52 protein-coding genes, 1 pseudogene and 1 riboswitch (1 of these 54 running past the window's edge) are annotated in these 57,671 nt (G+C 46.5%); of the genes and pseudogenes, 27 read left to right on the forward strand and 26 right to left on the reverse strand.

From position 1 onward, the window contains the following. The 4 genes and pseudogenes from QT998_RS22500 to cobG form a co-directional block, all read right to left on the reverse strand. Nucleotides 1-563 (reverse strand): annotated as a pseudogene (locus QT998_RS22500) (photosystem II q(b) protein); the annotation flags it as partial. A gap of 228 nt (nucleotides 564-791) precedes the next feature. Continuing rightward, nucleotides 792-1,502, reverse strand: coding sequence for a precorrin-2 C(20)-methyltransferase (locus QT998_RS22505; protein ID WP_333117201.1), 711 nt, complete (start codon nucleotides 1,500-1,502; stop codon nucleotides 792-794). Beyond that, nucleotides 1,499-2,128 (reverse strand): precorrin-8X methylmutase, encoded by a 630-nt coding sequence (locus QT998_RS22510; RefSeq protein ID WP_333117264.1) that lies wholly within the window; start codon nucleotides 2,126-2,128, stop codon nucleotides 1,499-1,501. The genes QT998_RS22505 and QT998_RS22510 overlap by 4 nt, the downstream gene beginning before the upstream one ends. Before the next feature lie 215 nt (nucleotides 2,129-2,343). After that, nucleotides 2,344-3,843 (reverse strand): precorrin-3B synthase, encoded by a 1,500-nt coding sequence (gene cobG / locus QT998_RS22515; protein ID WP_333218155.1) that lies wholly within the window; start codon nucleotides 3,841-3,843, stop codon nucleotides 2,344-2,346. Beyond that, nucleotides 3,830-3,909, reverse strand: a riboswitch (adenosylcobalamin-variant (AdoCbl-variant) riboswitch). (Overlaps the previous gene by 14 nt.) A gap of 410 nt (nucleotides 3,910-4,319) precedes the next feature. On the opposite strand from cobG, the gene cbiE reads away from it, so the two are divergent. From cbiE to QT998_RS22530, 3 genes are all read left to right on the forward strand, one after another. Beyond that, nucleotides 4,320-5,528 carry a precorrin-6y C5,15-methyltransferase (decarboxylating) subunit CbiE gene (gene cbiE / locus QT998_RS22520; protein ID WP_333117203.1) on the forward strand — a complete coding sequence of 403 codons (1,209 nt, stop codon included), beginning with the start codon at nucleotides 4,320-4,322 and terminating at the stop codon, nucleotides 5,526-5,528. A gap of 103 nt (nucleotides 5,529-5,631) precedes the next feature. Next, nucleotides 5,632-6,081: a RusA family crossover junction endodeoxyribonuclease gene (locus QT998_RS22525; RefSeq protein ID WP_228049982.1), complete on the forward strand. Its 450-nt coding sequence runs from the start codon at nucleotides 5,632-5,634 to the stop codon at nucleotides 6,079-6,081. Then, the gene (locus tag QT998_RS22530) at nucleotides 6,078-6,761 is read left to right on the forward strand and encodes a hypothetical protein (protein ID WP_333117204.1); all 684 of its coding nucleotides are present in this window, start codon (nucleotides 6,078-6,080) and stop codon (nucleotides 6,759-6,761) included. The genes QT998_RS22525 and QT998_RS22530 overlap by 4 nt, the downstream gene beginning before the upstream one ends. 97 nt (nucleotides 6,762-6,858) lie before the next feature. Here QT998_RS22530 and cphA read toward each other — a convergent pair whose 3' ends face one another. Together cphA and QT998_RS22540 are read right to left on the reverse strand one after the other, a co-directional pair. Beyond that, on the reverse strand, nucleotides 6,859-9,582 hold the full coding sequence (gene cphA, locus QT998_RS22535) for a cyanophycin synthetase (RefSeq protein ID WP_333117205.1): 2,724 nt from the start codon (nucleotides 9,580-9,582) through the stop codon (nucleotides 6,859-6,861). Between the two features lie 520 nt (nucleotides 9,583-10,102). Beyond that, the gene (locus QT998_RS22540) at nucleotides 10,103-10,996 is read right to left on the reverse strand and encodes a cyanophycinase (RefSeq protein ID WP_333092994.1); all 894 of its coding nucleotides are present in this window, start codon (nucleotides 10,994-10,996) and stop codon (nucleotides 10,103-10,105) included. On the opposite strand from QT998_RS22540, the gene QT998_RS22545 reads away from it, so the two are divergent. Together QT998_RS22545 and trmD are read left to right on the forward strand one after the other, a co-directional pair. After that, a complete protein-coding gene (locus tag QT998_RS22545) occupies nucleotides 10,995-11,180 on the forward strand; it encodes a hypothetical protein (RefSeq protein ID WP_333092993.1) in 186 nt (61 codons plus the stop codon). The two genes, QT998_RS22540 and QT998_RS22545, sit on opposite strands and share 2 nt — an antisense overlap. 170 nt (nucleotides 11,181-11,350) lie before the next feature. Then, nucleotides 11,351-12,046: a tRNA (guanosine(37)-N1)-methyltransferase TrmD gene (gene trmD, locus QT998_RS22550; RefSeq protein ID WP_333092992.1), complete on the forward strand. Its 696-nt coding sequence runs from the start codon at nucleotides 11,351-11,353 to the stop codon at nucleotides 12,044-12,046. A 47-nt stretch (nucleotides 12,047-12,093) separates the two neighbouring features. Here the strand turns inward: trmD and QT998_RS22555 are convergent, their stop codons facing one another. Then, nucleotides 12,094-12,531: a hypothetical protein gene (locus QT998_RS22555; RefSeq protein WP_333117207.1), complete on the reverse strand. Its 438-nt coding sequence runs from the start codon at nucleotides 12,529-12,531 to the stop codon at nucleotides 12,094-12,096. A gap of 71 nt (nucleotides 12,532-12,602) precedes the next feature. On the opposite strand from QT998_RS22555, the gene ispF reads away from it, so the two are divergent. The 5 genes from ispF to larB all read left to right on the forward strand — a co-directional run bounded on the left by ispF (nucleotide 12,603) and on the right by larB (nucleotide 17,005). After that, nucleotides 12,603-13,082, forward strand: a complete 480-nt coding sequence (ispF, locus tag QT998_RS22560) for a 2-C-methyl-D-erythritol 2,4-cyclodiphosphate synthase (protein WP_333117265.1) — start codon at nucleotides 12,603-12,605, stop codon at nucleotides 13,080-13,082. Between the two features lie 33 nt (nucleotides 13,083-13,115). Next, on the forward strand, nucleotides 13,116-13,634 hold the full coding sequence (locus QT998_RS22565) for a hypothetical protein (protein ID WP_333117208.1): 519 nt from the start codon (nucleotides 13,116-13,118) through the stop codon (nucleotides 13,632-13,634). A 7-nt stretch (nucleotides 13,635-13,641) separates the two neighbouring features. Beyond that, nucleotides 13,642-14,214 (forward strand): PIN domain-containing protein, encoded by a 573-nt coding sequence (locus QT998_RS22570; RefSeq protein WP_333117210.1) that lies wholly within the window; start codon nucleotides 13,642-13,644, stop codon nucleotides 14,212-14,214. A 28-nt stretch (nucleotides 14,215-14,242) separates the two neighbouring features. Next, nucleotides 14,243-16,015, forward strand: coding sequence for an ABC transporter substrate-binding protein (locus tag QT998_RS22575; protein ID WP_333117212.1), 1,773 nt, complete (start codon nucleotides 14,243-14,245; stop codon nucleotides 16,013-16,015). Nucleotides 16,016-16,231: 216 nt separating this feature from the next. Continuing rightward, nucleotides 16,232-17,005, forward strand: coding sequence for a nickel pincer cofactor biosynthesis protein LarB (larB, locus tag QT998_RS22580; protein ID WP_333117213.1), 774 nt, complete (start codon nucleotides 16,232-16,234; stop codon nucleotides 17,003-17,005). 502 nt (nucleotides 17,006-17,507) lie between these two features. Here the strand turns inward: larB and QT998_RS22585 are convergent. Beyond that, nucleotides 17,508-18,212 (reverse strand): hypothetical protein, encoded by a 705-nt coding sequence (locus QT998_RS22585; RefSeq protein ID WP_333092986.1) that lies wholly within the window; start codon nucleotides 18,210-18,212, stop codon nucleotides 17,508-17,510. A gap of 238 nt (nucleotides 18,213-18,450) precedes the next feature. Between QT998_RS22585 and QT998_RS22590 the strand changes: the two genes are divergently transcribed. From QT998_RS22590 to QT998_RS22600, 3 genes are all read left to right on the forward strand, one after another. After that, complete coding sequence (locus tag QT998_RS22590) at nucleotides 18,451-18,663, forward strand: chlorophyll a/b-binding protein (protein ID WP_194008161.1); 213 nt, start codon at nucleotides 18,451-18,453, stop codon at nucleotides 18,661-18,663. A 145-nt stretch (nucleotides 18,664-18,808) separates the two neighbouring features. Then, complete coding sequence (gene psbP, locus QT998_RS22595; RefSeq protein ID WP_333092984.1) at nucleotides 18,809-19,348, forward strand: photosystem II reaction center PsbP; 540 nt, start codon at nucleotides 18,809-18,811, stop codon at nucleotides 19,346-19,348. A gap of 192 nt (nucleotides 19,349-19,540) precedes the next feature. Next, nucleotides 19,541-20,191 (forward strand): nucleoside triphosphate pyrophosphatase, encoded by a 651-nt coding sequence (locus QT998_RS22600; RefSeq protein WP_333117215.1) that lies wholly within the window; start codon nucleotides 19,541-19,543, stop codon nucleotides 20,189-20,191. 335 nt (nucleotides 20,192-20,526) lie between these two features. Here the strand turns inward: QT998_RS22600 and QT998_RS22605 are convergent, their stop codons facing one another. Further along, nucleotides 20,527-21,447, reverse strand: a complete 921-nt coding sequence (locus QT998_RS22605) for a calcium-binding protein (protein ID WP_333092982.1) — start codon at nucleotides 21,445-21,447, stop codon at nucleotides 20,527-20,529. A 426-nt stretch (nucleotides 21,448-21,873) separates the two neighbouring features. On the opposite strand from QT998_RS22605, the gene eno reads away from it, so the two are divergent. Next, complete coding sequence (eno, locus tag QT998_RS22610) at nucleotides 21,874-23,154, forward strand: phosphopyruvate hydratase (RefSeq protein WP_194008157.1); 1,281 nt, start codon at nucleotides 21,874-21,876, stop codon at nucleotides 23,152-23,154. Nucleotides 23,155-23,281: 127 nt separating this feature from the next. Here eno and argC read toward each other — a convergent pair whose 3' ends face one another. Next, nucleotides 23,282-24,340: an N-acetyl-gamma-glutamyl-phosphate reductase gene (argC, locus tag QT998_RS22615; protein ID WP_333092981.1), complete on the reverse strand. Its 1,059-nt coding sequence runs from the start codon at nucleotides 24,338-24,340 to the stop codon at nucleotides 23,282-23,284. 307 nt (nucleotides 24,341-24,647) lie between these two features. Between argC and QT998_RS22620 the strand changes: the two genes are divergently transcribed. After that, entirely contained in the window at nucleotides 24,648-25,664 is a 1,017-nt protein-coding gene (locus tag QT998_RS22620) for a sulfate/molybdate ABC transporter ATP-binding protein (RefSeq protein ID WP_333092980.1), read from the forward strand. A gap of 211 nt (nucleotides 25,665-25,875) precedes the next feature. Here the strand turns inward: QT998_RS22620 and QT998_RS22625 are convergent, their stop codons facing one another. Both QT998_RS22625 and hisF read right to left on the reverse strand, forming a co-directional pair. Continuing rightward, nucleotides 25,876-26,217: a low temperature-induced protein gene (locus QT998_RS22625; protein ID WP_194067566.1), complete on the reverse strand. Its 342-nt coding sequence runs from the start codon at nucleotides 26,215-26,217 to the stop codon at nucleotides 25,876-25,878. Between the two features lie 594 nt (nucleotides 26,218-26,811). Further along, entirely contained in the window at nucleotides 26,812-27,582 is a 771-nt protein-coding gene (gene hisF / locus QT998_RS22630; protein ID WP_194008152.1) for an imidazole glycerol phosphate synthase subunit HisF, read from the reverse strand. A gap of 862 nt (nucleotides 27,583-28,444) precedes the next feature. On the opposite strand from hisF, the gene QT998_RS22635 reads away from it, so the two are divergent. From QT998_RS22635 to nadB, 3 genes are all read left to right on the forward strand, one after another. Continuing rightward, nucleotides 28,445-29,431 (forward strand): adenylate/guanylate cyclase domain-containing protein, encoded by a 987-nt coding sequence (locus QT998_RS22635; protein ID WP_333092979.1) that lies wholly within the window; start codon nucleotides 28,445-28,447, stop codon nucleotides 29,429-29,431. Nucleotides 29,432-29,633: 202 nt separating this feature from the next. Beyond that, a complete protein-coding gene (gene psbU / locus QT998_RS22640; RefSeq protein ID WP_333092978.1) occupies nucleotides 29,634-30,068 on the forward strand; it encodes a photosystem II complex extrinsic protein PsbU in 435 nt (144 codons plus the stop codon). Between the two features lie 570 nt (nucleotides 30,069-30,638). Next, nucleotides 30,639-32,291: an L-aspartate oxidase gene (gene nadB / locus QT998_RS22645; protein ID WP_333092977.1), complete on the forward strand. Its 1,653-nt coding sequence runs from the start codon at nucleotides 30,639-30,641 to the stop codon at nucleotides 32,289-32,291. Between the two features lie 10 nt (nucleotides 32,292-32,301). On the opposite strand, the gene QT998_RS22650 is transcribed toward nadB, so the two are convergent. From QT998_RS22650 to btpA, 4 genes are all read right to left on the reverse strand, one after another. Continuing rightward, the gene (locus tag QT998_RS22650; RefSeq protein WP_194067562.1) at nucleotides 32,302-32,580 is read right to left on the reverse strand and encodes a hypothetical protein; all 279 of its coding nucleotides are present in this window, start codon (nucleotides 32,578-32,580) and stop codon (nucleotides 32,302-32,304) included. A 740-nt stretch (nucleotides 32,581-33,320) separates the two neighbouring features. After that, nucleotides 33,321-35,426, reverse strand: a complete 2,106-nt coding sequence (locus tag QT998_RS22655) for a CHASE2 domain-containing protein (RefSeq protein WP_333117218.1) — start codon at nucleotides 35,424-35,426, stop codon at nucleotides 33,321-33,323. Nucleotides 35,427-36,308: 882 nt separating this feature from the next. Continuing rightward, nucleotides 36,309-37,235 (reverse strand): vitamin K epoxide reductase family protein, encoded by a 927-nt coding sequence (locus QT998_RS22660; RefSeq protein ID WP_194067560.1) that lies wholly within the window; start codon nucleotides 37,233-37,235, stop codon nucleotides 36,309-36,311. A 177-nt stretch (nucleotides 37,236-37,412) separates the two neighbouring features. Beyond that, a complete protein-coding gene (gene btpA, locus QT998_RS22665) occupies nucleotides 37,413-38,300 on the reverse strand; it encodes a photosystem I biogenesis protein BtpA (protein WP_333092975.1) in 888 nt (295 codons plus the stop codon). Nucleotides 38,301-38,585: 285 nt separating this feature from the next. On the opposite strand from btpA, the gene QT998_RS22670 reads away from it, so the two are divergent. Then, complete coding sequence (locus QT998_RS22670) at nucleotides 38,586-39,557, forward strand: SGNH/GDSL hydrolase family protein (RefSeq protein WP_333092974.1); 972 nt, start codon at nucleotides 38,586-38,588, stop codon at nucleotides 39,555-39,557. Between the two features lie 374 nt (nucleotides 39,558-39,931). Here the strand turns inward: QT998_RS22670 and QT998_RS22675 are convergent, their stop codons facing one another. Further along, nucleotides 39,932-40,984, reverse strand: coding sequence for a Gfo/Idh/MocA family oxidoreductase (locus QT998_RS22675; RefSeq protein ID WP_333093003.1), 1,053 nt, complete (start codon nucleotides 40,982-40,984; stop codon nucleotides 39,932-39,934). A gap of 209 nt (nucleotides 40,985-41,193) precedes the next feature. Here QT998_RS22675 and QT998_RS22680 point away from each other — a divergent pair, with 209 nt between their 5' ends. Continuing rightward, nucleotides 41,194-41,346, forward strand: a complete 153-nt coding sequence (locus tag QT998_RS22680; RefSeq protein ID WP_333092973.1) for a PEP-CTERM sorting domain-containing protein — start codon at nucleotides 41,194-41,196, stop codon at nucleotides 41,344-41,346. A gap of 9 nt (nucleotides 41,347-41,355) precedes the next feature. On the opposite strand, the gene QT998_RS22685 is transcribed toward QT998_RS22680, so the two are convergent. The 3 genes from QT998_RS22685 to def all read right to left on the reverse strand — a co-directional run bounded on the left by QT998_RS22685 (nucleotide 41,356) and on the right by def (nucleotide 43,906). Then, on the reverse strand, nucleotides 41,356-42,693 hold the full coding sequence (locus QT998_RS22685; RefSeq protein WP_333117220.1) for a PrsW family glutamic-type intramembrane protease: 1,338 nt from the start codon (nucleotides 42,691-42,693) through the stop codon (nucleotides 41,356-41,358). Between the two features lie 452 nt (nucleotides 42,694-43,145). Further along, nucleotides 43,146-43,346, reverse strand: coding sequence for a hypothetical protein (locus QT998_RS22690; RefSeq protein WP_304941012.1), 201 nt, complete (start codon nucleotides 43,344-43,346; stop codon nucleotides 43,146-43,148). Continuing rightward, entirely contained in the window at nucleotides 43,346-43,906 is a 561-nt protein-coding gene (gene def / locus QT998_RS22695; protein ID WP_194008141.1) for a peptide deformylase, read from the reverse strand. Before def ends, QT998_RS22690 begins: the two co-directional genes overlap by 1 nt. Nucleotides 43,907-44,008: 102 nt before the next feature. Here def and QT998_RS22700 point away from each other — a divergent pair, with 102 nt between their 5' ends. After that, entirely contained in the window at nucleotides 44,009-44,521 is a 513-nt protein-coding gene (locus tag QT998_RS22700; RefSeq protein ID WP_333117222.1) for a DUF1648 domain-containing protein, read from the forward strand. A gap of 94 nt (nucleotides 44,522-44,615) precedes the next feature. Here QT998_RS22700 and QT998_RS22705 read toward each other — a convergent pair whose 3' ends face one another. Then, a complete protein-coding gene (locus tag QT998_RS22705; RefSeq protein WP_333117224.1) occupies nucleotides 44,616-45,071 on the reverse strand; it encodes an aspartyl protease in 456 nt (151 codons plus the stop codon). Nucleotides 45,072-45,190: 119 nt separating this feature from the next. On the opposite strand from QT998_RS22705, the gene QT998_RS22710 reads away from it, so the two are divergent. Next, complete coding sequence (locus QT998_RS22710; protein ID WP_333092969.1) at nucleotides 45,191-46,483, forward strand: pentapeptide repeat-containing protein; 1,293 nt, start codon at nucleotides 45,191-45,193, stop codon at nucleotides 46,481-46,483. Between the two features lie 391 nt (nucleotides 46,484-46,874). Then, entirely contained in the window at nucleotides 46,875-47,228 is a 354-nt protein-coding gene (locus QT998_RS22715) for a hypothetical protein (RefSeq protein WP_333117225.1), read from the forward strand. Between the two features lie 179 nt (nucleotides 47,229-47,407). Here the strand turns inward: QT998_RS22715 and QT998_RS22720 are convergent, their stop codons facing one another. Further along, complete coding sequence (locus QT998_RS22720) at nucleotides 47,408-48,052, reverse strand: TenA family protein (RefSeq protein ID WP_333093102.1); 645 nt, start codon at nucleotides 48,050-48,052, stop codon at nucleotides 47,408-47,410. A 183-nt stretch (nucleotides 48,053-48,235) separates the two neighbouring features. Between QT998_RS22720 and QT998_RS22725 the strand changes: the two genes are divergently transcribed. The 3 genes from QT998_RS22725 (at nucleotide 48,236) to QT998_RS22735 (ending at nucleotide 51,867) form a co-directional block, all read left to right on the forward strand. Continuing rightward, nucleotides 48,236-50,173, forward strand: coding sequence for an ArnT family glycosyltransferase (locus QT998_RS22725; protein ID WP_333117226.1), 1,938 nt, complete (start codon nucleotides 48,236-48,238; stop codon nucleotides 50,171-50,173). Nucleotides 50,174-50,220: 47 nt separating this feature from the next. Then, on the forward strand, nucleotides 50,221-51,183 hold the full coding sequence (locus QT998_RS22730; protein WP_333117228.1) for a glycosyltransferase family 2 protein: 963 nt from the start codon (nucleotides 50,221-50,223) through the stop codon (nucleotides 51,181-51,183). 84 nt (nucleotides 51,184-51,267) lie between these two features. Further along, nucleotides 51,268-51,867, forward strand: a complete 600-nt coding sequence (locus QT998_RS22735) for a glutathione S-transferase family protein (protein ID WP_194067548.1) — start codon at nucleotides 51,268-51,270, stop codon at nucleotides 51,865-51,867. A gap of 66 nt (nucleotides 51,868-51,933) precedes the next feature. Here the strand turns inward: QT998_RS22735 and QT998_RS22740 are convergent, their stop codons facing one another. Together QT998_RS22740 and QT998_RS22745 are read right to left on the reverse strand one after the other, a co-directional pair. After that, nucleotides 51,934-52,842: a DMT family transporter gene (locus QT998_RS22740; RefSeq protein ID WP_333117230.1), complete on the reverse strand. Its 909-nt coding sequence runs from the start codon at nucleotides 52,840-52,842 to the stop codon at nucleotides 51,934-51,936. A 177-nt stretch (nucleotides 52,843-53,019) separates the two neighbouring features. Next, nucleotides 53,020-54,033, reverse strand: coding sequence for a Gfo/Idh/MocA family protein (locus QT998_RS22745; protein ID WP_333117232.1), 1,014 nt, complete (start codon nucleotides 54,031-54,033; stop codon nucleotides 53,020-53,022). A 436-nt stretch (nucleotides 54,034-54,469) separates the two neighbouring features. Here QT998_RS22745 and QT998_RS22750 point away from each other — a divergent pair, with 436 nt between their 5' ends. Continuing rightward, nucleotides 54,470-54,769: a ferredoxin gene (locus tag QT998_RS22750; protein WP_193971396.1), complete on the forward strand. Its 300-nt coding sequence runs from the start codon at nucleotides 54,470-54,472 to the stop codon at nucleotides 54,767-54,769. Nucleotides 54,770-55,115: 346 nt separating this feature from the next. On the opposite strand, the gene QT998_RS22755 is transcribed toward QT998_RS22750, so the two are convergent. Both QT998_RS22755 and QT998_RS22760 read right to left on the reverse strand, forming a co-directional pair. Beyond that, nucleotides 55,116-56,771: a SpoIID/LytB domain-containing protein gene (locus QT998_RS22755; protein WP_333117234.1), complete on the reverse strand. Its 1,656-nt coding sequence runs from the start codon at nucleotides 56,769-56,771 to the stop codon at nucleotides 55,116-55,118. A gap of 478 nt (nucleotides 56,772-57,249) precedes the next feature. After that, nucleotides 57,250-57,671, reverse strand: the 3' end of a protein-coding gene (locus QT998_RS22760) for a M20 family metallopeptidase (RefSeq protein WP_194069244.1). Its footprint extends 769 nt past the window's final position; only the last 422 of its 1,191 coding nucleotides appear in the window; its start codon lies beyond the right edge, outside the window; the stop codon is at nucleotides 57,250-57,252.

Genomic DNA, 57,671 nt, shown 5'->3' on the forward strand with positions numbered 1-57,671 from the left:
GCTTGGAACACTAGCATGAAGTTGAATGTACCGGAGATACCCAAGGGCATACCGTCTGAGAAGGAGCCTTGTCCGATTGGGTAGATCAAGAATACTGCGGTGGCTGCTGCAACTGGTGCAGAGTAAGCTACGCATATCCAAGGACGCATACCTAAGCGGTAGGACAGTTCCCATTCACGACCCATGTAGCAGAAAATGCCGATGAGGAAGTGAAATACTACCAATTGGTAGGGGCCGCCGTTGTACAACCACTCATCAAGAGAAGCTGCTTCCCAGATTGGGTAGAAGTGAAGACCGATCGCGTTAGACGAAGGAACAACTGCACCTGTGATGATGTTGTTACCGAACATCAAGGAACCTGCTACTGGTTCGCGGATGCCGTCAATGTCTACGGGAGGGGCTGCGATGAAGGCAGTGATGTAGCAGATTGTGGCAGTTAGCAAGGTAGGAATCATCAAGACGCCGAACCAACCTACATAGAGGCGGTTGTCGGTCGATGTTACCCAGTTACAAAACTGGTCCCACAGGTTGGCGCTTTCGCGCTGCTGTAAGGTGGCTGTCATGTGTTTATGATTGCGTTATTTGGTTTTCAATGTTCGTGACGGCTTTGTGTTCCGCCATGTATATAAATATAAAGCATATTCTCAGCTTTGTAAAGGTCTGTAACGACAGTTAAACTTATGAAATTTATAATTTTAACTTATTGATTTGAAGAAAATGGGGTAAATGGGCAAGAATCCACAAAAAAACAGGAAAAGCCTGGAAGCTTGTCGCCTTCAGGCATGGAAATATTAAGATACAGACTTTTGTTGGCTGGGTATCATCACCAGCGCCCAGTAGGGAACCTCAGCCGGATCGACATCGGCGATCGCCTTAATTCGCTGATTTGGCATAGTTGCCCGTTCTATATATAGTGCGCGATCGAACTGTCCCAACTCAATCAGCACCTCCCGGACTTTCGCAAAGTGCCTCCCCAGCTTAATAATCACAGCAGCATCAACCAGCGCCAGCCGATCGCGCAAAATCTCCGCATCCAGCGTCGCAGGCATAATACTTAACACATCGTTACGATAAGTTAACGGTACTCCCAGGGCACTCGCACTCGCCATAGTCGAAGAAATTCCCGGCACAACTTCGGTAGTAAACTTTCCCGACAAACGGTTGAACAAATACATAAACGAGCCGTAGAGAAAAGGCTCACCCTCGCACAAAACCGCCACATCCCGGCCCTCGGTGAGGTGGGCGGCAATTTTCTCGGCAGCAACATCATAATAAGGTTGCGACGATCGCGTCGGACTAAAAGGCAACGGCATCGGAATCTCAATTTGCTCTGGACGCAAATAATCTGCGACGATCGCCCGCGCCAGCACCTTACCATTTTCCATCGCCGGATATGCAATGACCGGCACCGACTGCAAAATCCGATAAGCTTTCAAAGTAATCAATTCCGGATCGCCAGGGCCGATGCCCAATCCGTACAATTTACCAGCAGTCTCAGTCATAATTCGTCCTCTTTAGCTAAAGCATTCACGGCCGCCGTTGCCATTGCACTGCCACCGCGCCGCCCCTGCAGCGCGATAAATGGCACTCCCCGACTGTTGGCTGCGAGTTCGGCTTTAGATTCCGCCGCCCCCACAAATCCTACCGGGAAACCGAGAATCAAGGCAGGTTTGGGGGCTCCAGCATCCAGCATTTCCAGCAGTCGGAACAAAGCAGTCGGGGCATTGCCAATGGCCACCACCGCACCATCTAAGTTATCTAGCCACAAATCCAGTGCCGCAGCCGATCGAGTATTGCCGATTTGGCGCGCCAACTCCGGGACATCGGGATGCCAGAGGGTGCAAATCACCTGATTGTTAGCGGGAAGTCGCTTGCGGGTGATGCCTTCGGCTATCATTCGGGCGTCGCACAAAATCGGCGCGCCTGCTGCGAGGGCTTGACGCCCGCAGGTGGCGGCACCGGGGGAAGCTGCTAAGTCTGTAACAATATCTGTCATTCCGCAACTGTGAATTAGTCGCACGGCGACTGTTTCTAAGTCTGCTGGTAGGCTTGACAAGTCTGCTTCGGCGCGGATTGTGGCGAAGGATTTTGTGTAGATTTCTGTTCCGTCTCGGATGTAGTCAATCATTAAAATAATTGGGAATTGGGAATTGGGAATTGGGAATTGGGAATTGGGCATTGGGAATTGGGCATTGGGAATTAAAAGACTGTACTTAACTTTATTTGAAATTGTTATTATGGGTAGTTTGTTTGATTGGTAAAATAGGTTTTTTAAATGAACCGCGAAGGCGCGAAGGGCGCAAAGGAAGAAAGAGAAGGGGAAATGATTACAATTTTTCGGTTTTAATGATTTTCTGATCTCAGTAATTTCTGCAATTTGTCGATCGCCCATCGATCGCAAAATTCGCCGAATGACTCGCCCGGTTCTCGAAGTTGGTGGTAGGCGCGCAGCATTTTTTCGATCGCGCGGGGCATTTCGGCTACAGTCACGGCGGGGAAGATTTGCCGTCCAAAGGGCTGGTCTTTTTTACCTACATAAATGTTGTAACCTGCGATCGTCTGGTTTCCCTGCTGCATCTGAATTCCGATGAGGGTGATGTCCATTGGCTGGTGTTGGGCGCAGGATTTTTCGCAGCCGCTGAAATGGATATTGATCGATCGGTCGATGGTCAGTTTTTGCGCTACATCCCTTGCCATTGTTAGGGCGTGACTTTGAGTATCTGTCGCCGCTGACGCGCAGCCGCTGCTACCGGCGCAAGCAACTAAGCAGGAATCTAGATTAGTTGCGGATGAGTGCAATCCTAAATCGGCGATTTGCTGTTTGACCTCAGAAACTTGGGAGTTGGGGATGTCGGAAATCAGCAGATTTTGCCACGGTGTAAGCCTCAGAGTGCCGTTGGCGAGATTTTGGGCTAAGTTTGCCAAATTCCGCAGTTGCTTTGATTCTAGCTTGCCTAGAGGCAGGGCAATGCCGATGTAGGAGAAATCCGACTGTTGCTGACGGTGGATGCCGAGATTGGCGTTGGGTTCGATCGCCTTTTCTGAAAGTTCGATCGCGCTTCGCCCCAAGGGAAACGGCAATTTTGTCTCTACTTTTTCGAGATAATTTTCAACGCCCCAATCGGCTAGCAAGTGCCGCAATCGCGGTTTTTTGCCATCAATTCGCGGTCGATTTTTGGTGTATTCCAGATAGATATTAGCGAGGGCTGCTAATACTGAAATAGTTTGCGATTGTTCGATAATAATTCCTGTGTTGCTGTTGAAATATAGGCGAAAAACTATTTCAAAATTGGTCGAATTCCTTTCTGCTACTAATAAAATATCGTTCCGTAAATTGCGGATTGAAACTAATTCTCCGCCATCAAAACCAATGCTGAATTTAGCCGAAAGTTCTGCTAATTCGGGATGTGTTTGCAGGTAATCGTCCCAAGCTTTGACTAGGGGGCGAGTATCGAGTAACTGCTGTCGGTCGATTCCTGCTGTCGGGCTTGCCATCATATTGCGAATCGGGTCAACTTCAACGCGGCGAGATGCTAATCCCAATTCCTGCAAATCTTGCCAAACTTCTGGGGGAATTTCTGAGTGCAATTCTCGGATTTGCAAATTTGCCCGATTTGTGATTTGCAAACAGCCGGTACTGTAGCGATCGACTAAATTGGCGATCGATCTACATTGCTGTACGCTTAAAATTCCCCCCGGAATTCGCATCCTCGATAAAACTCCGTCGCGGGCGCGGGAACCGTAAAATAGGCCGGGACAAGTTGGTAAATCAGTCAAAACTAACAAACTATCTCCTCCCCGTGCGACGCAGGGAATGTAAGGTAAACTTCCTGAAACCGGCATTCTGACTTTCACAGTTGCGGCACAGCGCCGGAATTGCACCGGACTTTCCCGCTTTCAGGTTTAAGAAATGTATCACAAGTCGATCGCCCGCCGCTTAAATTCTCAATTTTCTTAACAAATGCCCGCTAATTTTGTATAGTTTTCAGAGGAATAGCGAGAAATCGGCTTTTTTACAAAAATATAAAGGTTGCAGACGGCTGATTCCCAAAAAAAAACAATTTATCTAGTGAAAATGCACCCAAGAGTGAGTTAAAATAATGACTCGCTGGCCCCAATTAATCAATCCGAAAAACAGTGCAAGTGCAGTTCCCTAGCACAGCCACAATAGATTTTTTTAAATTTTCATCTGCGTGCATCCCTGTCGATCGGCCTGACATCTGCAGTTGACCTCTTTATCAAAAAAATATCCAATAAATACTGTAAATTTAATCTCATATTATTGTTGAAAATTGATAAATCGTAATTACCTTGGCGCAATGCACAAATGGCTTTCGGTGGTGGGAATTGGCGAAGATGGACTTTCGGGATTGAGCTCGATAGCCCGATCGTTATTCGATCGATCTAAAATCGTTGTCGGGGGCGCGCGCCACCTCGCAATGCTACCAACCGACGACACCCGCGAAAAATTAGTTTGGGCTTCACCCCTACAAACAACAGTTGACAGCATCATCAGCCGTCGCCCAGAGTCTGTTTGCGTGCTCGCAAGTGGCGATCCGATGTGTCACGGGATTGGTGTCACGCTGTCGCGCCAAATTCCGATTTCAGAAATGATTGTGATTCCCGCAGCATCGGCTTTTAGTCTTGCTTGCGCGCGTTTGGGTTGGGCGCTGGCGGATGTTGAGACTTTTAGTTTAACAAATCGCCCCATCGCCTCGATCGCCCTTGCTTTGTCTCCCGGCGCGCGCTTGCTGGTGTTGAGTGCCGATCGGCACACGCCGGGAAAGGTCGCCGGTTTGTTGACTGAGCGGGGGTTTGGCAGCAGTTTGATGACTGTGTTCGAGCGGATGGGGTCGGAGGCGGAACGGCGGATCGAGGGGGTTGCAGCGGCTTGGAATGGGGCGGATTTGGCGGATTTGAATGCGATCGCGATCGCAGTTGCAGCCGATCGACAAACTCTTATCCTCCCTCGAACTGCGGGTTTACCGGATGCTGCGTATCGCCACGACGGACAGTTGACTAAACGGGAGGTTCGAGCCGTTACTCTGTCTGCGTTAGCGCCGATTCCGGGGGAGTTGCTTTGGGATGTGGGGGCGGGCTGCGGCTCGATCGCGATTGAGTGGATGCGGAGTCATCGGAGTTGTCGGGCGATCGCGATCGAACGCCATCCGACTCGACTGCAATACATCGCCGAAAATGCCTCTAATTTGGGTGTTCCCGAACTCAAAATCGTTGACGGAGAAGCGCCCGCTGCTTTGGCAAATTTGCCGCAACCGGATGCAATTTTCATCGGTGGCGGTGTCACCGCAGAGGCTTTGCTAGAAAATTGTTGGAATGCTTTAGGTGAAGGTGGCCGATTAGTTGTGAATGCGGTAACGATTGAAAGCGAATTGAAAGTTTTGCAGTGGCATTCTTTGCACGGCGGGGAATTAATTAGAATTGGGATTCAGCGAGTGGGGGCGATCGGTTCTTTTCAGGGTTGGAAACCGCTTGCACCGGTGACTCAGTGGGCGGTAGTTAAGGGTTGAAAGGTAATAAAAACGAGATTCAATATCAAGAATATTATCCCGCAATTGCGATAAAATTCTATGTCACGGTACCCCGCTCCGTCCGAGGCCAGAGTCAGGACACTTGCAGTCAGATCAAATAATCCCCGATCTTCTATTTAGAAATACTTTGGTGACATTTGAGTTCATAGTAGATGGGCCACCCGTATCACAACAAGCTCGCAGACGAGATCGTCTTAAAGCTTGGAAAATGACGGTGAGGCAAGAGGCTGAAAAATACTGGTCTTCAGAGCAAAAAATAGCTACCGGGCTCGTTATGCTCCAGATAACTTATTTCTACGATTCTGTTAAAATTGATGTGGACAACATAGTAAAGCCAATTCAAGATGCAATTATCGGGCTAGCCTATGTCGATGACGATCAAGTAACTGATGTCCTAGCCCGCAAGAGGAATTTATCAGGTAACTTTAAAGTAGAAAATATGACCTTAATCCTAGCGGAAGGATTTGCCCGTGGCAATGAATTCTTGCACATTGTCGTAATTGATGCTCCTGATCAAGAGGTACTGACATGATGGCAACTTCAACTGCAAACATAGAAAGAGAGCGACTGTTAAAACTAGCAGAGGAGTATCGTGAGAAAGGTTATGAAATTTCATTTCATCCAAACTCTGAAGATTTACCGGACTTCCTTAAAAGCTATCGCCCGGATCTGATAGTGCGTCGGGGGGAAGAGTCAGTGGTTATTGCAGTCAAGTCACGCGCTTCACTCAACTCACCCTCTAGCACATATCTACGCAATTTAGCCCAAGCAGTAGCAGAAAATCCTGGTTGGAGGTTTGAGTTAGTGATGACTAACTCGGAGGATGCAGTCGAGCTTCCCAAAGCTGAGGATTCTTTTCAAGAGCATGAAATAGAGTTAGGTTTACAAGTTGCTAAGCAACTTGTCACACAACATTTAGAGTCAGCCATGCTATATTCTTGGTCTTTAGTTGAGGCAACTTTGAGGATTGTTGCCCAGAAAGAAGAGCTAAGTTTGCAAAGATTAGATCCGCTTTATTTAGTGAAACAACTGACGGTGGAGGGCGTGATTTCTAAATCTGAATATCAGTTATTAATGAATGCGCGTTCTTTGCGTAACTCTATTGCTCATGGGTTTAAAACGACACAACTTACGAAAAAATCTGTGTGTGAACTGATTGAGGTTACAGAGCAACTATTGAAAGGTTTGCATACTGGCGATGGAGCAGGCTAAAATTTTAAAAAGCACAAAAATTACGTAATTTTTCAAACAAATAGGTTGGGTTTAACGCAATTAAACCCAACCTATTAATTCAATGAGACTTCAGAATTTAACCTTGATTTACCACTGTCGGTTTTAAACTATTCTGCGATTCAGAAATGCGATCGACCATAGCAGCATTTACCACAGATTCCTGAATCGGTTTCCGGGCTTCAATTAAACCCAAAGCTTTCGTAACACCTTCGGGTAAAATCACCACTAAACTGCCAGCGGGCGCTTCGTCTAGGGCTTTGTTAACCGCCGTTGTTTCGTCGAGAATCAACTCGTATTGAACTTTAGACCGATCGCCCGTGCGGGCAGAAATCCCGTCTGCAATCCCTTGGCAAATTAACTTGGCCACCACACCCGGTTCTCGCCCGCGCCTGTCAATATCTTCTTTGACAATAATGCGATCGAACATTTCGGCCGAAAGTTTGCCCAAGGTGACAAAATCTTCATCTCGCCTGTCCCCCGGCGCACCAACTACCCCGATCCGCATTCCCGGCCAATTCTGCACGAAACTGCCCAAAGCTTGGTAGCTGTGGGGGTTGTGGGCGTAGTCCAGCAAAGCGTGATAGCTGCCCAAATTAAACAAGTTCATCCGTCCGGGAGTTTGACCTACCGATGCCTGAAAGCTTGACAAAGCTGCCCGAATATCTTCTATTTTCAAGCCTTGGGCAAAAGCCGCCAAACAAGCTGCTAAAGCATTAGCAATCATAAACGGCGCGCGCCCGCCCATCGTCAGTGGCACGTTCACAGCCTGCTCGATTCTCAGCGTCCAATCGCCTTTCAAAATCGACAAGTAGCCATTTTCGTAAATCGCCGCCAGCCCGCCCGCAGCGGTATGTTTGGCAACCAGTTCGTTTTCCGGGTTCATCGAAAAATATGCAATTTGAGCCTTGACACGCGGTGCCATTTGTGCTACTAGCGGATCGTCTGCATTTAAAACTGCATAGCCTTTGGGCATTACCGACTCGACGAGGACACTCTTGAGTTTGGCGAGTTGTTCCACGGTGTCGATGTCGCCAATTCCCAAATGATCGGCTGCGACGTTCAAAACTACGCCGACATCGCACTGATTGAAGCCCAAGCCCGATCGCAAAATTCCACCTCTAGCCGTTTCCAGCACCGCCACTTCCACCGTCGGATCGGACAAAATCAAGTGAGCGCTTTGCGGCCCGGTATTATCTCCACTTTCAACCAAATAATCGCCGATGTAAGTGCCGTCGGTAGTCGTGTAGCCGGTAATTTGACCAGTCTGCTTGAGAATGTGGGCCAGCAGGCGAGTTGTTGTAGTTTTGCCGTTGGTTCCAGTCACGGCTAAAATCGGCACCCGGCTGTGTTGAGGCGAGGGGAAAAGCATATCGAAGACTGCGCCGGCAACGTTGCGGGGCAAACCCTGACTCGGGGCGACGTGCATTCTGAAACCCGGTGCTGCGTTGACTTCGACGATCACGCCGTTCGTATCCCGCAGGGGCACAGAAATATCGTCTGTTACTACGTCAATGCCGGCGATGTCCAAACCGATGATTTTGGCCACTCTGGAAAACAGCCAGACGTTTTCTGGGTGAATTTCGTCGGTGCGATCGACTGCAATGCCACCGGTACTCAAATTTGCTGTGGCGCGCAAAAATACTCTTTCGCCGGCCGGCACTACCGAGTCCATCGCGTAGCCTTGTTTTTGCAGCAAATCGAGGGTCAATTTGTCGATCGTGATCCGGGTGAGTACGTTGTCGTGTCCGTCTCCCCGCTGCGGGTCACGGTTTACTTCTGCAACGAGCTGTTCTACTGTATCCCTGCCGTTACCCACAACGTTAGCGGGGACTCGTTCTGCGACTGCTACGACTTGTCCGTTGACTACTAACACTCTGTGGTCGCGGCCGGTGTAGTAGCGCTCGACAATGATGCTTTTTGTTTTTGAGGCGGCGCTGGCTAAGTCGTAGGCTTCTTCTGCTACTTCCCAGGAGTTGATGTCGATTGTGATCCCGCGGCCGTGGTTGCCGTCTAGAGGTTTGAGGACGATCGGAAAACCGCCCACATCTTCGATCGCCCCCTGCAGTTCGTCCAAATAATGAATCACTGTCCCTCTCGGCACCGGCACGCCGGCAGCGCCCAGAATATTTTTGGTACCTTCCTTGTCGCAGGCTAGTTCTACCCCCAAAACTCCCGTGCGGTTGGTCAGAGTTGCCTGAATCCGCTTTTGATGAACTCCGTAGCCTAGTTGAATCATAAACCGGGCGCCCAAGGGCAGCCAGGGAATCCCGCGCGCTTCTGCTTCCTTGATCAGGGTTTCGGTACTCGGCCCGAGGGCTGCAGACAAAGCAAACTCTCTGAGGTCTTTCAAATCTTGCGCTAATTCCGCCGCAGAATAAGAGCCTGTATCGGCAATGCTCTGGCACATCCGCACCCCCGCCCTGGCTGCATAGCGACCTGCTTGTTCGTTTTGATACTCGATTACTACTTGGTAAATCCCTGGTGTGGCAGTCTCGCGGGTGCGACCGAATCCGGCGGGCATTCCTGCCATTTCCTGAAGTTCTAGGGCTACGTGTTCGATTACGTGTCCCATCATTGTGCCTTCTCGCACCCGTTCCAGGAAGCCTCCCCGATGGCCGGGAGAACAGTGATGGTCGTCCAAACTCGGAAGTGCTGCGGTCAAGCCTTCGTAGAAGCCTGGAATTTCAGATGTGGTTTTATCTGCCAACTCCTCTAAATCCAGACGCATGAGTACGAGTTTGTGGCGTCGGATGCTCCAGTAGTTGGGGCCGCGTAAGGTCTGGATTTTAAGTATTTTCATCGCAGTTATAGGGGTATGGGGCGCGAAATCTTATAGGTAATTGCAGCATTTATTCAATTTGGAGCTTGATTGGACGATCGACTGTTCGCAGCGAACAGTTTGGCACTGAATTTCTAGTGATTAGCGGGAACATCAATCTTAGATTTTAGATATTTCGGCTTCGCGAGCGTACAAGTTTTAGATTTGAGATTTTAGGTTTATTCTACAGACAGATCGATCGTCTGGGAGATCCAACAAAATTCTCAAATCTGGGGTTCTCCACACTCATAGCGTCGCGGGCGCGATATCCGTTTTTGGGCCCGTCAGCGTTGAAAATTCATGGCAGAGCGATCGGCTCAAAACAAGCAAAAGTCAAGGTTCGGTAGAAACTAGAACGCAGAAGGTAGAATTATTTTGTTGATTCTACCTTCTGGGGTCAGCCCCTGGCTTCACGGCTAATCTATTGTATTGCTGCATCCATTATTTGACCGGAATGCCACCTAATTTCTGCCGAATCAATGACTCTAATATTCTGCATTAGTTAGTTAGCTGTGCGACATTCCGAAGGCCAGCCAGACTCCGAACAAGCTGCCGATGCCATTGGTTTACCTAGGGGCATATTGTAGCAATCGCCGTGACACAGCACGTGCAAGCGCATATTGAACAGACTTAAGGGTTCTGTCGCTCCTACTAGAGACTCATTGGTATAAAAGTTTTCCCGAGAATCAACAATAGTCACAGTGCCTTTACCGAGAACTTTCAGAGTATCGTCTCCCTCAAATAAGGCGCAGGTGTCTTCGTCAATACCAATAGCGAGGCGATCGGGATAGCAAGCCACAGCCGACAGCAAGCGAGCCATGCGGTTTCGGTTGTGAAAATGCTGATCGACGATAATCTCTGGAATAATGTTAAGTCCGTTTGCCATATCTACTAAGGAACGATTCGGCGACGCGCCGCTTCCCCCACCTGCAATCATGTGATATCCCATCACCGCAGCACCCGCGCTGGTGCCGGCGAGGGTAATCTTGCCTTCTTGAGCTTCTTTGCGAATTTTCTCCATCAGCGGGGTGTCCGCCAGTAGCCCGCAGAGCCGCAGTTGGTCGCCACCTGTGATGAATACGCCCGTACAGTCTTCTAAATAATCTTTCCAGACGGGATTTTCGGCTTGTTGGCGTTCGCGGATGTCCACTACTTTGACAGCACTAACGCCCATTTCGTCAAATATAGTGCGGTAGCGGTTGCTCGTTCCTTCGGGGTCTCGCGAAGCGCAAGGAACGATCGCCAGCCGAGCGTTTGTACCCCCAGCACGGCAAAAAAAGGTATTCAGAATCTCTCGCCCGTGAACTTTGTCTTCGGCTCCTCCGATGACCATAATCGAGGTTTTGATGCGCTGGGGAAGATTTTGTTCGAGGGCTGGAGATGTCAACTGCTGCATGGTGTGTCTTCCTCTGGTGGATGTGAAATTCAATTTTGCTGTGGTTGTGGGTAGAATTGGGCTTTTTAAGAGTAAATATTTTTTTGTAGCAGTGATGTGCGGGCGCCGTAACTATCCCAAGCCAGAATCGCCTCACGCGCGATCGGGCAGTTTGGGGGCGAGTTTACTCGATCCGCTGTCCTGAGAACTGATTATTTTTGTACAACAAAACCGGACACCAGACAAAGGAAGAGGATTTAACTTGCAAAAATTCTCACAAATTATAAGAAATTATAAATAATAATGCAATTACTGAAAACGGATATCCCTCTAAGGGTCAAACTAGAGGAGATGTATCAATAAATTCCAATTATTTTGCGATTTGACGTTGTAACTCTATTTCCAGAATTTTTTATCGCTCCCCTAGAGTCGGGACTGATGGGCAAAGCCTTAGCTAAAAAGATTGCTGAGGTGAATTTTGTCAATCCCCGCGATTTTACCACAGACAAACACCAGCGAGTCGATGATGAGCCTTACGGGGGCGGAGTCGGGATGCTGATGAAGCCGGAACCGATTTTTGCGGCGGTGGAGTCGCTACCTGTGTTACCGAGGCGCGAGGTGATTTTACTGACTCCGCAGGGCGAACCGATGCAGCAGCCGATGTTTCGGGAGTTCGCCACCGATCGCGATCAGTTGGTGTTGATTTGCGGTCATTATGAAGGTGTGGACGATCGAGTCCTGCATTTGGTAACTCGCGAGGTATCTTTGGGGGATTTTGTGCTCACGGGGGGCGAAATTCCGGCTTTAGCTTTGATAAATGGAGTTTTGCGATTGCTGCGGGGAACTGTGGCGAAGGAAGATTCCCTAAAGTTTGAGAGTTTTGAAGACGGACTTTTGGATTATCCGCAGTACACTCGACCGGCGGATTTTCGGGGATTGAAGGTTCCTGACGTGTTGTTGTCGGGTAATCACGCGGAAATTGCTCGCTGGCGCAGGGAACAGCAAATTGAAAGAACTCGATCGCGCCGGCTGGATTTGTACGATCGGTGGTTGGAGGAAAGGGGAGAATAGGAGAAGGGAGAAAGAAGAAGTTATCTCATATGATTTATCGGGCCAACTCATAGCCCAATTCGATCGACAACGCCGATTGTTGTAACACTTCTGCCGATCTCAGCTTTCAAAGCTTCAGCAGCTAAAAGCTGTTTTAGTTGATCGGCCTCAGATTGAGTTCCGATAAAAACAGAACCAGGCATCTTCTTTTTTAGCTTCATAGCTTCAGCTAAGGACAACGACATAGCCTCACGCAGAATTTTTATTACAACTGTTGCACGTTGTTCTTTTTCCAATACAATCAAGTTCCAAGTCCTTTCTTTTGCTAAAATCTCTTCTCTCATTTCGTTAGGCATAGCATCAGTATTATCTAACTCGATTGCCTCAGAGCAATAAGGACAGCTATAAGATAGATGCCAGACAAGTTTTTTGTCGAACACAGACTGACCAACCGACATCTGTATGTCTTTGCTACAATTACCGCAAAGTCCGTAAATCAAGACCATTATTTTTCAGCAATCTCTCCGGAAATATGAAATAATTGTCTTTTGCTATACTTCCCAAACATCTACTTTACATGAACATCCGCATCGGCAACGGCTACGACATTCACTGCTTAGTTCCAGAACGCCCCCTCATCCTCGGCGGCGTCCACATTCCCCACGAATTAGGCTTATTAGGACACAGCGACGCAGACGTACTTACCCACGCTATCATGGATGCCATGCTTGGAGCTCTGAGCTTAGGAGATATCGGGCTGTATTTCCCTCCAACTGACCCGAAATGGAAAGGTGCTGATAGTCTCGTCTTGCTAGCACAAGTCAATCAGTTAATATTAGATAAAGGCTGGGAAATCGGCAATATTGATTCGGTGGTGGTGGCCGAACGTCCAAAGCTGAAACCGCATATTGAGCAAATGCGCGATCGGCTTTCAGGTGTTCTACAACTAAAACCAGACCAAGTAGGCATCAAAGCTACTACCAACGAAAAGTTAGGCCCTGTGGGGAGAGAAGAAGGAATCGCCGCCTACGCTGTAGTTTTGTTGATGCTAAAATAGAACTTTAATCTACGTTTTAGGAAGACCAAAACCATGCAAACTGAAACCTTGGATTTAGAGTTACCCATAGACGCGGATATTATCGCATTGGATAAGGACGATCGCATAGTCGTGCTAATCGAGGTCAAAATTAATCAAGCTAAAGAAAAGGCAGCCACCCAGAGGATTATCGATAGCGCGCTCAAACAAATAAAACATTTCCTCTCAAAGCTCTCCGAAAAAAATGTGGTAATTCCTTATGCTATGATTGTCACTCTCGAAGATATAATCGTTTTTAAATGGGATGGCACTGTTTTATCTGAAGCTGTTTTATCGTTAAAAACGCCTGACATCCTTCACTATTATGACTCAAAATTAGGCGATCAGCGGATATTTGTACCATACCTAACTAGGCTGATTGAAGCATGGTTGCGTGACTTAGCTTATAATTGGAAGTCGGAGATTCCACCAGCATCGGAACAGATGGCAGAAATAGGTTTGCTGCCGCTGCTAGCAGGTGGAACAACAAAGTCAAGGGTAGAAATTGGTGGTGATTTTATATATAGAAACTAACTTTTTGATGAGTATTGCTACAGGGCGCGATCCTGATGCCAATAACTTGTTACTGAGTGTCCCAACATCAGTCCGCATTGCCATACCTGCTATTTGCTGCATGGAAGCTCTCTCGGCTTTAGAAGACGAGATCAAGCGCCGCAACCGTTTTGCAGATGAACAGAAAAAACAAATTAGCCAGCTCAAGCGCGATCTTACTTCGCCTTATGCTAAGTCTCTTTTATTCCATGTAGAAGAGTCTTTGAATGAAAATGAAGGATTGCTCAATAATATTAAAGTACGTCTTTTTGAGGCTCTTGAATTATTGGCTGACAAGGTGGAGATGATGGAACTAAAAGCAGATACACTGCGAGAAAGCTTGAATACAGTTTTCATTGAAGAAGATCCGACAGATAATTTGATTCTCCACTGCATCTTGAATCACGCACACTTACACACTCATGAAATCAAGGTATTTTTGAGTAATAATACAAAAGAATTTAGTGTGCCGGAAGTTCAAGATGCTTTGCGAGAATCAGGAATAACCAAGTATTTCTCGGTCACTAAAGATTTTCTAGGTTGGCTACAATCTCAGTCATAATCGCACGTAGATGGTACAGTAAATTATTATGAAAAATTTCTCTATTTTACATTCAAAGCGCCGCTGGTTGGCTATTTTGCTAGCTCTAATTGCCACTATCAGTCTGTCTGCTTGTCGTCCCGCCCGATCGCAATTAACCAACAGACTCGTAGTTCCCACCCCCAGCGGCCCGTCTACCTTCAACTACCCGCTAAATCAGTCTGCATATAGCGTTTTTGGCTATATGTACGAGGGATTGATTAACGAAAACGGCTTGACATCTCAGCTAGAACCAGGTTTAGCAGAGTCCTGGAAAGTATCTAAAGATGGCAAAAAGATTGTCTTCACCCTGCGAGAGGGATTGAAATGGTCTGACGGCGAACCCATGACAACAGATGACATTATATTCAGCTATGAAAAGATTTATTTCAATGACAAAATCCCTAGCGGTTTAAAAGATACTCTGAGAGTTGGCATGAGTCGCCAATTCCCCAAACTCAAAAAAATTGACAGCCGCCGCGTAGAATTTTCCGTTGCAGAACCCTTTGCTCCTTTTATTAGATATGCTGGGGGAATCCCGATTTTACCAGCTCATATTTTACAGGAAGCTGTCGAAAATACAGATGCAGACGGAAATCTTAAATTCCTGTCTACTTGGGGCACGGATACTGACCCTAAAAAAATTGTCGGTAACGGTCAGTACCGAATGCTAAGCTATACTCCCAATCAGCGCGTGGTTTTGGAACGAAATCCGTATTTTTGGCGCAAAGATGCTGAGGGAAATGCTCAGCCCTACATCCAGCAAATTGTTTGGCAAATTATTGAAAATACTGACAATCAACTGTTGAATTTTCGATCGGGCGATTTGGATACTCTGGACGTGCAGCCAGAGGTGTTCCCTCTGTTGAAACGAGAGGAAAAACGCGGCAAATATACGGTTTTTAACGGTGGCCCGGACACTGGTAGTGTGTTTATGACCTTCAATCTGAATCAGGGGCGCAATGCTCAAAATCAACCGTTTGTAGACCCGGTTAAGTCTCGCTGGTTTACCAATCAGGAATTTCGGCAGGCCGTAGCCTACGGTATAGACAGATCCGCCATGACTAACAATATCTATCGCGGACTTGGCGCGCCCCTGTATTCCCCAATTCCGGCACAAAGTCCCTTTTACTTGTCTCCCGAACAGGGATTAAAAACTTACGATTACGATCCGCAAAAATCGAAAGAGTTGCTGTTGAATGCTGGTTTTAAATATAATAGTAACGGCGACTTGTTGGATGCTGGGGGCAACAAAGTCCGATTTACTTTGTTGATAGCTGCAGGGAAAAAAGTTCGGGAACAAATGGCCACGCAAATTAAGCAAGATTTGGGCAAATTGGGGATGCAAATTGACACGCAGTTCCTGAGTTTTAATACTTACGTGGAAAAGCTGCGCCTGACGCGGAATTGGGATACTTACCTCGGCGGTTTTACGGGAGGTACTGAACCGCACAGCGGCTACAATATTTGGTCTGTTAATGGGACTTTGCACAGTTTCAACCAGGGCCCGCAAGCTGGAGAACCGCCGATTAAGGGTTGGGAAGTGTACCAATGGGAGCAAAAAATCGATGACCTTTATGTGAAGGCTTCCCAAGAGCTTGATGAGGCGAAGCGCAAGGAGCTTTATGGGGAGACGCAGGAGATTATAGCGGAACAAGTGCCTTTTATTTATATGGTCAATCCGCTGACTTTTGAGGCGGTGCGCGATCGCATTTCGGGAATTCGCTATAGTGCGATCGGTGGTGCTTTCTGGAATTTGTACGAACTGAAAATGGCAGAATAGTTAGTTGTTATTGGTTATTGGTTATTGATAACTAACAACTGACAACTAACAACTGACAACTGACAACTAACAACTAAGAGGGCGGGCACGCACCATCCACCGCCCCTACCAACTAACAACTGACAACTGACAACTAACAACTGACAACTGACAACTAACAACTGACAACTGACAACTGACAACTGACAACTAACAACTGACAACTGACTAATATTTATGCAACCTGAAATTTTACAAAAATTACTCGAATCTGTGGCGGCAGGCGATGTAAGTCCCACCGCAGCTTTGGATAAATTAAAGCATTTTGACTTTCAACAAGTAGGCAATTTTGCCAAAATTGACCATCACCGCACCTTAAGAACTGGTTTTCCTGAAGTCATTTTGGGCCTAGGGAAAACGCCAGACCAAATTGTTGAGATTGTCGAGGCGATGCGTGGGCGAAATCCAGTGGTGATGGCGACGCGAATTGAACCGGAAGTTTTCGAGCAATTGCAACAAAAAATACCCGATTTGTGCTACTACCAAAAGGCTCGAATTTGTTCAATTTCTGCTGATTCCCCAACTCCGCAGCATCCGGGTACTGTGACTATTATCAGTGCGGGAACGGCGGATTTGCCTGTGGCGGAAGAGGCGGCTGTGACGGCGGAACTTTGCGGTTTTGAGGTGCGGCGTTTGTGGGACGTGGGAGTTGCCGGCATTCACCGTTTGCTGAGCAACCGACACGTTATTGCCGATGCTGATGTGTTGATTGCGGTTGCGGGTATGGAAGGTGCTTTGGCCAGTGTGGTTGCGGGTTTGGCAGATTGTCCGGTGATTGCTGTGCCGACGAGTGTGGGTTACGGCGCGAGTTTTGGCGGGATTGCTCCTCTTTTAACTATGCTTAATTCTTGTGCGGCTGGTGTGGGTGTGGTTAATATTGATAACGGATTTGGGGCGGCAATTTTAGCTTGTCAAATCTTAAGAACTGCTGACAAAGTAGGGAAAAATTAAATAAGCTGTATTGCATTTAACTTGCCTTAAACTTGCATTGTACTCCCAACAGAAACTATCCCGAACAGTTTTGGACGCACTTCCGATAAAGCAATCGGGTTTTTTACTTTTTCGGCGGATTGCAGTGAAGGATTTTGGTACAAAAATCTGGTTTCTGGGAAAGGTGCGTTCTGGAGTCCTCGGTTTAAGAGCGGATTCCAGAACGCACTACAAACCGTTTTTGTTATGGTAATCGATCGGACGCGCGATCGCAGTTTTAATTATCCGCCTTGAATCTGCGGTTTCTGTATCGATTCGGTGACTCAATGCAAGTCTTCTCTCCCGAAGCCCAAGGTTCAACAGAGGCAGAGTCTGGTAACGAGCTATCTAAAATCTACAATCTACAATCTCAAATCGATTGATTTTTTACATTTTTGAGAAAGGCTATATTCTTGAGGGCGGGTTCAGAACGCCCGCCCTAGGGATTGTTTGAACAAATGCAGACATATCCCAAACATCAAGCTCAGCCGCCCTGAGCATCCAGCCAATGCGGATAACCGGAAGAATCCTCTGCTTTCAACTTTTGAGCCTGATAGGTCTTGGTAGTCCAATTAGCTACTGTTTGCAGGTTTTCTGTCAGACAACTTTCGCTGCCAAATGCTTCAAATCCCAAAGTCCAAGAGGGATTGCCGTTAATGTTCAATTGAGTAACTTCGACGCTGCAACCTTGGGGAACTGGGGCTTCTACTGGCACAGACATTACAGACATTAAGGAACCGGGGGCTGAAACTTGGTAAAGACGCAGCGCTCGCTTTTTCTTGACTCCCATCCACTTTCCTGTTGCCAGAATATCCGCCGATACCGGCGCCATCGTGTCGGCACAAACCCACTTGAGCCACTTCTCGGCCTTGCCTTCCCAGCGGTTGCCGAACTGCATCGCCCCTAACTCTCCCTGGCGCCACTTTACTTCTAGGGCTTTCCCGCGCAACTTGACTCCCAAGTAGTCGCAACCGGGTACTAGCAAATATATGTCTTCGCGCTCTTCTGGAGGCGACAGATACCCTCCGAGACTATCGCTTCCAAACCATTGCCCGATCGATTTTGGCAACGCACCGTTATAAAACCACCGCATTTCCAGACTGGCCCGCATAAACTTTTCCTCCGTTCCACAATTTTCGTCAAACCCAGACCGGATTTGCCACACACCATCGACTTCTGCACGTCTCAACTCTATCCTCCCCCGTCTTGGGCTCAGAGTCTACTCTCAGAGGATTTGAGATTTGAAAATTGCGAATATGCGAATAATTGATTATATAAGGGTTGAGAGCTTGTCTACTGTGGGATTTTTGGTGGAAACTCAGGTCAAAATAGGGTATTTGAAAAAAAAAATTACGCAATCCTTTACATTTCTTCATAAGTCTGTTACATTTAGTTACAGTACATGAAAAACAATTTAGGAAACAGACATGACTAACAAAGGCTTAATGCTGGACGACCAAGGTAAAATGAACAATTTTGCGATCGAGCCGACAGTATACATCGATGACGAACCCCGCACAGGCTTTACCCCCTACGCAGAACGTTTAAACGGCCGCCTTGCCATGATTGGCTTTGTTTCTCTCTTGGCTTTAGAAGTTTCGACCAAGCACGGACTGATTAGCTGGCTAACCAACCTGTAATGATTTTGTTAAAAATTAAACTTTACGGCTATGGCTTGCCAGCGATGCACAAATGGCAATCCATAGCTTAACTATTTTTAGGGGCTAGGTTTGGTGAGATAATTAAAATTAAATATTTTAGTGTTACCCTACTCGCGTAAAAATAATGCTCAAACGAATTGCGGCCCTACTTCTGGTGGTTCTAAGCCTCACCTTGACCGGTTGTGTGTCTCAAGTGACCGGACTCAAAAGCCACATTGATACTGGCGACGGCTATCAATTTCTCTATCCTAATGGCTGGCTGCCGATCGCAGTTTCTAATGGGCCCGATGTGGTGTTCCGCGATTTGATCCAGCAAACCGAGAATGTCAGCGTGGTAATCAGTCCAGTCGCGAAGGGGAAAACTTTGGCAGATTTGGGAACGCCTACGGAAGTGGGATACAAGCTTAGCAAAAATTCCCTCGTCTCGACAGATTCTGGCCGCGAAGCTGAATTAATCAGTGCAGAAGCTCGCGAATCGCGATCGAAAAGCTATTACATTTTAGAATACGCCGTCAAACTCCCAAACCAAGAACGGCACAACTTAGCCAGCGTAGCCGTCAGCCGCGGCAAACTTTTTACCATTAACGTTTCCACTACCGAAGAACGCTGGCCGAAGGTAAAAGAAGCTTTTGAGAAAGTCGTTAAATCTTTCTCTGTTTATTAAGTTAAAAAGTTATTGGTTATTAGTTATTAGTTATGGGGAATTGGGTCGAAAGCATTGTGGATTGTGCAATGTTATTAAAGCCAACTAATGACTAATGACTGATGACTGATAACTGATGACGGCAGGAGGGCACGCGCGCACCATCCACCGCCCCTAATGACTAATGACTAATGACTAATGACTTCTTAAATTATGAAAATTCCAACTTTTGTATTGGCTTCAGCTTCCCCGGCGCGCCGCAGCCTACTAAATAGTGCTGGGATTCAAGCTGTGATTTGCCCCAGCGACTTTGATGAAGGGCAAATACAAATGAGGGACGGTACTCAATTAGTCCAAGTTTTAGCAGAGGGAAAAGCTGAAGCTGTAGCTAGCTTTTTGCTGGCTAATTCTCACCCGCAAATCCCCAATCCCAAATCGTGTTTGGTGTTGGGATGCGATTCAATTTTGGTCATTGATGGCGAAATTCACGGCAAGCCGAAGGATGCCGAAGAAGCAATTTTGCGCTGGCAGAAAATGTGCGGAAAAGTTGGCGAACTTTATACAGGTCATGCTTTAATTGATACGAGATTTGATAGTTTCGATCGCGCAATCGAGCGATCGATCGTTCGCTATCAAGTTACAAAAGTTCATTTTGCCGAAGTTACCTCGCGCCAAATTGCGGCCTACGTCGCTACCGGAGAACCCCTCGCCTGTGCTGGCTGTTTTGCACTGGAAGGTAAAGGCGGATTTTTTGTGGAAAAAATCGAGGGCTGTCACACGAATGTGATCGGGTTGAGTTTGCCTCTGCTGCGGCAAATGCTGGGCGAAATGGGATATGATGTGGCGGATTTTTGGAAATTTTAATGTTGGCTGGATTGATCGGAAAATTGGTCTACGAATCTAATTCAAGAAACTGAGTTTTTTTGGGTTTCTACACCTGTAAGCTGTCGGACATTTAAATTGTATGTTCAGGGTGATGCTCAAAGCCCACCCCACAATAGTTTTATTGTTTTTTGACATACAGTTTAAATGTAGAACAGCTTAACGAGGTTTTTTCATAAAAACCCGTTTCTGGCCACCCGCGCGAATCTAAGAAACCGGGTTTTTTGGAGTTTCTGCATTGTAACGAATTCTTCTGGCAAAAACCCGGTTTCTGGGCTACGGATCACAACCAAAGAAACTGGTTTTTTTCACAAATCCTATCCAAGGGCGATCGCCCCGTCGGATACAGAGATAAACTGAAGTTGAGAAGGCGAAACATCTTTCACCAAACCCAAAATATTGCCGGTACTAGCTTCTCGAATCACCGTCGCCTTAGTATTTAACACTCTAAAATCAAGAGTTCGGGGCTGTCCGGGAGGAAAAGGGCCGCTGCTGTCGTAATCTCTGGCATCACCAATTGTTAAAAACCTTTCGCTCAAAACAATGTCATTTCGCGTCAATCCTCCCGCCAATCCAATTACATCACCTTGGGCAGAATTGTAGTCGAGAATAAAATCTGCCGGCACTTCATCTACTTGACCCAGAAAATTGCCAGCAGGACGCGGTTGATCCGAACCAATTTCTCCCGAAGTTGCTTCAGCTTCTCTTCTGAGGACAAATAAATCTGCACCTTCTCCTCCCCAAAGTCGATCGATTCCAGCATCACCAATCAGAGTATCATTGCCAGTTTCACCTACTAAATTATCGCTGCCTTTACCGCCTCGAACAAAATCATTTCCCGTACCTCCGTAAGCTACGTCATCGCCTAAATTTCCACTCAGAACATCGTTAGCGCATTCTCCGTACAGGATGTCAAAATCTTGACCGCCGCGAATAGTATCGTTCCCACAACCTCCGATTAAAGTATCGCTGCCGCTGTTCCCGTTCATCAGTTCGGCACCGCCAGAACCTCGGACAAAATCGTCGCCGGCTAAGGCCCGCAAACCTCCAGGAGTGTTGCGGAGAATTCCGTTAGCTAATTGAACGATATCGTCATTGGGAGTAAGGTCAAAAAAGTTGGGATCGCTACCTGAATTTGGTAAAGGCCCTGTCAGTAATCTGATGTTTGGGGGATCGGGAATAATTGGGTCGGCGTTTTCAGCTAATGCTCTAACTTCTCCAGGATTTGTTTCTAACATTTTAGGTTTTTCCTGTTTGATTGAGTTTGTCGATCTTCTGATCTTAACAAAGGTTTCAATGGGAGCATCTGGGGCTTTGCAACAAGCATTTTTTTACTGTGCGTTTGCTCTCGCTCGCGTGCGCTTGCTCCCCTCGCGCGCCAGACAGCTACAGATGCTCGCGCACATATGCTCCCGGTTGCAATTAACTATTCTGCGCGAATCTGCTGTGAAAAAAATTAAATTACTGTCAAAACGATCTAAGATCATTTTTCAACAAATATTGCTTGTTGACACCAAAGCGATCGCCCAAATCCGCAAAAAGTTTGAAATGAGCGCTAATAATTGTGGGGATCGCGTACTCTATTACCCGTTAGCAGTCAGTTACCGAAAGCCTGCTGAATGCTAATTGTCATCAACCATTGAGTTAAGTCAGGAATCGTTAATATGCAAGACACTGCGATCGAATCTATTCAAGCCAGAGAAATTCTCGACTCCCGCGGCCGCCCCACCATTGAAGCTGAAGTTTATCTAGCCAACGGTGTTGTTGGCCTGGCCCAAGTTCCCAGCGGTGCATCTACAGGCTCTTTTGAAGCCCACGAATTGCGAGACGGCGACAAAAATCGTTACGGCGGGAAAGGAGTCTTGAAGGCTGTTGCTAACGTCGAGCACAAAATTGCCCCCGCTTTGGCTAATTTGGATGCGATCGACCAAGCACTGGTAGACCAAACCATGATTGACTTGGACGGTTCCCCCAACAAATCCCACCTCGGAGCCAATGCCATTCTCGGAGTCTCCCTAGCCACAGCAAAGGCTGCCGCCGAGACTTTAGGACTCCCCCTTTATCGCTACTTGGGCGGCACTTTAGCGAACGTTTTACCCGTACCTTTGATGAACGTGATCAACGGTGGTTCCCACGCGGACAACAATGTAGACATTCAAGAGTTTATGATTGTACCTGTGGGAGCGCCTTCTTTTAAGGAAGCTTTGCGCTGGGGAGCAGAAATATTTGCTAGTCTGGCTAATGTCTTGAAAGATAAAAATTTGCTGACTGGTGTTGGGGATGAAGGCGGTTTTGCTCCTAATTTGGGTTCCAATCAGGAAGCTTTGGATTTGTTGATGATGGCAATTGAAAAAGCTGGTTACAAGCCTGGGGAACAAGTTGCTTTGGCTTTGGATGTTGCTGCTAGCGAGTTTTACAAAGATGGGCAGTACACTTACGACGGTGTGGCTCATTCGCCGGCGGAATTAATCGATTATTTGGATGGTTTGGCTGGTCAATATCCGATCGTTTCTATTGAAGATGGTTTGCACGAAGACGATTGGGACAGTTGGGTGGCGCTGACTCAGAAAATGGGTAGCAAAGTTCAGTTGGTGGGTGACGATTTGTTTGTGACTAATCGCACGCGCTTGCAAAAGGGAATTGATTTGAAGGCTAGCAATTCGATTTTGATTAAGCTGAATCAAATTGGTTCTTTGACGGAGACGTTGGATACGATCGACCTCGGCAAACGAAACAGCTATCGATCGGTCATCAGCCACCGTTCTGGTGAAACTGAGGATACCACGATTGCTGATTTAGCGGTAGCGACTCGCGCCGGTCAAATCAAGACTGGTTCTTTGTGTCGCAGCGAACGGGTTGCTAAATACAACCGTTTGTTGCGGATTGAGGACGAATTGGGCGATCGGGCGATCTATGCTGGTGCGATCGGTTACGGGCCAAAGTAAAATTTGGGAATGGGTAATGGGGAATGGGTAATTGGGCATGGGTAATTGGTAATCGGTTAGTTTTTAATTTTCAGAACCAATGCCCTGTTTGGCCGATGCCCTGTTTGCCCAATTCCCAATTCCCAATTTAAGGATAGAAAGCCAATTGAGGCAAACCCAAAGTTTCTTCCCAACCCATCATCAAGTTCATGCACTGAATGCCTTGACCGGCTTGACCTTTAATTAAATTGTCGATCGCCGACATCACAATTACCCGATCGGTGCGGGGATCGACTTCCACGGCAATGTAACAAAGATTCGTGCCGCAAGCCCATTTTGTTTGCGGATAAACCCCAGCCGGCAAGACTTTTACTAAAGGAGAATTGCGGTAAAAAGCGCTAAAAATCGTGATTAAATCTTCCCGCACCAATCCCGGATCGCGCAAATTTGCGTAAACAGTTGCCAAAATTCCCCGCACCATCGGTATCAGGTGGGGAGTAAATTGGACTTTGATATCTTGTCCGGCTAAATCGCTGCAAACTTGCTCAATTTCTGGGGTGTGGCGGTGGCGGCCAACTCCGTAAGCGCCTATGGAATTGTCAGCTTCTGCTAATAACAGATTAACTTCGGCTTTGCGGCCTCCTCCCGAAGTTCCTGATTTAGCGTCGATAATTGCTGTTTCTGGTACGATTAGACCTTGTTTTAGCAAGGGTGCCAGGGCTAATAAGCTAGCGGTGACGTAGCAACCGGCACAGCCTACCAATTGAGCGTCTTTAATGCGATCGCGATACAATTCTGGCAAACCGTAAACAGCGGTTGCTGCTAGAGCAGAGTCCGATCGCTCGCCACCGTACCAAGCTTTGTAAGTTTCTAGATTTTCAAATCTGTAATCAGCCGACAAATCCAAGACTTTGCAGCCTTTTTCGATCAGCTTCGGTGCCATTTGGCAAGCTAAACCGTTGGGCAGCGACAGAAACACAACTTCACATTTTTCCGCTACTCGATCTAAGTCGATCGCCTCAATAGTCAAGTCAATGCAGTTAGTCAGATGCGGATAAAGGCTGGAAAAAGGTTTTCCCGCACTGCTATCCCCGCCCACATACACTACTTCCGCCGCTGGGTGATCTGCCAGCAGTCGCACAAGTTGCACGCCGCCGTAACCTGAAGCGCCGATAATTCCTACAGGCACACGTCCAACATCTCCCATTTTCCTTTATCCCCTCAGCCGTTGAAGTCAAAATCGCTTGAACTTTTGCTGCATTGTAGTACCAAACGTCAACTTTGGTGGCAAAGAATTATATTGTTTTGTGATGGAGGTGTATTTTAGAGAATTTTCGGGCTTTCCAGAGGCTGGTAAGACCATAAAATTAAGTAACTGATGCGCGATCGTGCTATAAAATCTTACATAAACCTATCCACAAACCGGGGATTAACATTTTTCGCTCTTTCCTCGAACCTCGCAGCTCATCATCCATCCGTTAAATCCATTACACTAATCCGTTGCCGAACTTCCTATGGGTATCGTCGTAGAAAATGTCAGTAAACAGTTTGGCAGTTTCCAAGCACTCGATAAAGTCAGTTTAGAAATTGAATCCGGTTCCCTAGTCGCACTGCTAGGCCCGTCCGGTTCCGGCAAGTCTACCCTGCTGCGGCTGATTGCAGGTTTAGAAATGCCCGACTCCGGCAAAATCTGGCTGACAGGCCAAGATGCCACAAATACCAGCGTTCAAGACCGCAAAATTGGGTTTGTGTTTCAGCATTACGCGCTTTTCAAGCACATGACAGTGCGAAAAAATATCGCTTTCGGGATGGAAATTCAGAAAACTGCACCCGCCAAAGTCAAATCGCGGGTAGAAGAATTGTTGAATTTAGTGCAATTAGCAGGATTGGGCGATAGATACCCGTCGCAACTCTCAGGAGGTCAGCGGCAGCGCGTGGCCCTAGCAAGAGCCCTGGCTGTGGAACCGAAAGTGTTGCTGTTAGACGAACCTTTTGGAGCTCTCGATGCTAAAGTCCGCAAAGATTTGCGCGCTTGGTTGCGCCGACTGCATGACGAAGTGCACGTTACCACCGTCTTTGTGACGCACGACCAAGAAGAAGCGATGGAAGTTGCCGATCACATTACAGTCATGAATAAAGGTCAAATCGAACAAGTAGGCACGCCCGCAGAAATTTACGACCATCCTGCTAGTGCATTCGTCATGAGTTTTATCGGCCCTGTCAATGTCTTGCCCAGCAGTTCGAGAATGTTTCAAGACAACGGCTTTGACTCAGCCAACCCCGAAATTTTCTTGCGCCCTCACGACGTAGTAATTGAAACCACAGAAAATAGTGCAACAGTGCCTGCAAGAATCAGTCGCTTGATTCATTTGGGATGGGAAATTCAGGTAGAATTAACTTTAGATGACGGTCAAGTGCTCAATGCTAATTTGACCAGAGAAAAGTTTGACCAATTGCTGTTACAGCCGCAGCAAAGAGTGTTCGTCAAGCCGAAAGGTGCAAAGTCTTTTCCACTGTTTTATTCTATCTGAGATCGGGTGCGATCGAGCGATCGAACCCTCTGATACCAATTTCGGTTGCACTCGTTATGACTGTTGACTGTTGACTGTTGGCTGTTGACTGTTGACTCGATTTTATTATTTTGATGCAACCTGAAACCGATATAAATGGAGAGCAAACACACAAAAATCAAGGGACACGGCATTGCCTTGCCCCTAATTTTTTAGGCTGATAACTGTGGAGTTAGTCTTTAATGTTGCTCACAGCTTTTTTGACTTGTTGCTCAAAAGATGTAGCTCTTGTATTAGAAGGATTTTTCATCTTCTCGCTGTCAGCATCTCCCTGAACTTCATTAATCCCTTCATTAGCTTTTTTCTGAGTTTCTTCCAGAGACATCGGGTCTTTCAAAACAGCTTTTTGAGCTTCTTTCTCAATCCCCAAAAGTTGATCTTCACCTTTAGTGGGGCTGCTGGTAACAGCAAAAGCTGGGAAAGCATTGGAAACAAACATCAATGCACAAAAACAAACAGCTATTAAACTGCGAACAAAACGCTTGGCAGGAAGATTAAAGCTGATAAAAGACATACAAATTTTCTCCATTTTTACAAATTTTCATCGCTGAGATTGTTAACAGGCTGAAGCTCGTTCAAATTCTGTACAATCTTTAGCTCAAGTTCGATAAAAGCAACAGCTTTGAGCAGTGCCTCTTTCTTAAATTGAGGTAATATATAATATTTAGCCAAAAAAACGGATATTTGAAATCCTTCTCAGGGAATATTTTGGCTTTGTGTCTTCCGATAGATGAGTCTGGTGCATCGCTGAAGTCCGATTGAGATTTGAGATGGGAGTATCTGTGGCAGCATCTGAGCGGGCTCTCCCCGCTAAGGCAAAAACCCCGGTGTTGTTGAGAATCGTGGCTGCTATTCGACAGAGATCGATCGAGCAACCGGGTTTTTTGTCCCATGCGTAATATCGTTTCCGGTGGCATCGGAATCATAAAATCGAGTCAACGGTGAACAGTCAACCATTCAGTTTTTCGACCCGCCCGCGAACAGTCAACAGTCAACAGTCAACAGTCAACAGTCAACAGTCAACAGTCAACGGCGAACAGTCAACAGTCAACAGTCAACAGTCAACAATCACCTGACGGTGCAACCGGAATTGATATAACTCCTTAAGTTACTGCAGCCGCACGGGAACTTGATGTTGTGCTAGATAAGTCTTAATTTCTCCGACGCTCAGTTGCCCGTAATGTAGGAGGGAAGCCAGGAGTGCGGCTTCTGCTTTGCCCTCTGTCACCGCTTCGTAGATGTGGTGACAGTTACCCGCGCCGCCGGAAGCAATCACCGGAATTTCTACAACTTCGGCGATGCTGCGGGTTAATCCCAAGTCGTAACCGGCTTGAGTTCCGTCAGAGTCCATGCTAGTCAACAGAATTTCGCCGGCACCGCGCTGTGCGGCTTCCTTGGCCCAGACGATCGCATCTTTCCCGGTATTTTCTCGCCCCCCGCGCACGTACACGTCCCAACCCGGATTATCGGCATCTTGCCGTTTGCGGGCGTCGATCGCCACTACAATGCACTGATTGCCGAATCGATCGCTGGCTTTGTCAATCAAACTCGGATCGCGCACTGCTGCTGAATTAATGCTTACCTTATCAGCGCCCGCCCTCAACAAACTTTTAATCGTGTCCAAGGATTGGATGCCGCCGCCGACAGTCAAAGGGATAAATACTCGATCTGCAGTTTGGTATACCACATCAATCATAATGTTCCGGTCTTCGTGAGTCGCGGTAATGTCCAGAAACACCAACTCGTCAGCACCCGCATCGTTGTATACCTGAGCCATTTCCACCGGATCGCCAGCATCCTTAAGGTTGACAAAATTGACACCTTTGACCACGCGGCCGGCTTTCACATCCAAACAAGGCAAAATTCTTTTTGACAACATAAAATTCTCGTGTTTGTAATTTATACCAGTTCCCAAAAAAAATGCAACTGTAGCCTCGCGACCGAAACCATTATGCAGTAAGTCGTATCGTGTCCGATCAATTTTTGCTATGGTAATCGATCGGACATGATATAGCGGTTCTCAAGCTTGGTGAGGTATGCCCTGCGCGGGCCACCCTTCGACTTCGCTCGGGGGGCAAGATGCCCAATGCCCTGCGAGGGCCCATGCCCTGCGCGGGCCACGAGAGCACCTCATGTTACTGACCCAATTTATTGAATCTAAAATCTAAAATGCTATTGTTGACAGATACTTCAAGCCCGGATCGGCCACTGCCTGGAACAGGCTCTGTTGATATCTGGCAAAATTAGAAGTCAAGTAACAAATCTTACAGGTAACTGATGTTTTAATAATTCTCGGTTAAGGTACAGAGCCATCTGCCAGTTTTTTTTTGGCAAAAAGCAGCAAATTTAACTCCTGAGATACATCTCTGGCGTGAAAAATATGACACTTTCGCTTAAGATCGAAACATAACTACCTTCGCTGGCGATCGTATTGTGGTTAGGCAATCCTGTACGGGTTCGGTGCATCGAGGATGGACTAAATAATTTTAAATTTTGAGAACAGCCGATTTAAGGTTTTTTACTGGCAATCATGAGTTATTAATAGTTCGGACAGTTTTCAATCACTAACGGCAGAATGAGGGTTTCATCCTTCTCAGTGAAGTCTAATGCTAACGGTAAAATGAGGATTTCAGCCTCTGTCTCAAAAACTGTCCTGAGTATTCACTTATGAGCCACGTACTAAAGTTAAGATTGAAAGTTGAAAACCTCAAATCGGTTGAATTGATGTTGTTTCTAGGGCTGTGGTGACTTTGCAAGCCAATCCACATTTGTTACTTCGTACAGAAAGCGGCAATCGCTACTTGCCGCTCTCCGGCAGCAATTGCTGGACAGTAGGGCGGAATGATGACAATAATTTTGTATTGACCGATCGCTGGATTTCTCGCAATCACGCGATGTTACAGCAAATGGAGACGGGAGAGTTTTACTTGATCGACTTGGGAAGCCGCAACGGTTCCTTTGTCAACGGGCGGCGGGTGAGTATTCCTGTGACGCTCCGAAATGGCGATCGGATTATTTTCGGTCAAACTGAATTGGATTTCTACAACCCAGCCTCCGGCCGCCGGATCGATCACATACACGAGACAGACTCAGAAGATTTTACGGCGACTTTGACCGTCCGCAGCCTGATTACCGTCATGGTAATGGACATCCGAGATTTTACCGTTTTGACTAGACAGCTAGACGAAACCCTACTCTCCGAAGTCATCGGGAATTGGTTCCGCAAAGCAGGACACATCATTCGCGAACACGGCAGTTGGGTGGACAAATACATCGGCGATGCGATCATGGCCGTGTGGTTTCACAAACCAAGCGGTGTCAGCACCGAGGAAATGATGCGGATTTGCCAAGCTTTGAGCCAACTGCACAAGGCAACAGACGAACTCAGCAGCCGTTACCCCCTGCCTTTTCCTTTGCGAGTAGGGGCTGGCATCAATACCGGTTATGCAATGGTGGGAAATTCTGGCAGCAGCGATCGATCGGACTACACCGCCTTGGGAGATACTGTCAACGCAGCATTTCGCCTAGAATCTTGCACCAAGCAACTCGGCAAAGATATCGCCGTGGGAGAAACCACCTACAAATACCTGACCGAATTGGGTGCTGAGGGTGCTTTCGAGCAGCACACCGTTGCTTTAAAAGGTTACGAAACTCCCAGCGTGACTTACGGCGGTACTTATTCTGACTTGAACGCTTTTCTCAAAACCAAAGGAAAGAGTTCTGAATAGGTAAAAAACTAGGTGCAGCGTCAAAAATCAACCGATCGCCTCACCTGCGACTATTATCATATATAGTCCGCAATGTCAATACATGAATGTAAACTTTTTTGACATTTCTGCGCGTGCTGCGGATTTATCTAACAAACTGTATAAGCAAAATGGTAGTCTCTACATAATAAATGCTTTGCATGAAATTGGGAGACAAAACTTCATGAAACGATTGGGTCGTCTATTGGCAGTATTGGGCCTAGTGCTGGGCTGCTTTGCATGGGCAGGAGACCAAAGCGCGAGCGCGGCGACATTGAGCCGTCTCGTCTTACCACCATCCTCGCTTATAGTGCTTGACGTTCCGACTAGAACAAATCGCGCCGATGACAAACTTGCCACAGAATACGGCAAAAAAATTGACTTGAACAACAGCGGCGTCCGGGATTTTCGGGAATTTCGAGGGTTGTATCCTACTTTAGCTGGACTAATTATTAAGAATGCTCCTTACGAAGACGTTGAGGACGTACTCAACATTTCAGGCTTGACGGAACCTCAGAAAAAGGTGCTGCAGGCTAACCTGGACAAATTCACCGTAACTGATGTCGATTCAATATTTATTGAAGGAGACAACAGATTGAACAACGGTTTTTACGACTAAATAGCAGCGGGCCTCCTTTAAAGGCAGAAAGCAGAAGGCAGAAGGCAGAAAGCAGAAAGAAAAAAATTTTTCTAGAGGCTGATGACTTCTGCCTTCTGCTTTCTCCAGAATTCGGCAAGGCTGGCAAAAATTTGCGAGGTTGAAATCAGCGCGTTTTCGAGATTAAAATCAAATCCGGTAGCATCGGAATGATTCAGATATATATTCTCGGACTCTGTGTACTAATAAGGTTAAATCATTCCGATGCAAGCGGAAACGAGATCATTTGTAGGCTCAATCTAAAATAGACTGGAGTTGCATAAATCCTCGATTAATACATAAACCGCAGATGAAAGGCTGATAAACACAGATATAGCCTTTCGTTCGTAACATGAGGTGCTCTCGGCATAGGGAACAGGCCAAAGCGGGCATACCTGACTGTATTGAGAACCGCTATAGACGCAGATGCTTTTCAGATGATTTGTGAATGAGTGCAAGAAATATCAGATAAAATCGACAGACATTAATTCTCGCCCCAAAATTCAGATTGAGAGTTAATTCTAAAATCTAAAATCTAAAATCGGCAGACTTATGACTGACAAATTTGATGTATTAGTGATAGGTGCTGGGGCAGCCGGTTTGTACACGGCACTTTGCCTTCCAGAACATTTACAGGTGGGTTCAATTAATAAAAATACCCTGCCTGTTTCTGCCAGCGATTGGGCCCAAGGAGGAATTGCAGCGGCGATCGCCCCGGAAGATTCGGCAGCGCTGCACGTTCAGGATACAGTGGCTGCAGGAGCCGGTCTTTGCGATTTGGAAGCGGTCAAATTTTTGGTCGAGGAAGCTCCCGATTGCATTGATTCCCTCGTGAAAATGGGCGTGGCGTTTGATCGCGCCGGCTCAGATTTAGCCCTCACCCTAGAAGCCGCCCACTCCCGCCGCCGAGTGCTCCACTCCGCCGACACCACAGGGAAAGCAGTGATAGGTACCCTGACAGCAAAAGTATTGAGCCGCCAAAACATTCAAGTCGTATCCCCCGCCTTTGCATTGAGTCTGTGGCTCGACGAAAGCGGCCGCTGTCAGGGCATTAGTGCGATTTGTGGCAACCGAGTCAAATGGCTGCAGGCACCGGCTGTGGTGCTAGCGACAGGCGGCGGCGGACAGGTTTTTGCTCAAACCACCAACCCGTCGGTCAGTACCGGAGACGGGGTGGCAATTGCGTGGCGCGCCGGGGCGCTGCTGCGAGATTTAGAATTTGTGCAGTTTCATCCGACGGCGCTAAGTAAAGCTGGCGCGCCCCGGTTTCTGATTAGCGAGGCGGTGCGGGGAGAAGGAGCTCATTTGGTTGACAGCAAGGGATATCGCTTTGCTTTTGACTCTCACCCCAGCGGGGAACTTGCGCCTCGCGATGTTGTCAGCCGCGCTATTTTTCGCCATTTGCAGAAGACGGGGGAACCTCATGTTTGGCTGGATTTGCGCCCGATTGCGGTCGATCGGCTGCGCTACAGGTTTCCGAATATTATTCAAGTCTGCGCTGATTGGGGAATTGATATTTTTTCCGAACCGGTGCCGGTGACGCCCGCCGCCCATTACTGGATGGGAGGGATTGTGGCTGACAAGTTTAACCAAACTTCGATTCCGGGTTTGTACGCGGTGGGAGAAACTGCCAGCACGGGGGTACACGGCGCTAATCGGTTGGCGAGCAATTCGCTGCTGGAATGTCTGGTTTTTGGCGCGCAGATGGGACTTTTGCAGGTGGAAGGTGAAAAGTCCAAGCCATTCACGGATGAGGTCGATGTAGGGGAAATTTGGGAAAAATCGATTTCTCCACAGGAGATTGAGACGATCGAAAAATTGCGGGTGGAATTGCCGAGTTTGCTGTGGCAGAGTGCGGGAATTTGCCGGGGAATGCGGGATTTGGAAAGTGCGATCGTCCAAGTTGAGATTTGGCGGCAAGAATTTGCCTCTTTGCCCTTGAGTCAAACGCTTGATAATTTGCCGCCCGGACAAACTATTGATTTTTCACCAGATAATGCGGAAAATAGCTCGGTTTTGCGAAATTGGGGAGAACTTGGCAATTTATTGGATATTGGTTACTTAATTCTCAAAAGTGCTGCGTTTCGCACGGAAAGTCGCGGCGGTCACTATCGTGTGGACTATCCACTTACCGATCGAGATTGGTGCAGGCACACTTTAATTAACCAATCGAATTGGTACAAATCTGATCTCATAGAAGATTAAAAAATTGGTCTCAGCGCGTTCCCGTACCGTCACTTTTCGGGTTCCCGTTGGGGTCTGGTTCATATTTTGAGGTATTTCCAGACCTAGAAGTTTTGGCGGCTGCCAAAAATGTGGAGGTCGATCTCGGATTGGTTCGTAGTGCATCCTGGCGTCCGCTCACTTGTTGCGGACTAAAGTCCGCACTACGAACCATTTTTGTGATGGTAGCGGCATTGGCGATGCCGATCGTATTCACTTGCAAGCATACAGCCAGGGTAGCCGTTGTTGTGAGCTGAATCAAAGTACGCATAGTATTTATAGCCTTATTCAAATCACCGAAGTAGATGCAGGTCTGTAAAACCTATTATATCTATCACTTTCCGTATTTACACTGATATCTTTATATTTACTTTACTTAATTTTCGTGAACTTACGTAAAAGATTATAAATAAAGACTTTTTGGCGATTTAAATTTGGTCTTCTAGCTCAGTTTTTGAATCTTTTAATTAGGACTGACGCATGGGGAACTAGAAACCGAGTTTTTTATGAAAAGCGCGTTGCAGCCCCGAAATTCGGCAAAAAACCCGGTTTCTAGTTGTAGGGTGCAGCTCTTTAAAAGACGAGGAAAGAGGCAAAAATTGTTCGTAGTGGCAACGTGCTTTTACGAAATCATGGATTGGGGCATCTTACCCGGATTTGGTATGAGATGCTCCAGCATAACCTCTATCTGTAGGGTGCGGGGTGTATGGACCCTTACCCCTACAAGCAATAAATAATATCGTTTCCGGCTGCATCGTCAGGTGATAAGTTAGAGGGCAATTTATGAAAGATTTTTACAATTCGTTACCTATCTCGGCGCAATTTTCAGTTGTTCGATTCACAGTCAACAGTCAACACTCAACATCATGAGGAGTGCAACCGGAATTGATATAAAACTCTTTTTTGCCTCAGTCCCGATTTAGATGAGATGGCAATCTCCAGTCATAAGTTTCATGATTTTTGTAAGTCTATCTAATGACTGATGACTGATGACTGATGACTGATGATAAATTACTCAAGAAATTGATATTGATTTTTCCCCCGTTCCTTAGCACGATACATTGCAGCATCGGCATTTTTGACTAAAATCTCTGACTCTTGACCGTCAGTTGGATATAAACTAATACCAATACTTGTAGTTACAGAAACTTTATGTTCTTCTAAAAAAAAAGGCTGCACGATGGCATCGCAAATTTTTTCAGCTACCTTTGCAGCTTCCTCATTACCGGGAATTGCCGACAGGATGACTGTGAACTCGTCGCCGCCCAGCCGCGAGATGATATCGCTGCCGCGCAAGCATTGTCTGAGCCTGTTAGCAACTGATTTTAAGAGTAAATCGCCCACATTGTGTCCGAGAGTGTCGTTGATAGACTTAAATCCATCTAAATCTAAAAACAGTAAAGCTACCAGTTCTTGATTGCAAGAAGCTCTTTCTAGAGACAGATGCAAACATTCGTAAAACATTTTACGGTTGGGCAAACCTGTAAGAGCATCGTGAGAAGCTTGGTGGCTGAGTTCAGCATTTTTTTTCTCTAGAGCGTCTTCGCGAAGTTTGCGCTCGGTAACATCTCTGATCGCTCCGACTAAAAATAAGTTGCCGGCTGCATCTTTGTGCAGGGTTCTTTTAGTCGCAATCAGATGCGTAATTCCGTGAGCATCGGTAAAATATTCTTCATTTTCTTGCGGCTGTTGAGTTTGCAATACTAATTCGTCTTGCTGCCAAAATATATCGGCTTCGGCTTGGGGAAATAAGTCGTAATCTGTGCGATGGGTTAAAATTTCCCAAGGATAGCCGATTAACCGACAATAGGCCTGATTCAACACAACCCAGCGGTGATTTATATCTTTGACAAAAATCGGGTCTGGAATTGTATCAATTAGCGATTGTAAAAATTCTTTAGAGCGTTTTAGTTCTTCTTGCAAGTGAGCCAGATAGCCGACAACTGCTACGCCAGAACCGAAAAGACTGAGGATTGCAGGAATTAATGGCAGCCACCAACCGTCTAAAAAAGCTAAGTATAAACTGGCACTCAAACCGAGACAGATACTTGACAAACACCCAGCCGATCGCCCGAGCGATCGCAACTTCCAGCTCACACTCGCTCCCACCCAAGACCACAGTAAAATCCACAGTAACTCCCCAGCCTCGGGCCAAACATTGATACCTTCGCGTCCGTCGAGGGCCGCACTCAAAATTTGGCTCAAGAAATGAGCCTGAAGCTCGACTCCCGGTATGGGCTGGGGAGGAGCAAACACACCCGAACTGTAAGCATTTTGCTGAAAGTCTTTGAGGCTGGTGGCTGTTGAGCCGATCAACACAACGCGCGATCGCACAAAATCCGCCGGTACTTTGCCAGAAAGCACGTCACCCATCGATGCAGTGCGGAAACTGCCGCTCGGACCGCGCAGAGCAGCCAGAATTTGATAGCCGCGGCTGTCCGCTCGCACGTAAGCACCGTCATTCGGCTCAAAAGGTCGAAACACCCCCTTGCCTAACTGCAAGTATTTAGGATTGACAGTTGCTGGCTGAGGAGAAATCCCTTCGCCTTCGAGGTAAAGCAAAGCCAGTTTGAGCGCGAAGCTTTCATGAGTGTTGCCGTCTCCGGGCCAAGAGTAAAGCAAAGCTCGGCGCACTTTACCGTCAGCATCGATGACAACGTTGTTGAAACCGACGCGCGAGGACTCCTCAAGTACCGGAGGGGGCCGAACTCCAATCCTGGTTTCATCTGGCATCAACTCAATGCCAATTAAGTTAGGAATAGTTTTAAAAGTTTTGAGCAATTCGGCGTTACCCGGTTGAGTGGGCAAATCTCGGTAAACGTCGAGACCGATCGCCCGCGGTTTGCCAGCGTGCAATTTTTGCAGCAATTGGGCCAATACAGCATCGGAAATTGGGTAGCCGTATTTTTGCAAGTCAGCTTCCTTAATTTCTACAATCATGATGCGCGAGTCAATGGGTTCGGCTGGCCGCCCGCGCACAAAGTGGTCGAAAGCAGTCCATTCCCACACCTGCAAAAATCCGAACCAGCGCAGTACAATCACCGTACCGGCAACCGTACTGGCAGTAATCAATACTCTGCGTTCTCGATCGAGCCATTTTTTGATACTTTCTATCATAATTTTGGGAATTTTTGCCTCGCCTTTGGAGCATCTAAGCTACTACTACATATAGCTTTTATATCTTCTCGGCGATCGGCTCAGTCGATCCTGGCAAAATATCTCATTTGACAAGAGACTGGAGTTGCCTAAGTTTTTTATCGCACTTGGCAACCGCAGATTTCAGGCAGATAGACCCAGATAAACGCAGATAATTGCAGGAATTGAAAGCGAATTAATGCAATACCAGTTTAATGAGTCTGGAAGCAGAAATCCGGTTTTTTGATTTTATTTGTAAAATGTCTAGTAGTTCTACTATTTATAAAAATTATAATAAAGCTTGCTACAGCAAAAATGTTGGGCAGTGAAACTCTGGGTTTTTTCGGGATTTTTGAATATATCTGGTGCGGTTATATGAGATTGTTGGTCTTTCTGGAAGATGGTCGATTTATCCGCAGTTTAGGGAAATCTATTGCATGAAGGAATGATAATTGATTTTTTTTCAGACTTAATACTACAATACTTCCGAAAGTATTTTAAAATTCGCACCAACTAATGTTTAATTTTTTTTTATGGATTGTATAGCGGTTCTGACAAAAGTGAAGATAGCCCGGTTTGGCCTATGCCCGGTTTGGCCTATCCCGGATAGTACCTCATCTTTCGCTTGAAAGGCTATAGATGCGATATTTTTGAGTGATGTTACAACAGCCGAAAAAGATTAGACCTCTTGCACTCATTCGCAGAGCAGATTAAATTATCTGCGTCTATCGGTGTTTATCCGCTTGAAATCTGCGGTTTACCCATCAATCAAATATTTATGCAAGAGGTCTATTAGCTAAGCTTTAAAAAGCTGGATTTTTCCTACCCCAAAAAATCTCGGATCTCAACTCTCAAGCCTTGCTATCATTTTTGAAAGTTGCGCGGGCCAGTGTAACCGGATAACTCAGCGAGTTTATCCAAAGTTTGTGTCCCCGAATAAAACTGACCTTGAATTTCCCAAGTAGGGAAACCTTTAATATTTGCAGCACCAGCTTGGCAAATTTCAGCGCGGGAATTTTGCCCTCTGGGATCGCATTCAAAATAATCAATTATTTTGGCTGCTTCTTTCCCAAATAGCATTTTTTGATCGTGACAGTGGGGACACCAGTAAGCGCCGTATTCTTTAGCGCCGATTTGTCGGAGATGGCGGGCTAAAGCAATTTGTGCCGGCCCGGAGGTTGTGGTGACTGCTGGGGGTAAAATTCCGGGGGTAGCAGAAACAAAAGGAGCGGGTGAGCTGACGCTGTTGTATAGGGCTAAAGCGCCGATCGAACTCACCATCACCACCAAAATGCCTGTAAAAACTAATTGTCCGATATCTTCCCAGTCGCGCCCGACTAGCACCAGCACAAACAGCGACAGGGCAAATAAGGCGGAACTGATGCAGTAAATGCACAGATCCTTAATTTCAAAAGCCATCAAATACATCAAATAGCTGCTGAATATTAGCATCGCAGCGGTGATGATAAATAGGGCTTGCCAAGTCCAATTTTCTAGTTGAGAGTGCAGCCGTTTGTTGTTGTCAGGATTGACGGCTTTGGGAGCTAATGCCAGAATTGCGATGCTCAGGTATGCCAGACAACCTAATAAACTTAAAGGCACTGTGCCAAAGACTGTAGCGTAGGGACTGTTGAGAACTTTGTCGCAGCCGCTGGTGGGACAAATTACTGAGTTTGTTGTGAATTTAGCGATCGTCAGATAGGCCGTTTCTAGGACGCCGATGGCTGCGATGGCTGCCATCACCGTCCTAGACCAGCGATGAATCCAAGGGGTTGAACGTCGGCGAATCATTTTTTTGATTTGGGAATTGTTGATTGTTGACTGTTGACTGTTGACTGTTGACTGTTGACTGTTGGCAGTTGGCTGTTAAGAGGGCGGGCCCGCACCATCCACCGCCCCTACTGACTGTTGCCAACTAACAACTAACAACTGCCAACTAACAACTAACAACTGCCAACAATTCCTATTTTACGTTTTACTTCTGACTCTGCCCGGTTCCGGTGTTAGCCCTCTCGAACCATTAGCGTTTTTGTTTTCTTGTTCGAGCTCTTTCTCGGAAAAGCTGCGATGGGCGGCTTCTACAAATTGACTGACGCGGATGGGATCGATCGGTTGTTCGATGCGGCCATTTCGTTTCAGCGAGCTCGACACAATTACTCCGTCTGCAGCTTGCATGAGGCTGGAAATGTTTTCCCACGATGCACCGCTACCGATGAATACAGGAGTTTCCCCCGCTGCTGCACTCGCAAGTTCTAAGTCTTCGAGATTGGGTGGGCTGCCGGTTGTCCAGCCGGAAAGAATTACGGCGTCGGCTAAGGCGCGCCCGATCGTCTCTGAGACGGCTGTGGTCAAGTTGGAGCCTCCCAGGGGTCGCCCGTGCTTGACTAGCACGTCTGCTAATATTTTGACATCGCTTCCCAATTCCCGACGGTAGCGCAGGAGCTGGTGTGCTTGGCCTTCAATTAAGCCTTGGTCTGTAGCCATGATGCCGTTGAGGACGTTGACGCGGATGAATTGAGCTCCCGTGCAGGAGGCGATGGCGATCGCGCTGTGGGCGTCGTTTCGCAGCACGTTAACGCCGATCGGCAGTGTCACGAGATTTGTTAGCCTCTCGACTACCAGAGTCATCGCACTGACAACAGCCGGATCTACGCTGTCTTTGGCAAAAGGAGCATCAAAAAAGTTCTCGACTATGATACCGTTTGCGCCGCCAGAAGCCAGCGCTGTAGCCTCTTGCTCGGCTCTTCCGATAATAGCTTTGAGGTTCCCGCCCCAGCGGGGAGAAGTTGGCAAAGGCTGTAAATGTACGACACCGATTATGGGATTCGGCGTTTTGAATATTTGTTTTAAGTCCACGGATTTTCCTGAAACCACCAAGTTCACTGACGGCTGACGGCGGATTTTGACGGTATATTCTAGAATTCTATATCCACGCGGGCGATTCCGATGACTCGATCGCGCTGCAGAGTTGCTAAAAGCCTGAATTGGGCAGCATTTAGTCGATTTTCGATTCGGGTATTGCAGATTTTCGATTTACTGAAAGCGGGTGAATTACCGGAGGTTGAACAAAAGTCTCAAATTTTGCACTCTTTACCACAGATAGTACGTAGCACCGTATCCGTTTTAGATTGAGGTTAATCGTTGAAATTTGTTCTGATAATTTTGGCCCTCACCTGCGGATTGTGGGCAGCAATCGAAGTGCTGCTGCGGGTGTTGCTGGGTTTTGGCAATCCCTTGATTTACATTGCTGATGCGGAGTGCGGCTATTTGTTGGCGCCCAACCAGAGGGTGCGCCGTTTGCGAAACCGGATTGAGATTAATGAGTATTCGATGCGTACTGGAACGATCGCCCCACTCCCAGCCTCAGACACTCTGCGGGTTTTGCTGTTGGGAGATTCTGTCGCCAACGGCGGTTGGTGGACAGATCAGACAGATACCATCTCCGAAATTATGGCTCGCCAGTTGAGGCTGCAAGTACAAAATCTGGCAACCAATGCACAATTAAGTTCAAAAGTCAACTACTCAAAGTTTGAAATTCTGAATGCCTCAGCCAATTCTTGGGGGCCGAGGAATCAACTTGCTTACGCCCAGCGGTTCGGTGTTTTTGGGTCAAAAATTCTGGTGTTGCTGCTGAATACGGACGATTTGTTTGCATCTGCTCCTTCTTCTCTGGTGGTGGGGCGCGATCGAGCTTACCCGGATCGCCAACCGCTCTCGGCCGCGCTAGAATTATTGAGCCGTTACTTGCTACCTGCGATGCCAGCGAGCCAATTAGCAGCAGCCGTAGCCAAAAGTGGCGATGTAGTCGGCTGCAACTTAGAAGCTATTCGCCAAATCCAAACAATAGCTGTATCGGCTAACGTCGAGTTTTTGCTAGCGGTGACTCCCAAGCGCCATGAATGCGGCGAGGGCCCTAGAGACTGGGAAGTCAAGGCTAGAGAGCGTCTCGCCGAACTTGTCACACAGGAGAAAATTACTTACATAGATTTTCTTCCTATTTTCAATTGTGCGGCGCAACTTGCAACTTTGTATCGAGACAGCATTCACCCAAGCCCTCAAGGAAATCAGCTAGTTAGCCAAACTATCAGCAGTCAAATAGTCGCTCTTTTTTAAGATCAAAAATTGTGACTTTAGCCAAAGATGGATAATTGCCCTCCCCCGACATAGGTTGTGGAAAGCAAAAAAAAATTAATTTTAGTTTAAGCCTGCAGATTGCATCTGTGGAGTCTACCTCAAATCTGAGATTTCAAATAGACTGTTTCATCTCCCAATAAAGGATGTGAAGTCAATCTCAAATCTTTCATCTAAAATTGACAGTTTAAGCCCGCAGATTGCATCTGTGGAGTCAATCTAAAATCTACAATCTACAATCTAAAATCTACAATCGAGTGACATCGAATCCGGTTGCGCCCAAACAGTTACCCTATTCAACAAACAACAAACCCCAAACTGTCAAGGCACCCGGAAACGACAGAATTTGTCTCGATTTAGCTAACTTGCAAAGTAGACTCTAGCTTTTGTGGATACCAAGCTTGACCGTCGAGAGCCATTTGCTCGATCAAACTCGCAAGCCGCAGAGCTTTGAGAGCTTGTTCTCCTCCGACTGAAGGCTGATTTCCACCCCGCACGCAATTAATAAAATGCTCCAATTCTGCGTGGAGCGGTTCAATATTGCTGGTGTAAACTTTCTCGATCAACCCATCTTGACGGTAAAGCACCTGACCGTAATCTGTCACGTAATTGGCGGTGGTTTGTCGGTGAATCAAGATTTCGTTGTTAAGAAAATCTGCCTCTGTCAAAGAATTTTTGCAGTGAGCGGCGATTGAACGAAGTTTGCGGTGCGTCACCTTGCTTGCTGTCAGGGTGGCGACAATGCCGTTAGCAAAGTTCAGCGTCGCTGTCACGTAGTCTAAATAACCTGAATCTGATGCGCGGCTACCGCTAGCCGTCAATTTTACTACTTGAGAATTTGCCAATTCCAGAAGCAAGTCGATGTCGTGGATCATTAAATCCAAAACTACCGATACGTCGTTGGCCCGATCGGAATAGGGACTCATCCGGTGAGCTTCCAATGCCAGTAGCTCTTCAGTTTTCAGCACTTTGCCGAGTTCCTGAAAAGCTGGATTGAAGCGTTCGATGTGACCCACTTGCAAAATGCGGTGGGCTTCTGCAGCGGCGTTGACTAAAGATTCGGCTTCAGCAATGCTAGCTGCGATCGGCTTTTCAATTAAAACGTGAACCCCTGCTTGGAGACAAGACATCCCCACAGGGTGGTGCAGGCGAGTTGGAACGGCGACGCAAACTGCATCTACGTGGGCGAGCAAATCTCGGTAGTCTTCAAAGAAGCGAACCCGGTATTTGCTTGCTACATCAATTCCCCGCTCTACATTTATATCTGCAACACCCACGAGTTCGATATCTTTTAGCAAGCTCAAAACTCGCGTATGGTGTTGGCCCATATTGCCAACCCCAATTACCCCAATGCGGAGGGGTTCGGGTTGACTTCGCTTGACGAAAACGTTTGCGTATCCCAATGACATCCTATCTAGCACTCCTGGATTCTCCTCCACCACAGGAATCAAGCCCGTTGGCTTCCCTAAGCTACTCACAGCTCATCCAGATAGTACCACAGTCAAACTATTTGTGAAGAATTTCTAAGTTGGGCTGGGATTCTAGCCGTCAGCAATTACGCAGGCGCTACCTATGGACGAGAGCTTAATATTGCGGTATTTTTCTAGGAAATTACGTATTGACAAATATAATTATACATGATGGATATGCTGCGGGCGATCGCCTGGATACGGCCGCCGAACCAGTTCCCGAACCTCTCACCGTTGGAGGGACAGCTTTAGCATTGGCCGGTTTAAGCTGGTTGAAACATAAGAAAAAAATCGCTGCTTGACCTGCTAGTTCACTTTTCATAAAATATGCGAGTAGCAAAATTTTGCTCTCGATTCGGAGACAAAGCCCTAGCTTTCAAAATAGCCGCCACCAAAAACGCATAGGACAAAACTCCCACCAAGGCCAGCAAAAGTACGCTGACTGCTCCCGACGCATTCCACAATGCGTGAAGTGCGGAGGCGCTAAAATAACCTACGCCCAAAATTTGCCAGCGCTTCCTGGGTTTGAGGGCGCTTAAACCGATAAAATATCCCAAATAGCCGCTGTAAGCCATGTGTCCGGCGGCGGAGCCTAAAATGCGGGGAATGAGCAATTGCAATCCTACTAATTGTCCGGCTTCTGGGCCTGCTTGCAGGGTGATATTTTGGATGATATTGGGAACGTATTGACCGAGAGTTTCTAGTAGTGTAAAGCCGACTGCTGAGGCACTTCCTAACAGAATTCCGTCTAATGGTTCCCAAACGCCGATGCGATCGCGCCAGGGATTTTTTAGTAAATTTCCCAGCAGCATCGCTCCCAAAACGGGCAGGGCTTTCAGCAATTCTTCCATCAGACCCGCCCCGAAGAACATTCTGATTAAAAAAGGTAAAAAACTGATTTGTTCGCCTTCTGTGGGCAAACGACCGGGCAAAATTTCTCTAAATACTAATATAAATCCAATCAATAAGGGGCTTAGCAGTATCAGGACTGTGGCTAAAGCGGTACCGAGCAATACCCACCAAGGTTTGTGTTTGCCGCACAGTTGATAAATGAAGTAGTAGGCTGCACCGGCTAGGTAGGCTGACAGCAGGAAGTTGAAGGCTGCGGAATTTCCGACGGCGAGAAACATCGACACGACAAAAATAACTGTGGCTATACCTGGATATAAGTATGCTTTTTGGCTTAATTGTTTGCCGGTGGAGGCGATCGGGAATAATTGAGTTAAAGTTAGAGCGTCTTTTTCGGGCGGCTCAAAATTGACCGTTGGGGCCTGGGAGAATCCGGGTTTACTTTGGTGAGGGGTTGCGGAAGTTTCAAATATGAATTCAGGGCCGTCTTGACCGAGACTGATACGATCGCCTGTTTGTAAAGTTTGGCAGCCTTGCAGTTTTTGACCGTTGACATAAGTTCCGTTAGCGCTGTTGAGGTCGCAAATTTGCCATCTCGTCCAATTACCATGAGTCAGGGGGCGGACTGCGGCGTGGCGGCGGGAAACCATGCCGTGGGCGATCGACTCTAGGGCTATGTGACAATTGCGATCGCGTCCGATCGCCACTTCCCCATATTCAGAAAGTGGGTACTTGGACGCTGCCGATGCCGCAGAGCCTTTGGCTGGCACTTGTCGCAAAAATCCGATTTCATTAGTCATTAGTTGTTAGTCATTAGTTATTAGTTATTGGTTATTAGTTATTGGTTATTAGTTATTAGTTATTAGTTATTGGTTATTGGTTATTAGTTATTGGTTATTAGTTATTGGTTATTAGTTGGTAGGGCGGTGCCCCCGTACCCGCCCTTATTAGTTGGTATTTGGTAGTTGGTAGTTGGTAGTTGGTAGGGGGGGGTGGATGGTGCGTGCCCGCCCTCAGTTGTTAGTCATTAGTCATCAGTCGTTAGCCGATCTAATTTGTTGGCAGTATTGATAACATAGTTATTAGTCATTTTCTCGCTGTTTAGTTATATTGTTTGTTATCCGTAATCTTGATTCCACAATTATGAGATTTTAGATTCCGACTAATAACCTATAACTAATAACCAATAACCAATAACTAATAACTAATAACTAATGACTAACAACTAATAACCAATAACTAATGACTGTACCTATAGATTTGCTCTAGCATCCTGAACGGCGGCATAGAAAAATATGCCTGTTAGCGGTACGCTGAGGGCGAGGATGATACCCGTCACTACATTTCCGAGTTGAGCGTCTCCCGAAGACAACTCAAAGATGGAGCCGACGGCGGCGATCGCAGTGATGCAAGAAAGAGCTAACAATAAACCACTTTTGGGAGTTCCTGCCATCATATTGATTTTACTGCCTTGGGCGAATATTTTTGCTTGACTAATTCTTCATTCAATGCAAGTTTGTTTTCTACTCTGTCTACAAACAGCACGCCGTTGAGATGATCGATTTCGTGTTGGATCACCTTAGACAGCAAGTCTTGAGCTTTGAGTGTTTGGGGGCGACCGAATTCGTCGCGGTAAGACACTTCAATGACTTCTGGGCGTTTGACATCAAAATAAACTCCCGGAATGCTCAAACACCCTTCTTGCAAGATGCAGACTTCGCTGCTGCTACTTTTGATGGTGGGGTTGATCAAAACCAATGGAGGTATCGCCGGATTGTCGGGTTCGCAGTCGATAACAATTACTTGTTTGTGGACTCCGACTTGGGGGGCTGCTAAACCGATGCCGTCGGCACTGTACATGGTTTGCAGCATTTCTCGGACTAACTGCCGAATTTCTGCATCGACGCTGCTGACACGCTTTGCTGGCTGCCGCAGGACGCGATCGCCTAAAGTGTGTATTGTTAGGGGCGGTTTTTCTAACTTTTTCTTTTCCACCAAAACCTGAACCGTCATAAAACCTCACGAGATTGTTTGAAAATCCCCAACGAAAGCTGTTGGGGGAGGAAATGGGAAGCAATACTATTACTTTCAATCTTAATCTAATTTTAAGTAGCCATGACTGGAAACACACCAAACCAAAGGCCTGTTAGATCCCTGGGGCTTTCGCCTGCTGATTTGGCGGTAGAGTTCGCCGGGGCGATCGCGATTGTGCTTGCTGTTTTGCCGATCGTAGAATTTTGGGCTGTTTTGCCCGATCGAATTCCGATTCATTTCGGATTTTCCGGGCAGCCTGATAGTTGGGGCGACAGGGTGACAATCTGGATACTGCCGGCGGTGGCTGCCATTATTTTTGTGGTTTTAACTGCTGTATCGCGCTATCCGCATACTTTTAATTATCCAGTACAGATTACCGAAGAAAATGCGCGCCGACAATATCTCCTAGCCAGAAGCCTTTTGGTTTGGCTGAAAGCGGAGGTTTGTTGGCTGTTTGCTTTTGTGGTGCGGCAACAAATTCTTGTGGCTTTGGGCAATGCTCAAAAATTTAGTATGGAATTGCTTTTAGGGATAATTGTTTTGATATTTGCAACGGTTGGTTTGTATTTGTTCAAGGCTTATTTTGCTCGATAAATATACGCAAAAACTATCGTCTAACAAGGTTTGTAGCGATGACTTTAGTCTGCATCAATCCGAAAAATCGGATTCTTCACGACAAAATTTTCAACTAAGCCATCAGATATGTTTGTTGATTGTTCATCGGCAACACTCGCAACCGTCGATTTTTCAAATCTGGTTCTAGGCCTAGTTCTTCCATTGGAATCACACCCAACAAAACAGCCGAAACGCCTTCGGGTAACTCTAAACAATCAAATCTGCCTTCTCTCCCCTCTACAATAATTTGAGCGTCGGCAAAAATTCGACCTTTTTTGATGCCGGCCGATGTTTCGACATTTCTTTCTCCTACTTGTATTAAGCCTAGTTGGCTAATAATGGGAGCAGGCAAAGAAAGCAGAGTTGCTCCGGTATCGACAACAACGTTATCGAGGTTGACAGAGCGAACTTCCTCAGCAGAAATAAATCCCCGTTCTGCCATAACTCGATCGATACGATTCGTGACTGTGATGGTAGTGATTACTTGACCCATTTGTTTGCTTTGAAGATTGGGGAGTACCAGAGTCATATTATTTTACCTATTTGAGTGTAATAATTGGAGATCTATATTGTAATGCTATCTATAATCGTGCTTCATTGGTTAAAATCGTTTTAACGATCGCCAAAAATTAGAATTTGCCTCAACGCATGACACCAGAACCAAACTCTGCTCAACCCAATCCTCCTGATTCCAACGTGACTGTAGAAAGTCCTAACGGTGCGAGTCCTGTTGTCCCACCAGAATCAGCAACAATCGTTGCTACTGCTGAATCGACAAAACCGCGGCCTTCGCGTCCAAACCACATGATTTTTGCGCCGATACAGCCGGCACAAACGACTGCTGAGATGTCGGGTTCGGTCCTGACGCTGGCGGCGATCGTAGCAATGATTGTAGGGCTGGCTAACGATAGCATTTGGATCGGCTTAATTGGGGCCGTCGGTGCGATCGGCATATCGCTGCGGATGATGTGGCCGAGTTGGGGCAAAATTTGGACGCAGGTAATTCCGCCGACTTGGCGCACGCTGATCATCTCCTGCTTCGGGCTTTTAGCTGGGATCGTTGGCTTGCTGATGCTTAGCGGTACTAATACGCAACCGGGAAGCCGCAACATCGAAATCAACTGGGACGCTATCGGAGCTCTCGGCGAGTTAATCGGCGCTTTGGGGCAAATTTTGATCGCAATTTTGGGCGTTTATGTGGCTTGGCGGCAGTACGTAATCTCGAAGGATTTGACGATTCAGCAAAATCGAATTACGCAGCAGCAAACTATTGATGCTTATTTTCAAGGGGTTTCCGATTTAGCCCTTGATGAACAAGGGTTTTTGGAAGATTGGCCGCAGGAAAGGGCGATCGCCGAAGGTCGCACCGCTGCAATTATGAGCAGTGTGGATGCTGAAGGTAAGGCGAAAATTCTACGGTTTTTGTCCCAGTCGAGATTGGTGACTCCTCTGAAGCGCGATCGGCTTTTGGGCCGCGCCATCCTTGACGGCGACGGCGGCTACGCAGAAGACAGATCTCACGGTATCCGCGTCATCGATTTAAACGTGATGTTAGCCGGTGCTGACCTCGCTAGCACCGATTTGCGGTGGACCGAGTTGAGCGAAGCCAACCTTGTCCGGGCCAATCTCAGCAAATGCGATTTAGTCAAAGCCAACCTCTCGCGCGCTATCCTGTACGATGCCAAGCTCGATCGTGCTGACATGAAAGCGGCGATATTATTCTACGGATCGGCAGAAACTGCATCTCCTCGCACCCGCACGGAATTTCCCAACTATGAAACGGGCGAATATACCGGCGCCGTGGTTGAACGCGCTGATTTCACGGCTGTCAAGCGACTGTCAGAGGCTCAGCGCTATTACTGTTGCGCTTGGTGTGGCTCGAAGTCGAGAGACACTATTCCCGGCGGCTGCGAAGGGATTCCCAATAAACTCGGACGTTAAAATTAGCAGTCCCGCTGTACTTACGTATAGCCTTTCTGTGCTCTGGTATGAGGTACTATCCGGGATAGGGCATAGGCCTCCGTGGGCATAGGCCTCCGTGGGCATAGGGCATACCTCACTTTTGTGAGAATCGCTATACATATTTGGCGATCGCGATCGCAGCGGACTATAGTTTAATTTTCCATCGACAGTTTTGCGCTGTTTTGGCCATGAGCAATACTGATTTAGCGGTTTTAGCGCTAGAAGTAAGTCCGCGTCTGGAACGCAACAAAAGCAGGGATGGATGGATTTTTATCACTGCTATGTGGTTTCTGATATCGTTTCCGATAGCATCGGAATTATATATTTTAATCCTTGATAGTGGGAGCGACAGTTTTGCGCTGTTTTGGCCATGAGCAATACTGATTTAGCGGTTTTAGCGCTAGAAGTAAGTCCGCGTCTGGAACGCAACAAAAGCAGGGATGGATGGATTTTTATCACTGCTATGTGGTTTCTGATATCGTTTCCGATAGCATCGGAATTATATATTTTAATCCTTGATAGTGGGAGCGTCCCCGCGAGCGAAGTCGATCGCTCTTCGGGGACGATCGCACTATATAATTCCAATGCTACCGGATTTGATATGAGTCGATCGCTAATTGCGATCGGGACGCAGCTAATTGCTCCTTTAATCTCCCAAAAACCCTCGGTGTATGCCCTTCCTTCCCAAAAGCGGTTGGGAATTGTTTTCCCACTGGGACGGTAAATGGTACGTCCAAATAGCTACTTCTGGCTATAGCTACGCAAATAACGGGATCATCATTCTGTAGCTTTTGATCCGCTATTTCCTTTACTCATGCGCGGATTGATGACTTTCGGAATACCAGTGGAAGTAGCAAGGGTATTAATTAACTCTTTGGCATTTTTGGGTGAATTAGTGCTGGTCTACTTTTGGGTAGAACAATGATACGATATTTCCCACGCTGCCTGAAAAAAGTCTCTTTCGCACAGCATAGCGTAGCGATAGGTTGATTCTACTTCCGGCGTTGTGTCAGCATAGCGATCGACCAAACTTTCCAGTTGTTTTGCTAAAATCTCAAACTCAGGGCTGCTGTAGGTAGAAATCCAGTCGCTAAAGGCGTGTTCCGGTATATTAGGCTTAGCTAACTGCTGTCCCAAAAAACCATACAATCGCAAGCAAGGAGTCATCGCCGCTGCTGTCAAACCTACACCGTTTCCCCAGGCTGTTGCTAATAAAAAATCCGTGTAGCGGCGGGTAGCAATTCCCGGTTTTGCCTCTTGCAAGTTTACACCCCATTTCGCTGCATATCCTTGGTGTAAGCGAAGTTCTTCTAAAACGCCGCTGCCCAGATTGTGGAGGATTTCAAACCCATCCCAGTCGGATGCTTTTGCCGCAGCGATACTGTAAGCCCGGGCAAATGCTCTCAGAAAAAATGCGTCTTGTGCAACGTAATATGCAAAACTATTTTGGTGGAGGCTACCGTCAGCAATACCTCTAACAAACGGATGTTGCAGACAAGCTGCGCTTAAGTCTTGATTGGCTTGCCACAGATACTTAGAATTTGTCATATTTTTTTATTTATCGGTGATGGTGTTCATTCAGTTGACAGTTGACAGTTGACAGTTGAAAGCACTTGACAAAAGAAGGAAGAGGATTGGAGTAATGAATAGTCTGATTTTAATTGATCCCGATCAGGGTTCCGGCTTTAAACCAATTCTTTCTGATAACTTTTAAAGTGCGGCTCGACATCTATGATAACAGATATATTCGGCTTGATTCCATTGGTGGCTCTAGGCATTTTGTTCCTCAACTTTAAGCAAATAGATAATTGTTGGCGCAGCGCTATTCTATCCGCAGCAATTGTTTGGGGAGTTATTGTTGCTTTATCTACCGAAATTTTAAGTTTATTTAGGTTGCTGACTTTTGAGTGGGTGTTGGGGCTGTGGTTGCTAGCAAATATTCTAGGTTTGATGGTTTATATAAAATATAAACCTGTCAAACTAAGTTTTGAGAAAAGTCAAGACGAGGAATTTTCTACTGTCTTAGCGGGGTTGCTAGGCGGTGTATTGTTTATTTTTGCTGGGGTGGGTTTGATTGCTGTAGTTGCACCGCCTAACAATTGGGATTCGATGACTTATCACATGAGCCGGGTTGCTCACTGGATACAAAACCGCAGTGTCGAGCATTATCCGACTTCTTACGTGCCGCAGTTGTATCACCCGCCGGGGGCTGAGTTTGCGATTATGCACTTTCAGATTTTAAGCGGAGGCGATCGCTTTGCTAATTTGGTACAGTGGTTGAGTATGGTGGGCAGCGCGATCGCAGTTTCTTTAATTGCCAAGCAACTAGGTGCTAATCTGCGGGGTCAAGTTTTTGCAGCAGTCTTTGCTGCGACTTTGCCGATGGGTATCCTCCAGGGTTCTAGCACTCAAAACGATTATGCTGTGTGTTTCTGGGTAGTGTGTTTTGTTTGCTGCGGTTTAGCAGGACTCTGGGCCGGAATCACGGGATTTAATACTTTCCAAATCGGTGCGAGTTTGGGTCTAGCTCTCTTGACAAAAACGACCGCTTATATATTTTGTTTGCCTTTTATTGTTTGGTTTATTGTCGGAGGAATTAAAGGCTTTCGGGGGAAAATGCTCCAACCAATATTGATTATAGCCGCTGTAACTTTTATAATAAACTTCGGTCATTTTTGGCGAAATTACGATCTGTTCGGTTATGCGATCGGAGCGCCTGAAAGTTTTACTAAAGAATATAAAATTGAAGCAATTACGCTGCCAACGTTCCTGTCAAATGTCATTAGAAACTTAGGTATGCAAGCCGGCACGAGGATTTCCAGAATTAACGGTGCGATTGTGGGACTGATTAACGTGCTGCACCGAATACTGGGCGTAGCGACAAACGACCCGCGCATCACTTGGCCTCCCGGACAGGTATTTGCGATCGCCACACCGTCATTTAATGAAAACACAGCTACCAATCCCATTCACTTCTGGCTGACATTTGCCACCATCGCACTTATATTTAAAACCCCAAATTTAAGAAAAACAAAAATAGTAGTAACTTATTTAATTTCTGTAATAATGACATTTTTACTGCTATGTCTTATCCTTAAATTGCAGCCTTGGCATGGCCGCCACCACCTGTCAATATTTGTATTGTTTTCGCCCATATTTGGATTAGCATTATCGCAATTATCAAATCAAAAAATAGCAAATTATCTGGCTACGATTCTGATTGTCATGTCGCTACCTTGGATTTTTTACAACCAATTTAGACCTCTCCTGGGAGATAGTAACATTTTTAATAGCAGTAGACACGAGCTTTACTTTACCAATCGGCCGAAGATCGAGGTGCCGCACAATAAAGCAGTAGATTTTGTGAAATCTCAAAACTGCACCAACATAGGACTGTCATTTTGGGCTAAAAGTGTCTGGGAATATCCCTTATGGGTAATGCTTCCAGAGCCGGGAAAACCAGCACCTCGCATCGAACACATTTCGACGATTGATCCTATTGTTAAGCAAAAACTCAACTCGGAACCTTACAAAAGTTTTATCCCTTGTGCGATAATTTACTCTCCTACAAAAAATGACGGCAAACAAGCAAAAGAGATAATAGTCAAAAATCAAACTTACATACAAAAATGGTCGATGGAGCCGCTGAGCGTGTTTGTGAAAAAATAAACTGTTGATTTAACTGTTTAACCCCTGATTATACAACAGAAAGTCAGATGAAAAATAGACCTAAATATTCCTTAATAATTCCCATCTATAACGAAGAAGAAAATCTCCCTGAATTGTACCGGCGAATTAGCGGGGTGATGGAGCGCCTGGACGGGCCAGTGGAATTAATTTTAATCAATGATGGTAGTCGCGATCGCTCTCTCGACATTTTGCGAGAATTGCACGAACAAGACTCGCGAATTTGTTACCTCAGTTTTGCCCGCAATTTCGGACACCAAATAGCTGTAACTGCTGGTTTAAACTTTTCTACTGGTCAAGTTGCAGTCATCATGGACGGCGATTTGCAAGACCCGCCCGAACTGATTTTAGAGATGATAGAACAGTGGCGGAACGGGTATCAAGTTGTTTATGCCCAGCGCACTCAGCGCCGTCAAGAAAGTTGGTTTAAACGGTTTCCAGCTTATATGTATTATCGTATTTTGCGGAATCTTGCTGATGTTGATATTCCCCTAGATACGGGAGATTTTTGTTTGATGGATAGGTGCGTGGTGGATGTGCTCAATGCGCTGCCCGAACGCAACCGTTATATTCGGGGACTGCGCGCTTGGATTGGTTTCAAACAAACTGCTGTTAGGTTTGAACGAGATCCGCGTTTTGCTGGCGATGTTAAGTATACTTTCAGCAAATCTTTTGCTTTGGCGATGAACGGTTTAGTGTCTTTTTCAACTGTTCCCCTGCAACTTTCGATTTATCTGGGTTTATTTTCGGCTTTGGTTTCTGTTTTAATGGCTTTTTTGGTTTTGTACTGGCGTCTTTTCTCTCCTGGTGCGGCATTAACTGGTTTGACAATTATAATTATGGCGGTTTTCTTTTTGGGTGCGGTGCAGTTGGTGAGTATTGGGATTTTGGGTCAGTATATCGGGCGAATTTACGAGGAGGTGAAGGGCCGGCCGCTTTATACGCTGGCTGAAGTGGCTGGTTTTGGCGATCGCCCAAAGTCGCCAAAATAATCTTAACAAACAACAGTTAACTCATCGTCCCTAAATTATCTAATTTATGAGATGATTTAAGATTGTAAAATCCCCTCAAGACTCGTGTTTAAACTTTACGAATATTCTCCGTCAGGCAATTGCTACAAAGTTCGCTTGCTTTTAACTCAGCTCAATATTCCGTTCGATCGCACTGAAATTAATATTCTCCAAAAAGAAAGTCGGACACCCGAATTTTTGGTCAAAAACCCTAACGGCCGCATTCCTGTTTTAGAGATTGCACCGGGTAAGTTTCTGTTTGAATCCAATGCGATTATGTTTTACTTGAGCGAAAAAACTGAGTTTTTCCCCAACGATAAATTTGAACGGGCTCAAGTGATGCAATGGTTGTTTTTTGAACAGTACAGTCACGAACCTTACATTGCAACTTCCAGATTTTGGATTTCTGTGTTGGGAAAAGCTGAGGAATATCAAGCAGCACTTCAACAAAAAAAAGCGCCCGGTTATGCCGCTTTGGGGGTGATGGAACAGCATTTAGAAAAAAATGACTTTTTTGTTGGCGATCGCTATTCTATTGCTGATATCGGTTTATTTGCTTACACTCACGTTGCTGGCGAAGGCGGATTTGATTTGACTGGGTTTCCGGCAATTCAAAATTGGATCGGTAGAGTCAAAAATCAGCCTCGATATATCAGCATTACATGAATCTAGGGTGCACCTCGCACTTTAGCTAATTTAAGCTTTGAAAAACCACAAAAAAATTAGTTCGCATCACAAATCGGCTGCTTGCTGAATTGATGCTTTTTTCCCTACTGCTACACAGATCACAACTAAACAAGCGCTGCCTAGGGCGATCGGTTCTACAGTTTCACCAAGCAAAATTGCCGATGCTAGGATAGTCAAAAATGGTTGCAATAACTGAATTTGCCCTACCCTGGCAACTCCGGCAATAGCCATCCCTTGATACCAGGCAAAAAATGCTACAAATTGACTGATAATACTCACATAGGCAAAACCCAACCATGCCGTCGGTGCAGCTATTAATCCATGTTGTATGACTACAAATATTGTAGGCAAAATCTCGAAGGGAGCGATAATTATCAATGCCCAACTAATAACTTGCCATCCGCCTAAAGTCTTAGCTAATTGCCCACCTTCGGCGTAACCAAAAGCAGCAGCAATGACTGATGCAAATAAAGCTAGATCTGCGGCTTGGAGTTGCCCTGCACCAGTAATAATTCCAAAACCAACGACGGTTAGACTCCCGGCGATACTAGCAATCCAAAAACTAGAAGATGGGCGATCGCCCGATCGCAAAACTCCCCCTACTGCTGTTGCTAAGGGCAACAATCCCAATACCACAGCACCGTGGGCGGCCGGTACTTGCTGCATTGCCCAAGCTGATAATAGCGGAAATCCCAAAACAACTCCCAATCCGACCATTGATAAACTCCACAATTGCTGTTTGGAGGGAATTGGTTGATGCGTTATCTGCAGAGTAAAGGCTGCTAGTATAGCTGCTACTAATCCGCGCCCTAAACCTACAATAATAGGGTCTAAATCCTGTACTGCGGCTCTGGTTCCTGGAAGTGTCAAGCTGAAGCCAACTACGCCTAGAAAACCGTAAACTAGCCCAATTGTTTCTGGCTCAAATTGATGAGAGTTCCAGGGTAATTTCATTTTTAATATATTTGTTAGGTCAGATAACGCTCGGCGGTTGATACCGCTACTATACAGATAAAACTAGCCTCCGCTGGTTGAATAGCCGGCAATTAAAATTACGTTGTTTAATGCAGTCTACTGAGAGAGAGGAAAGTTTGTATAAACATGGTTTCAACCGCCGTTTGATCGGAATAGTTATGAATTGTCGATCGCCAATTTTTGATTAGTTTCGCTCGATCGCTTCGCAGCATCCGCCACCTTCAAAGCGTACAAGCTACTTGTATTATTGACATACAACGGCGTACCGTTTAGCAAACAGTCTAACACCACCTCGGTATCTTTGGCAAACAAACCGCGCCGCGTTCCTACTTTGATGGTTTGTCGATTTTCTCCTTGAATTAATTGACCGGATTCGGGAGTAAAAACCAGTGTTCCTGCTTCTCCGTAGATGGTAAAAATGTTTTCCGACTGCCAAAAAGTCTCGCCTTTTCCATAAACAGCTTCAGCGAGAACGCCATTAGCAAAGCGTAACTGTGCGTTGCACAAACAAGCTTTGTAAAAATCCGGCTTAGTATCCCAAAATTGAGCTTGGCAGTTAACGCTTGTCACTTCCCCGAACAAGTCTGTAAATCGGTGCAGTCGAGAAATTGCACCAATTAAGGGAAAACCAAATAGGGAATGTTGAAAAGTCCAGCGCTTAGGTACTGAACGCACAGAGGTAATTGTAACGTAGCGGGCATAAAAAACTTTACCGACTAATGGCAAAGATTCTTTGATTGAGGAGTGCAAACCGCCTAACAATTCGATGTGTTCGATGTGGAGGAGTTTTTGCTTTTGGGCCGCAAGTTCGATCGCCCTTTCGCCCTCAGATAGTTCTAAAGATAGAGGATATTCCACCACAACGTGCTTGTCATTTTCCAGGGCGGCGAGGACGATCGCCCCGTGATCGCGGTTCACCGTACAGACAATTACCAAATCTAAATCGTCTCTTTCTACCAGCTTGCGCCAAGAAACCGCAGCTTCGGCGCCGAAAGTTTGGCAAAATGCTGCGGTTGTCTCCTGGTTGTGCCCCGCAACTGCTACCAAGTTCGATCGCGCGTCAGCTACCAGCGTCTCGGCTCTCAACTTAGCCGCAAAGCCAGTACCCACAATCCCGACGCGAATTGGGGAATTTAGGGAAAAACCAAAGCCAGCATTAATTTGAGTCATAGGATTTAGATTTTAGATAGTTACAGACTTGCGGTGTAGGGGTTTAGGGTTTTATTGCCCAAATTTTAGGCACAGAAGACCAACTCAAGCAAGCTTTGCGGAAAGTCGATCGACAAACCCCATAGCAAAAAACGGTTATTTGGACTGTAGGGCTCAAAACAGGATTTTTAAGAGAAACCCGGTTATTTTGCGTAAGTCTTGCAGCAACAGTATCACAAGGCTGAGCCGCGCATAGGTATAAGTAATCAAGATGAAATTAGAAAAAGTTATAACGAATCCCATTCAAATTTTTTGTAAATGAGTGTTGCAAGCTTGCTTCTTTCCCCTAATATCATAAAGGGAACGAACCTAAGAGTTAATCTCAGAGCTCATATAGCCTTGAAGGTTGCATTAGGAAAAATTATCAATATTGTTGAATTTTTGAGAGGATTAGTGCATGGCAACTTACAAAGTTACCCTCATCAGCGAAGCCGAAGGAATCAACCAGACCATTGACGTTGATGACGATACTTACATTCTAGATGCTGCCGAAGAAGCAGGACTCGACCTCCCGTATTCTTGCCGCGCTGGAGCTTGCTCCACCTGCGCCGGCAAAATCACATCAGGCGAAATTGACCAATCTGACCAATCTTTCTTGGATGACGACCAAATCGAAGCCGGATTTGTTTTGACCTGCGTCGCTTATCCTAAGTCTGATTGTACGATCGAAACTCACCAAGAAGAATCTCTTTACTAAGTAAGGATTTTCGGCGCGATGCGTTAAGTAACCCGGTTTCTTGTTTTCGTAATTGAGCTATTTCAGCTTAATTACGTTAAGAAACCGGGTTTTTGCGTTGAAACACGGCGATAAAGATCGGACGTGCGGTTGAAATCGCCCGGTTTTCTTGTCCCAAGCGTGTTGTCTTATAAACCAATATGCTTGGGTTAACACTGTTTATCGCCCGGAGATCCCCCTCGCATCCCCCTTAAGAAGGGGGACTTTGAGTAACTTCTTGTCCCACCCCCTACTCCCCTTTTTAAGGGGGAGTAGGGGGCAAGCTAAGGGGGGATCTGTCTTCACCCAAGCGTATTGTCTCAATAAACTATTCCCGCCAAAATGTAATGGAATCGTTGAGGGGGACAACTTGAGCGCCGGGAAAATAAAAGCCCAGAATTCGATCGCCACTCCAGCCCAAATTAGCTAAATTGTAAGAACCAGTCTGACTCATTCCCACGCCGTGTCCGAAACCGCCTCCGACAAAAGCATAACCGTTGAGAGTTTTGTCTGGATTGTAAATCGGTTCTAGATAAAAAAGCGTGCTAATCGGCGGGTAAAAAGCATTGCGAATCTCATCTTTTTCGATATTGATGGAGCCCAAGTCAGTTTGAACCTTCATTTGCAAAACTCGACCGGCGGGCGACCTTTCCACCACTTCCACCTGAGTGAGAGTTTTAAAATTAGCTAGCGGGTGCTGTTTCTTTTGAAGATACTGTTTGAGAAATGCCCCAATCGATGTCAAAGAAACTTCTTCGCGCCAGCGGAAAGTGTCTTCTTTTTCCTCATTAAACCCTGTTTTGAGAGTCATAAAGCGGCGGAAGTTGTTTTCATCAGACAAGCTCTGCTTTGACAAATCCCAGACGTTCTTGGGGGAATCGATAATCGATCGCAAATATGGACGTTCCGGGCCGTGCCACACATCGCCAAAAGTAGCTGTCACACCGCCGCTAGACGCGGAATAGAGCGCGTCTACGAGCTGATTTTGATAAGTTAGCACTAAACCGCTCGTTTGGGCGATCGCCTTATCGCTCTGCGGATAAACCTCCGTCAAACCCTTATAAACCTGACAGTTAACATCAGCGCACAACTCATAATTATCCACAGCAAACCGGCGCAAATTTCTCAGGGCGTAGGTTCTCGCTAAAATAGTTTGAGCGACAATCGAAGCATAAGGCGAAAAAGCCCCAATTTCGTGAGGAACAACACCCCGCAAATAAGTTTCCGTCGGCACTTCATTAACTAAAGTATAAGTGCCGTAAGAATTTTTTTGCAGGTGCAAACTGCCACCATAACGGCGAGTTTGTTGAAGAGCTTTTTCGGGTTCAGTAGCTGTCGCCTCTTGGGTAGTTTGTTCCAATACCTCAATCGTATTTTTGCCGGCCGTCACATCCAACTCATTGCGGTTGAAACGAAAGCCATTTAAAATCCAAAATGCTTGGGGTATTTGTTTGATAACTTTGGAATCTAAAAAAGCTGTTTTGTTACCTTGAGCTTGCAAACTTTGCAACAGCCAGCGCCGCACTATAGGAGAATTATAAATATCTCTTTTCGCCCAAACTTGCCAGCGCAAAGGTTGAGCAATTTCTACATCAATACCCTTAGCGCGCCACTGATTGGCGCTATCTTCTGCGCTTTCAAAACTCCGGTGGGAGCTCAGAACAACTCGTTCTTCTACTAATGGCGATTGCAGGGGTTTATTGGCAATTTCTAGCTTGATGCTGGGAGCAGTTTTGGTTTCTGTCCCTTGAGGAGTTTTGTAACTTAATGTTAAGCTGTCGCCCGGTAATGCTTTCAGCGTGAGTTTGTCGGTGGCTTTATTACCAAACCGCTGCACCACGCCAATTTTGATGAGTCTATTTTGGGGATTTTGGGCGTTTCCCGCAGCGCCCAAAATCGGCAACAGGCACAATGCGGCGAATACAGTGCGAGAAAGGCAGCTAAGCCATTTGTAACTTGGAGTTGGAGGTGTTTGAGCGAACACAGTTATCTGTCTCCAGATAGTTGAAATTTGGGGAGTTTTGATTGTACGTTAGCACATTTGGCGGCTGCGGAGAGGGGAATTGCCGAAGATCGGCCAATATACTTGGGCTAGTCGCGATCTCAGAAACCGGGTTTCTTGCGTGATTTGTCGCTACTAAACGCACAATTTCCTAGAAACCCGGTTTCTAGCCTCCCACGATCAGCCCTGAAACTGTCCAAACTACACTAACTAATATCGTGTCTGCTGGATTGATAACAACAAGATTAATTCGATCGTTCTGACTTCAATCCTCTAATTTGGAAAAAAACTGAATTTCTCACTACGAACCTATGTTAATTTTGGGTAATTTAACGGCAAGGATATATATCAATTCCGGTTGCACTCATACATGATGTTAGCTGTTAACTGTTAACTGTTAGCTGTTAATTGTTAACAGTCAACAGTTAATTTACTATTCCGATGAAGAGAGGATTTGATATCACTTAGTTGCTTGCTGTTTCCAATACTGACAAGCGGCATAGGCTAAGGTGACAGCGCCCGTAACTATAGCCGCTTCATCCACCTCAAACTGCGGGTGATGGAGGGGATAGTTGGGTTTGTCAGTCAGTCCCACTCCTAAGCGAAACATGGTTCCCGGTGCGTGTTCTAGATACATTGAAAAATCTTCCGCGCCGAGAGATGGTTCTGGTAAAATTTGGACGCGCGATCGACCTAAAGCTTCTAAAGCTGCAGTTTCGACTAATTGCGTCAGTTTTGGGTCGTTTTGGACTCCGGGCACGCCGCGTTTGTAGGTGAGTTCGTATTTTGCGCCGTAAGTCGCGCAGACGCTGGAAACAATTTGTTCGATCCAAGCCGGTAGTTTTTCGTGGGTTTCGGGATGGAGCGATCGCACGGTTCCCA

Source organism: Microcoleus sp. S1D4 (assembly GCF_036700765.1).
In the GTDB taxonomy this organism is placed as follows: Bacteria; Cyanobacteriota; Cyanobacteriia; order Cyanobacteriales; family Microcoleaceae; genus Microcoleus.

Bases quoted from the DNA above. Each gene is read 5' to 3' on its own strand.
- QT998_RS22565 (WP_333117208.1), top strand. From the start codon at position 13,116: ATGCAAACTGAAACCTTGGATTTAGAGTTACCCATAGACGCGGATATT.
- psbU (WP_333092978.1), top strand. From the start codon at position 29,634: ATGAAACGATTGGGTCGTCTATTGGCAGTATTGGGCCTAGTGCTGGGC.
- QT998_RS22660 (WP_194067560.1), bottom strand. From the start codon at position 37,235: ATGATTCGCCGACGTTCAACCCCTTGGATTCATCGCTGGTCTAGGACG.
- eno (WP_194008157.1), top strand. From the start codon at position 21,874: ATGCAAGACACTGCGATCGAATCTATTCAAGCCAGAGAAATTCTCGAC.
- QT998_RS22710 (WP_333092969.1), top strand. From the start codon at position 45,191: ATGACACCAGAACCAAACTCTGCTCAACCCAATCCTCCTGATTCCAAC.
- QT998_RS22745 (WP_333117232.1), bottom strand. From the start codon at position 54,033: ATGACTCAAATTAATGCTGGCTTTGGTTTTTCCCTAAATTCCCCAATT.
- larB (WP_333117213.1), top strand. From the start codon at position 16,232: ATGCAACCTGAAATTTTACAAAAATTACTCGAATCTGTGGCGGCAGGC.
- QT998_RS22715 (WP_333117225.1), top strand. From the start codon at position 46,875: ATGAGCAATACTGATTTAGCGGTTTTAGCGCTAGAAGTAAGTCCGCGT.
- QT998_RS22725 (WP_333117226.1), top strand. From the start codon at position 48,236: ATGATAACAGATATATTCGGCTTGATTCCATTGGTGGCTCTAGGCATT.
- QT998_RS22750 (WP_193971396.1), top strand. From the start codon at position 54,470: ATGGCAACTTACAAAGTTACCCTCATCAGCGAAGCCGAAGGAATCAAC.
- def (WP_194008141.1), bottom strand. From the start codon at position 43,906: ATGACGGTTCAGGTTTTGGTGGAAAAGAAAAAGTTAGAAAAACCGCCC.
- QT998_RS22620 (WP_333092980.1), top strand. From the start codon at position 24,648: ATGGGTATCGTCGTAGAAAATGTCAGTAAACAGTTTGGCAGTTTCCAA.
- QT998_RS22505 (WP_333117201.1), bottom strand. From the start codon at position 1,502: ATGACTGAGACTGCTGGTAAATTGTACGGATTGGGCATCGGCCCTGGC.
- QT998_RS22570 (WP_333117210.1), top strand. From the start codon at position 13,642: ATGAGTATTGCTACAGGGCGCGATCCTGATGCCAATAACTTGTTACTG.
- QT998_RS22575 (WP_333117212.1), top strand. From the start codon at position 14,243: ATGAAAAATTTCTCTATTTTACATTCAAAGCGCCGCTGGTTGGCTATT.
- QT998_RS22690 (WP_304941012.1), bottom strand. From the start codon at position 43,346: ATGGCAGGAACTCCCAAAAGTGGTTTATTGTTAGCTCTTTCTTGCATC.
- QT998_RS22685 (WP_333117220.1), bottom strand. From the start codon at position 42,693: ATGACTAATGAAATCGGATTTTTGCGACAAGTGCCAGCCAAAGGCTCT.
- QT998_RS22545 (WP_333092993.1), top strand. From the start codon at position 10,995: ATGGTGTGTCTTCCTCTGGTGGATGTGAAATTCAATTTTGCTGTGGTT.
- QT998_RS22625 (WP_194067566.1), bottom strand. From the start codon at position 26,217: ATGTCTTTTATCAGCTTTAATCTTCCTGCCAAGCGTTTTGTTCGCAGT.
- QT998_RS22740 (WP_333117230.1), bottom strand. From the start codon at position 52,842: ATGAAATTACCCTGGAACTCTCATCAATTTGAGCCAGAAACAATTGGG.
- QT998_RS22650 (WP_194067562.1), bottom strand. From the start codon at position 32,580: ATGCGTACTTTGATTCAGCTCACAACAACGGCTACCCTGGCTGTATGC.
- cbiE (WP_333117203.1), top strand. From the start codon at position 4,320: ATGCACAAATGGCTTTCGGTGGTGGGAATTGGCGAAGATGGACTTTCG.
- QT998_RS22510 (WP_333117264.1), bottom strand. From the start codon at position 2,128: ATGATTGACTACATCCGAGACGGAACAGAAATCTACACAAAATCCTTC.
- QT998_RS22655 (WP_333117218.1), bottom strand. From the start codon at position 35,426: ATGATAGAAAGTATCAAAAAATGGCTCGATCGAGAACGCAGAGTATTG.
- QT998_RS22705 (WP_333117224.1), bottom strand. From the start codon at position 45,071: ATGACTCTGGTACTCCCCAATCTTCAAAGCAAACAAATGGGTCAAGTA.
- QT998_RS22600 (WP_333117215.1), top strand. From the start codon at position 19,541: ATGAAAATTCCAACTTTTGTATTGGCTTCAGCTTCCCCGGCGCGCCGC.
- QT998_RS22720 (WP_333093102.1), bottom strand. From the start codon at position 48,052: ATGACAAATTCTAAGTATCTGTGGCAAGCCAATCAAGACTTAAGCGCA.
- QT998_RS22590 (WP_194008161.1), top strand. From the start codon at position 18,451: ATGACTAACAAAGGCTTAATGCTGGACGACCAAGGTAAAATGAACAAT.
- QT998_RS22700 (WP_333117222.1), top strand. From the start codon at position 44,009: ATGACTGGAAACACACCAAACCAAAGGCCTGTTAGATCCCTGGGGCTT.
- QT998_RS22540 (WP_333092994.1), bottom strand. From the start codon at position 10,996: ATGCAGCAGTTGACATCTCCAGCCCTCGAACAAAATCTTCCCCAGCGC.
- cobG (WP_333218155.1), bottom strand. From the start codon at position 3,843: ATGCCGGTTTCAGGAAGTTTACCTTACATTCCCTGCGTCGCACGGGGA.
- nadB (WP_333092977.1), top strand. From the start codon at position 30,639: ATGACTGACAAATTTGATGTATTAGTGATAGGTGCTGGGGCAGCCGGT.
- hisF (WP_194008152.1), bottom strand. From the start codon at position 27,582: ATGTTGTCAAAAAGAATTTTGCCTTGTTTGGATGTGAAAGCCGGCCGC.
- QT998_RS22530 (WP_333117204.1), top strand. From the start codon at position 6,078: ATGATGGCAACTTCAACTGCAAACATAGAAAGAGAGCGACTGTTAAAA.
- QT998_RS22675 (WP_333093003.1), bottom strand. From the start codon at position 40,984: ATGTCATTGGGATACGCAAACGTTTTCGTCAAGCGAAGTCAACCCGAA.
- QT998_RS22555 (WP_333117207.1), bottom strand. From the start codon at position 12,531: ATGGTCTTGATTTACGGACTTTGCGGTAATTGTAGCAAAGACATACAG.
- cphA (WP_333117205.1), bottom strand. From the start codon at position 9,582: ATGAAAATACTTAAAATCCAGACCTTACGCGGCCCCAACTACTGGAGC.
- ispF (WP_333117265.1), top strand. From the start codon at position 12,603: ATGAACATCCGCATCGGCAACGGCTACGACATTCACTGCTTAGTTCCA.
- psbP (WP_333092984.1), top strand. From the start codon at position 18,809: ATGCTCAAACGAATTGCGGCCCTACTTCTGGTGGTTCTAAGCCTCACC.
- QT998_RS22730 (WP_333117228.1), top strand. From the start codon at position 50,221: ATGAAAAATAGACCTAAATATTCCTTAATAATTCCCATCTATAACGAA.
- argC (WP_333092981.1), bottom strand. From the start codon at position 24,340: ATGGGAGATGTTGGACGTGTGCCTGTAGGAATTATCGGCGCTTCAGGT.
- QT998_RS22605 (WP_333092982.1), bottom strand. From the start codon at position 21,447: ATGTTAGAAACAAATCCTGGAGAAGTTAGAGCATTAGCTGAAAACGCC.